Genomic DNA, 57,671 nt, shown 5'->3' on the forward strand with positions numbered 1-57,671 from the left:
GTGTCCGCGTCGTCGGCCGCCGACATCACCGCGGACTTCGGGGTCGCGCCCGGGCAGGTGCGCACGGTGCCGCTCGGGGTCGACACGGCACTGACCGCCACCGCCCCCGCGGCCGCCGCCGCACAGGCGTGGACGCCCAAGCCGTCGCCGATGACCACCCCGTGGACGAACCAGGTCCCCACCGACACCCCCCTCCCCGAATATCCCCGCCCCCAGCTGACCCGCCCGGACTGGGCCAACCTCAACGGCATCTGGGACTTCGCCGTCACCTCGGCGGACGCCGGACAGCCCGCCTCGTTCACCGAACAGATCAGGGTCCCGTTCGTCGCCGAGTCCGCGCTCTCCGGCATCCAGCGCAAGATCACCCAGAACGACAAGCTCTGGTACAAGCGCACCTTCACCGTCCCGACGAACTGGAACGGCCGACGCGTCCAGCTCAACTTCGGCGCCGGTGACTGGCGCACCACCGTCTGGGTCAACGGCCGCCAGGCCGGCGCCGCCCACAGCGGCGGCTACGACGCCTTCTCCTACGACATCACCGACCTGCTGAACGGCGGCACCAACACCCTCGTCGTCTCCGTCTGGGACCCCACCCAGACCGGCTCCCAGGCGGTCGGCAAGCAGCGCATCAACGACGTCACCCCGCACGCCGGGGGCGGCATCTTCTACACCGCCGCGTCCGGTCTCTGGCAGACGGTGTGGCTGGAGCCGACCGCGCCCGCGTACATCGGCCGCCTCGACCTGGTCCCGGACCCGGCGAACAGCCGCCTCAGGGTGACCGTCCGGGGCACCGGGACCAGCGGCCACCAGGCCCGCGTCACGGTCTCCACCGGCGGCACGACCGTGGGCACGGCCACCGGCGCCGTCGGCACCGAGTTCACCGTGCCCGTCCCGAACCCGCACCTGTGGAGTCCTGACGACCCGTTCCTCTACGACGTCAGGGCCGACCTGATCTCCGGCACCACGACCGTCGACTCCGTCGGCAGCTACACCGGCGTGCGCACCATCGGCCTGGCCAGCGTGGGGGGCATGCAACGCCCGGTCCTGAACGGGAAGTTCGTTTTCCAGACCGGCACCCTCGACCAGGGCTACTGGCCGGACGGCATCTACACCGCGCCCACCGACGCGGCCCTGAGGTACGACCTCCAGAAGCACAAGGACCTGGGGTTCAACATGGTCCGCAAACACATCAAGGTCGAACCGCAGCGCTGGTTCTACTGGGCCGACCGGCTCGGCCTGCTCGTCTGGCAGGACATGCCGGCCCTGGACCTGCGCACCCCGGACTCCGCGGCGCGCGTCCAGTGGGAGGCCGAGTACGACCGCGTCATCGACCAGCACCGCAGCTCGCCGTCCCTGGTGATGTGGGTCGACCAGAACGAGGGCTGGGGCCAGTACGACCAGGCCCGCATCGCCGACAAGGTCAAGGCCTACGACCCGACGCGCCTGGTGAACAACATGAGCGGCGTCAACTGCTGCGGCTCGGTCGACGGCGGCAACGGCGACGTCGTGGACCACCACGTCTACGTGGGCCCCGGCACCACCGTGCCCAGCGCCACCCGTGCCGCCGTGCTCGGCGAGTTCGGCGGGCTCGGGTTCAAGGTCGCCGGACACGAGTGGTACCCCGGCGGCGGCTTCAGCTACGAGGACCAGCCCGGCCTCGCGCACCTGAACAACCGGTTCGTCGGCCTGCTGGACGCGATCCGCGAAGTACGCATGCCGCGCGGCCTGTCGGCGTCGGTCTACACCGAGATCACCGATGTCGAGAACGAGGCCAACGGCCTGCTCACCTACGACCGTCAGGTCGTCAAGGTCGACGAGGCCCGGGTCAGGGCCGCCAACCGCGCCCTCATCGACGCCTCCCAGGCCTCGACCACCCCGGTCACCCTGCCCGTCGACCAGTACAGGTCCCTGCGGGTGACGACACCCGGCTACACCGACCGGTACCTGCGCCACCGGGACGGCGCGGGCTTCACGGAGGTCGTCACCGCCGGCAGCGACGCGTTGCTGAAGAACGACGCCACCTGGAAGATCGTCCCCGGCCTGGCCGCCGGCGGCTGCTACAGCTTCGAGTCGCGCAACTACCCCGGCCAGTACCTGCGTCACCGCGACTACCGCGTCTACAAGGAGTCCGGCAGCACCGACCTGTTCCGCGCCGACGCCACCTTCTGCCCCGTCCGCGGCGCGAACGGCGCCGTGCGGCTGTCCGCGTACAACTTCCCGGAACAGTATCTGCGGCACTACAGCGCCGAGTTGTGGCTGGCCACGCCGGGCGGTACGCACACCTGGGACAACCCCGCCCTGTTCACCGAGGACACGACGTGGTCCGTGGAGGCGCCCTGGACGCCGTGACGCACGCGTAGCCGCCGACGGGGGCGGTCCCGGTGACCGGGGGCGACCGGTGGATTCGAGGGATCGCTGTTCAGAACGCGGTGAGTTGATCAAGCATGAGCGGTGCGGCAACAGCTCGGCGGGAAGTTCCCGCCGAGCTGTTCCCGCACCCTCGGCGGCGGCGTGGCGGTGGTGCGCCTTGGCCGCGGCCGGCCGAGCGATCACCGGAAGTCATCACTCATCGTCCGCCCCTGGGAGAGCGAGGACCCCACATGGGCGCGCGGGGCAAGCGCGGGCGGTACGTGTGAGCGCCGCGGCGCCCGTCCGGGGGCCGCGGCCGAGCACGAGGGCGGCCTCGCCCCGCGAGGGACAAGGCCGCCACCGTCTGCCGAACGCGGTGCCTCAGGGCTTCACCTCCGCGTAGAGACCGCTCACCTCCTCGGTGGTCAGTGCCCGGTCGACGGCGTGGACCTCGTCCACCACGCCGTTCCAGAAGTCGACGTTCGCGCCGTCCCAGTGGGCGCGCCCCAGGGTCAGCGGACCGGTACTCGGAAGTGCGGGGCCGCCGGTGGCCGTCGCCGCGAGCGTTCCGTCGACGTACAGCCGGATCTGGTTGCTCGCGGCGTCCCGCACGCCGACCAGGTGGTACCAGCGGCCCGTCTCCGCGGGGACGGCTGCCTGGGCGCGGTGCTCGCCGGGCGTGCTGAAGGTGAACGTGCCGTGGCCGTACTGGAGGTAGAAGGAGTTGGCCGTGGCGCGGGAGTCCTGACTGACCGCGGTGGCGTAGTTGCCGGGGATCGCGTCGAGCCGGACCCAGGCGGACACCGAGTAGCTGCCGGCGGTGTCGAGCACCGGTCCCGCGGTCTCGGCGTATTGCTTCTGACCGTCGAACTTCAGGGCGCTGCCGCTGACGCCGGGGGTCCAGGAGGCACCTTCCCGGAGGGTGAGAGGCCTGGCGTTCGGGCCCTCGTCCTTCGCGGTGGTGCCGGTGCCCTCGTCGAGGCTCCAGTGCCCGCCGCCCTTCGGCGGACCCGCGCGGCCCGCGGCGGCGCCGGCGGCGATCACCTTGCGGTTGATCTTCCGCACCTGGTCGGGATCGACCTTGATGTCGCGGCGGTCGTAGGTGTACAGGCCGTTCAGCTCGTTCTCCAGGTCGGTGATCTGCGTGTATACCGAACCCGACAGTTCGGCGCCGGCCTGCTCGACGTAGAACTGCTCGGTGTTCTCCACGTACTTGCGGGTCAGCTCCTCCTTGGTGTCGACACCGCTGTAGATCACCGTCGGGGCGCCCGGCCACATGTGGCCCGGGGTGCGCAGGACGAAGCCGCCGTGCTCACCGTCCATGGCCGCCCGGCCGTCGTCGGGGAAGGCGGGATCGGTGTTGTTGTAGTCGTGGTGGTCGATGATGTCGCCCTTGCCCGAATCCCCCTTGGAGTTACAGCAGTTGACACCGCTGTGAGCGTTGACGACACGGGACGGGTCGGCGGCCTGCACGGACTCGGTGATGCGGCCGGTCTCCTCGCGGCTCCACTCGCCCCAGCCCTCGTTGAAGACGATCCAGCCGATGACGGAGGGCGAGTTGTGGTGCTGGCGCACGATCTCCTGGCCCTGGTCGACGAACGCCTTCCGGCCGGTTTCGTTGGTGAGGTTCCCGGAGACGAAGTCCTGCCAGACCAGCAGGCCGAGCCGGTCCGCGTGGTAGAACCAGCGCTGCGGTTCGACCTTGATGTGCTTGCGGACAGCGTTGAAGCCGAGCTTCTTGTGTGCCTCGAGGTCGAAGGCGAGGGCTTCGTCACTGGGCGCGGTGTAGAGGCCGTCCGGCCAGAATCCCTGGTCGAGGGTGGCGAGGGAGAAGATCGGCTTGCCGTTGAGGACCAGCTTGTCGAAGCCGCCCACCTTCTCGATGCCGACCTCGCGCATGCCGAAGTAGCTGCCGACCCGGTCGGTCGACCTGCCGTCGGTGAGCGTGACGTCGAGGTCGTAGAGGTAGGGGTCGTCGGGGCTCCACAGGTGCTGCTTCGCCACCGGCAGGCGCAGTTCCCTGCCGGCCGGTCCGGTGACCTTGCCGACGACTCTGCCGCGGGCGTCGCGGGCGACGGCCTCGACACGGGCGGTGGGGGAGGCGTCCTCGGAGTTCACCGTCACCGCGAGGGTGCCGGTGTCGATGTCGGGCGTCGTGACGATGTCGTCGATCGCGGCGGGCGCGACGGGCTCCATCCACACGGTCTGCCAGATGCCGGACGTCTGGGTGTAGAAGATGCCGCCCGGGTTCGTGGACTGCTTGCCCATGGGCTGGTCGGCGCCTCCGGTGTCGGTGACGGCGACGACGATCTCCTGCGGGCCGGTGCCCTTCAGCGCGTCGGTGATGTCGGCGCTGAAGGCGTTGTAGCCGCCGGTGTGTTCGGCGACCTTCGTGCCGTTGACGTAGACGCGGGCCTGGTAGTCGACGGCGCCGAAGTTGAGCTTCAGCCGGTCGGCCCGGTCGCTCCTGCCGACCTTCCAGCTCTTGGGTACGTCGACGAGCCTGCGGTAGAACATGTGGTCCTCGTGCCGCTCGAGACCGGACAGCTGGGACTCGACCGGGAACGGCACGGTGATCGTCTCGTCGAGCTTCTTGCCGAAGACCGGCTCCTCCCCGGCCTTCGCCGCGCCGAACTGCCAGGGGCCGTTGAGGTTCTTCCACCGGGACCGCACCTGCTGGGGGCGCGGGTACTCCGGCAGCGGGTGCTTCTTGTCCAGGTCGTCGCCCCACTCGGTGGTGAGCCGGTGGGTGGAGGCGTTGTCGGCGTAGCGGATGACCTTCGGCACGCTCTCGCCGCCGGCCGTCAGCCCGCCCTCACCGTCGTAGGAGGCCCTGACCAGTTGGTTCCGCTGGATCGGCTCCGCGAGGTCGACGTTCAGTGAGGTGGGGTCGCCGGGGACGGCCGTCACCGACCTGATCGGCATGGCGGTCGTGTCGGCCTCGACCTTCAGATGGTCCTTGAGGCCCCGGAGACCGCCCACCCTGCCTTCGAACCGGGCGCGCAGCCGCCGTCCGCTCTCGGCGACCGACATCTCGACCGGGTACACCTCGAAGTCGGTCGGCGGGGTGAACGCGGACATCGGCACGATCTGCTTGGCCATGGTCGGTGTCGACCAGCGCAGGTACATGTTGGCGCCACCGGTGTCCTGGAACAGTTCCAGACGGAAGTCGTGCTGCTCGCCGGCGGTCAGCCGGACGGCGGCGCTGGTCTGCTCCCGGTCCCAGTCACCCACCCAGTGGTCGATGACGGGCCGATCGTCGACGTAGAGCCGGAAGCCGTTGTCGCCGATGGCGTAGAAGGTGTAGTCACCGGTGGCCGGTGCCTCGATCCGGCCGGTCCAGCGCGCGGTGGTGTGCTCGGTCCGACCGGTCAACTCCTGGAAGGTGCTGGTCAGTCCGGAGAAGTTGATCTGTGGGTCGAGCAGGGTGCCGCCGAGTCGGTCGAAGTCCCGGGCGCCGGGCGCCGACATGCTGAAGTACTCGCCCTTCAGGCCGTGTGTCTCGACGTCGGCCTGTTCGGCGGCGGGAGCCGACGCGCTGCTCGGCTGCTCGACGGCCGCCGCGGTGGGAAGCAGCCCGCTCGGGGGCAGGATCAGGGCCGCCGCGGCGAGCAGCGCCCACACTCTGGCTCTGGGACGGGTGGCGTGTCGTGTCATCGAACCCTTCCTCGTACAGAGGCCGTGACCATGCCCGGCGGGAGTGCGGGCTCCTGGCCGGGAGCCCGCGGAGGACGACGCGCACCGGTGACGGGACGCTCGGTCGAAGCGGCCTTTTCAACGTTGGAAATCCTGTGACAGCGGTATGACAGCACGCTCACAGAGGAGTGTCCAGACCTCACGCAGCACTCCGTCGCGCTCCCGTCACGAGCAACAGGGGGAGCTTCAGCCCGTGTCAAGGGCGGTTCCGTGGACGGCGGTTGAGTGCCGGCTCGCGACCCGCGCGGCCACGGACCGTCGACTGCCCCGGCTGCCCGTGCGGCTCGTCCGGGCGGCTTCCTCCGTCGCCACCAGGCACGGAGTCGTGCGTGTCGCCGCCCGCCCGCGGCGCCGGGCCGGCCGGGCGGCAAACCGGCGTGACGGCCCCTGTCCGAGCCCCTGCCCGACGGGTCGAACCGTGAGACAGTCGTATGAGGCGTCGGAGTCGGCGAGGCTCGGGCGCGGCGGTCCGAGGCGGTGGCCTCCGCCCGGAGCCGAAGGCGAGCGGTGCCGCAGCGGAGGGATCCGTCATGTCCGAGGCTAGTGAGGCGACCCGGGCCGACCGGGCCCTGAAGACGAAGCACCGAGCCGCTCGGGGACCTCGCCGCCCGGCACCTCGCGCACGGGGCCATGGAATGGGAGTACTTGCTGGTCACGGCCGACAGGGCGCCCGACTAGACGAGGTCGTACGGCGCTTGCGCTCAAGTGGGGGCCGAGCAGCGGGGCGGAGGCGGGCATCGGGTGACCGCCGAGCCGCCGAGCGGCGGAGTGCTGGAGCGGTGGCGCGGAACAGGGATGGAGCGGTGGGCCCCCGCTCTCGGGGGCCCACCGGTCGTGCTCAGTAGGCGTCGCGGCGTCCCGTCGCCCCGTTCGGGGTGCCGGTGATCGTGAACTGCGAGCCCGGTTCGACGAGTACGTCACCCTGGGCCGAGCCGGTGATCGTCACACCGGACAGGGTGGCGCTGCCGCGGGCGCCGCTCATCGCGAGGATGCCGGAGCCGTTGTTGGATCGGTCGATGCGCACGTTCGTGATCTTCACGCCCGGCATCGCGCCGCCACCCGTCTTGAACTGGATTCCGTCGTACGTCGAGTCGTGGATCTCGGTGTCCCGGATGGTGACGCCGGGGATGTCCTGACCCTGGGCGAACAGGGTGATAGCGCCGAACTCCTGGTCCTCGTTCCAGAACGCGCCGCCCGTGCGGTACAGGGCGTTGCCCGCGATCAGGGTCTCCCCCGTGAAGGGCAGCGGGTCGTGGTCGGTGGCCAGCATGATGCCCGGGTAGTTCATGGTGTCGGAGACGACGTTGTTCTCGATGGTGTTGCCGTGACCGCCGTACACCGCGATGCCGTTGGCCCGCCAGGGCAGCTGGATCGTGTTGTTGCGGAAGTGGTTGTCGTGGCCGACGTCCACCCAGGTGTCCTTCACGTACTTGCTGGCCCACACGGCGAGCGCGTCGTCGCCGGTGTTGCGGAAGGAGGAGTTGTAGACAGTGGAGTTGCGGGTGCCGTTGGCGAAGTTGATGCCGTCGGCGTAGGTGTCGCGGATGCGTACCCCGGAGAACTCCAGCCCGTCGCCCGGGCCCCACAGCTCGGGGATGTTGGAGTAGTCGCGGCCTGCCCAGACACCGACGTTGGCGTGCTCGATCCATACGTTGGTGATCTTCGTGCCCTTGCCGAAGCGGCCGTTGAGACCGACGCCGCCCTCGGCGTTGCCGTCGCCGCCGCGGATGGTGCCCGAGCCGAAGATGGCGATGTCGGAGATCTGGGTGTTGGAGTCGATGTCGAAGCCGAAGTTGCCCTCGTGCGGGTGGTTGATGCCGCCCGCCTCCTGCGGCGGGGTCAGCGTGTACAGCTGGGAGTGCCACATGCCCGCGCCGCGGACGGTGACGTCCCGGATGCCCACCTGGTTGAACTGCCCCCGGTTCAGCGGGTCGTCGGTGAGGATCTTCTGCTCCTGGCGCCACTGCCCGGCCGGGATCCACACACAGGAGATCTGGCCGTTCTGGTCGGCGGTCACCGACCGCTGGATGGCGTCGGTGTCGTCGAGGCCGTCGTTCGGTACGGCACCGTACTCCGTGATCGAGGTGCAGGCGGCCGGCTTGGTCGCGGCGGGAGCCACCTGCTCCAGGTCGACCAGGTCGATCACCTGGAAGGCGGCCGAGTCGCCCGCGTCGCGCTGGAGGCGGAACACGGTGCCCGCCGGGTAGCTCTTCGACAACAGCGCGTGTGACTCGTCGAACAGGCGCCGCGCGTCACCGCCCGGGCGGTTGGTCAGTCCCTCGGGGTCGTCGGTGCTGCCGTACAGCCAGCTGTGCTTGGACGACAGGGGCAGCTTCTGCACGAAGACGCCGTCCGCGTACAGGCTGACGGTGGCGTCGGCGCCGCCTCCGGACGCGGAGTCCGGGACGGAGTTGCGCACGACGAGGGAGTTGGCCGCGTTCGTGGAGGTGAACTCCACGTACTGGCCGGTCGAGGTGAGCCGGACCGACTTGCGGCCGGAGGACTCGGTGGCGAAGTTGGTGTGTCCGAAGGTGCGTTGGGCGTCGGTGGTGAGCAGCGTGCCGGTGTACCGCCCGTCCTCCGCCTCGTACTCGGTGTAGGGCACGGCGGCGCCGCGGCCGACCACCAGGGACTTGGTGAGGACGTTGTTGTTCTCGTTCGTCTCGGCGACGACCCCGGTGGCGTCGGCGGTCGCGGTGAGGGTCGCCCCGCCCGCGGTGGCCGTCCAGGTCCCGCTGATCGCCACGTTCACCGTGGCGTCGGGGGCCACCTGGCCGGCGGTGCCGGCGAGGGTGGTCGAGCCGGCCTGGACCCGGGTCACGGAGCCGGCCGGAGCGGCACTGATCCCACGGTTGCGCACGGCGACGGTGAAGGAGACGGCCTGGCCGACGGCCGGGTTGGCCGGGTTGGTGGTGATCGAGGCCACCTCCAGGTCGGGTCCCGGCGCCTGGGTGACGACCAGTCTGTTCGCGGCGGTACGGCTGTTGTTGCTGTCGTCCAGCTCCGGGACGGCGTTCCGGGGGTCGACGACGGCCGACACGCCGTAACTGCCCGCCGCTCGGGTACCGGTGGCGACGTCCACGGTCGCCGAGGCGCCCGGGTCCAGCGCCGGGACGGCGGCGCTGCCGGCGACCGTGCCCTCCACGCTGACGTCGACGTTGGTGGCCGCGGAGCGCGCGGTGCCCGCGTTGCGCACGGTGGCCTTGACGGTGACCGCGTCCCGCTCGCTGGGCGCGGCCGGCGTCCAGTCCAGCGTGGTGACCGTCAGGTCGGGGGCGGGTGCGGCGGTGCCCACGACCTGGAACTCGGCGACCTGCCCGCCGGGCGCACCGGAGTTGGCGGTGAAGTGCAGCCGTACGTCGGACCAGCGGCCGCTGACCGGGACGGTCACCGTGTTGCCGCTCGCCGGGCTGAAGGAGTACGACTTCGCGGCGGCCAGCGAGGTGAAGCCGCTCGCGGACTGCTGCCGGCCGAGGACCTGGAGGGTCTGGGTGCGGGCCGCCCACACCGGGTCGGGGTCGAGCTTGACCACCACGCCGGTCACGTCGGCGTCGGCCCCCAGCCGGACGGTGAGATCCGAGGGGTGACCGGCAGCCTCCCAGTAGGTGGAGACGGAGTCGTCGGTGGCGTTGGCGGCCACGTAGGTCTGTGCGGTGGAGGTCGCCTGGACCGGCTTGTTGCGGGCCAGATTGGTGCCGACGGGCGGCGGGTCGCCCGGGTCCGTGCCGCCGTCCTCGCCGTACACCTCCAGCTCGGAGAGTTGCGCGGCGTTCCAGCCGGTGTTGCCGGAGACGTTGACGCGGACGTACCGCACGTCCGCGGGGGAGGCGAGGGCGACGGACACCGCGTTGGCCTGGGCCGGGTCGAACACCCGGACCGCCGAGGCCGCGAGCGTGCTGAACCCGAAGCCGTCGCTGCTGCCCTGCAGGGACAGGGTCTCGTTACGGCTGCCCCACCCGGTCGGGAGTTTGAGCACCACCCGGTCCACCTCCCGGGCCGCGCCGAGGTCGACCTGCGCCCACTGCGGGAAGGACCCCGCCGGGCCCTCCCAGTAGGAGGCCTGGACACCGTCGGTGAGGTTGCGGGCCGGGTATTCGGCGTGCGCGCCGCCCGCCGTGGCGGGGCGGCCGAGGGCGAGGTTGGTGTCGGCCGCGGCGGGAGCCGCCTGGGCGGGGGAGGCGAAGGCCAGCGGAAGCAGGCCGGTCGACAGGAGCCCGGCGACGACCGCGCCGGTCACGGGCCGACGGCCCGGTGGTCTCCAACTCATGAGGTCCTCTGTTCGGTCGGTGAACACGGGGGAGGGCACGGCGGGTCGGCCCCTGGGGTGCGGGGAGACGCGGGAGGTGCGGGGAGGAGAGTGCGGGAGCGGCCCCGAGGGGGCCGACCCGAGGTGGGGGATGCCATCCGTGCACGCAAATTGAGTTGAACAGTCGATTCTTTGCGGAAAGTACGCCCACAGGTTTCTAGCGTGTCTCCGCTTTGTCAACGGTCCTGGCAGGGGCGGGAGTTGAGCACGCAAGCGGCTTGCGTGACGTGCGGATCCGCTTGCGTCATCGTGAAAGCCCGTACGAAAGTCGCTGATCCGGCCCCTGGGCAGGTGGCCCGGGGAGGAGCGGGTCGGATCCGCCGCTGTCCCGACGGTGGACGAACCCTTATCGGTCTGCAACTCTCTGAGCGATTCACGCAAAAGCGGCGCCCTGTCCCGCACATTGAGGCGTGTCCGGCGCACCGTCGAGCCGACCATCCAGCAACCGCGCCCCGCCGCGCCACGGCGGACGGGACGGAGATCGGGGAGAGATGAGACCCATGCGCAGGGGATGGCGGGCCATGGCCGCCGTCCTCACGACCAGCCTGCTGATGCTGGGCGTGTCGTCATTGACCACCGCCTCGGCGGCCGACGGACCCAACCTCGCTGCCGGACGGCCCACCGCGGCCGGCAGCTCGCACGCCGAGTACGCCGCCCGCAACATCACCGACGGCGACCAGGGCTCCTACTGGCAGAGCGCGGACGGCGACCTGCCGCAATGGGTCCAGGCCGACCTCGGCTCCACCGCCCGCGTCGACGAGGTCGTGCTGAAGCTGCCCGCGCCCTGGGAGACCCGCAGCCAGGCCCTGTCCGTGCAGGGCAGTGCCGACGGCACCGGCTTCACCACCCTGAAGGCGTCCGCCGCCTACACCTTCAGCCCCGGCTCGGCCAACACCGTCACGGTGGCCTTCCCGGCCGGGCAGACCCGCTACGTACGGATCGAGATCACCGCCAACACCGGCTGGCAGGCCGCCCAGCTCTCGGAACTCGAGGTGCACGGGGCGGGCGAGTCCTCCACCGACCTTGCCCGCGGCCGCACCCTCACCGCGAGCAGCCACACCGAGACGTACGTGCCGGCCAACGCCGCGGACGGCAACAAGGCGAGCTACTGGGAGAGCCGCAACAACGAACTCCCGCAATGGATCCGGGCCGACCTCGGCTCCTCCCTCGGCGTCAACAGGGTGGTGCTCGCGCTGCCCGACGGCTGGGGCGCCCGCACCCAGACCCTGAAGATCCAGGGCAGCGCCAACGGGACCGACTTCACCGACCTGACGGCGTCGAGGGCGTACCAGTTCGCCCCGGCCGACGGGAACACGGTGACGATCACCTTCGACACCGCCACCACGCGCTACATCCAGGTCCTGGTCACCGCCAACACCGGCCGGGCGGCCGCCCAGTTGTCCGCGCTGGAGGTCTACGGCCCGGCGACCGGCGACACCCAGGCGCCCACCGCTCCCGCGAACCTGGCGTTCACCGAGCCTGCCGCCGGCCAGATCCGGCTGACCTGGAACGCCTCCACCGACAACACCGCCGTCACCGGCTACGACGTCTACGCCGACAACCAGCTGTTGACCTCGGTCGCCGGCAACGCCACCACGTACACCGACACCCGGCCCGCGAACGCCACGGTCTCCTACTTCGTGCGCGCCAAGGACGGCGCCGGGAACGTCTCCGGCAACAGCGACACCGTCACCCGCCGCGGCGCGACCGGCGACACCCAGGCGCCGACCGCTCCCGCGAACCTGGCGTTCACCGAGCCTGCCGCCGGACAGATCCGGCTGACCTGGAACGCCTCCACCGACAACACCGCCGTCACCGGCTACGAGGTGTACGGCAACAACACCCTGCTGACCACGGTCGCGGGCAACGTCACCACGTACACCGACAACCGGCCCGCCACCGTGACCGTGTCCTACGTCGTGCGGGCGAAGGACGCAGCCGGGAACGTCTCCGGCGACAGCAACTCCGTCACCCGGACCGGCACTTCCGGACCCGGCTCCAACCTCGCGGTCGGCAGGCCCATCACGGCCTCCTCGACCGTGCACACCTTCGTGGCCGAGAACGCCAACGACAACTCCACCAGCACCTACTGGGAGGGCTCCGGCCACCCCGCCACGCTGACCGTGCGGCTCGGCGCCAACGCCGACGTCACCTCACTGGTCCTGCGCCTCAACCCGGACAGCTCCTGGGGCCCGCGCACCCAGACCGTCCAGGTGCTCGGGCGTGAGCAGTCCGCGAGCGGCTTCACCTCGCTGGTCGCGGCCAAGGAGTACGCCTTCAGCCCGGCGAGCGGCCTCCCGGTCGCCGCTCGCGTCGCCGAGGTCCAGCTGCGGTTCACCGCCAACTCCGGTGCCCCGGCAGGGCAGATCGCCGAGTTCCAGGTGATCGGCACCGCCGCGCCCAACCCCGATCTGCAGGTCACCTCGCTGACCGCCTCGCCGGCCTCGCCCGTCGAGTCGGACACCATCACCCTGTCCGCCACCGTCCGCAACAGCGGCGAGACCGCCGCGCCCGCCAGCACCCTCGCGCTGCGGCTGAACGGCACCAAGGTCGCCACCGCCCCGGTGGGCGCCCTCGCCGCCGGGGCGCAGACCGTCGTCCAGGCCTCGATCGGCGCCCGCGAGACGGGGACCTACCAGCTCAGCGCCGTCGCGGACGACGGCGGCACGGTGATCGAGCAGAACGAGACCGACAACACCTACACGGCGCCCACCGCGCTCACCGTGCGCCCGGTCAGCAGCTCCGACCTGGTCCCGGTGGTCACCACGTCCCCGTCCGGCCCGGCCGCGGGCGACCCGGTCACCTTCCGGGTCGCCGTACGCAATCAGGGCACCGTCGCCTCGGCGAGCGGCGCCCATGCCCTCACCCTCGCCCTGGTCGACTCCAAGGGGGCGACCGTCCGCACCCTGACCGGCTCCCACGACGGGGCGATCGCCGCCGGTGCCACCACCGCACCGGCCACCCTCGGCACCTGGACCGCCGCCGACGGCACCTACACGGTGCGCGCCACGGTCGCGGCCGACGGCAACGAACTCCCCGTGAAGCGGGAGAACAACACCGTCGAGCAGTCCCTGTTCGTCGGACGCGGCGCCGACATGCCGTACGACATGTACGAGGCGGAGGACGGCGTCACGGGCGGGGGCGCCACCACCGTCGGCCCCAACCGCACCGTCGGTGACCTCGCCGGCGAGGCCTCGGGGCGCAAGGCCGTCACCCTCGACAGCACCGGCGAGTACGTGGAGTTCACCACCCGGGTGGCCACCAACACCCTGGTGACCCGCTTCTCCATCCCCGACGCCGCGGGCGGTGGCGGCACCGACGCCACCCTGAACGTCTACGTCGACGGCACCCTCCGCAAGGCCCTGCCGCTCACCTCGCGGTACGCCTGGCTTTACGGCGCCGAGGCCTCGCCGGGCAACGCGCCGTCCGCGGGCGCCCCGCGCCACATCTACGACGAGGCGCACCTGATGCTGGGCGAGACCGTCCCGGCCGGTGCGAAGATCCGGCTCCAGAAGGACGCCGCCAACGCCTCGCGCTACGCGATCGACTTCGTCAGCCTGGAGCAGGCCGCGCCCGTCGCCAACCCCGACCCGGCGGCGTACGCGGTGCCGGCCGGCTTCACCCACCAGGACGTGCAGAACGCCCTGGACCGGGTCCGTATGGACACCACCGGCAGACTCACCGGCGTCTACCTGCCGCCGGGGGACTACCAGACCTCGTCAAAGTTCCAGGTGTACGGCAAGGCCGTACAGGTGGTCGGCGCCGGACCCTGGTACACCCAGTTCCACGCCCCGGCCGGCCAGGAGAACACCGACGTCGGCTTCCGGGCCGAGGCGAGCGCCAAGGGCTCCGCGTTCCGCGGCTTCGCCTACTTCGGCAACTACACCTCGCGCATCGACGGGCCGGGCAAGGTGTTCGACTTCGCCAACGTGTCGGACATCGTCATCGACAACACCTGGACCGAGCACATGGTCTGTCTGTACTGGGGCGCCAACACCGACCGGATGACGGTGAGCAACGCGCGCATCCGCGACACCTTCGCCGACGGCGTCAACATGACCAACGGGTCGACGGACAACCACGTCGTCAACAACGAGTCCCGCTCCTCCGGCGACGACAGCTTCGCGCTGTTCTCGGCGATCGACGCGGGCGGCGCCGACATGAAGGACAACCTCTACGAGAACCTGACCTCGCTGCTGACCTGGCGGGCCGCGGGCATCGCCGTGTACGGCGGCTACGACAACACCTTCCGCAACATCCACATCGCCGACACCCTGGTCTACTCCGGCATCACCATCAGCTCGCTGGACTTCGGCTATCCGATGAACGGCTTCGGCACCGATCCGACGACGGTGGAGAACGTCTCCGTGGTCCGCTCCGGCGGGCACTTCTGGGGCGCCCAGACCTTCCCCGGCATCTGGCTGTTCTCCGCGTCCAAGGTGTTCCAGGGCATCCGCGTCAACGACGTCGACATCATCGACCCGACCTACTCCGGCATCATGTTCCAGACGCAGTACGTCGGCGGTCGGCCGGTGAACCCGATCAAGGACACCGTCCTCACCGACATCTCGATCACCGGCGCCCGCAAGAGCGGTGACGCCTTCGACGCCAGATCCGGCTTCGGACTGTGGGCCAACGAGCTGCCCGAGGCCGATCAGGGTCCGGCGGTCGGCGAGGTCACCTTCAACGGGCTGCGCCTGAACGGCAACGCCGTGGACATCCGGAACACCACCTCCACCTTCAAGATCAACATCAATCCCTGAACGGTGGTCCGCAAGAGAGTCATGGATCCTGACGAAAAATGAACATGGTGGCCCTGGTTGGCGCAAGCCGTTTGCGCGGCTTGCGCTAGCCTTGCGCCCATGACGCGACGACTTGCTCAGGTTGCCAAGAAGGTAGGGGTCAGCGAAGCCACGGTCAGCCGGGTGCTCAACGGCAAGCCGGGGGTCTCCGAGACCACCCGTCAGTCGGTGCTGACGGCACTGGACGTGCTCGGCTACGAGCGCCCCACCCAACTGCGCGGCGAACGCGCCCGCCTGGTGGGACTCGTCCTGCCGGAGCTGCAGAACCCGATCTTCCCGCTGTTCGCCGAGGTGATCGGCGGCGCACTGGCCCAGCAGGGGCTGACACCCGTGCTGTGCACCCAGACCAAGGGCGGCGTCTCCGAGGCGGACTACGTCGATCTCCTCCTTCAGCAGCACGTCTCCGGCGTGGTCTTCGCCGGAGGGCTGTTCGCGCAGGCCGACGCCCCGCACGACCACTACCGGCAGCTCGCCGAGCGGCAGATCCCGGTGGTCCTGATCAACGCGCCCATAGCGGAGCTGGACTTCCCCTGTGTCTCCTGCGACGACGCTGTCGCGGTGGAACAGGCCTGGCGCCACCTCTCCCTGCTGGGCCACGAGCGCATCGGGATCGTCCTCGGGCCCCGCGACCACATCCCCTCCCGGCGCAAGCTCGTCGCCGCCCAGGCCGCGGCCGAGGCGGCCGGCTCCCCGCTCCCCGACGACCGGGTGGCGCGCTCGATGTTCTCCCTGGAAGGTGGTCAGGCGGCCACTTCGCGCCTGCTGGACCGCGGGGTCACCGGCATCATCTGCGCCAGCGACCCGCTGGCCCTCGGCGCCATCAGGGCCGCCCGGCGGCGCGGTCTCGCGGTGCCCGAGCAGGTGTCCGTCGTCGGCTTCGACGACTCCGCCTTCATGAACTGCACGGAACCCCCGCTGTCCACCGTGCGCCAGCCCATCGAGGCCATGGGGCGCGCCGCCGTGGAGCTGCTGTGCACCCAGATCCAGGGCGGCGAAGTGCCGCCCGGTGAGCTGCTGTTCGAGCCCGAGCTGGTCGTACGCGGCTCCACGGCCCAGGCGCCGCGCGACTGACGGAACCCGTCCCGTTCGGCCCCCCTCCCGTACCCCGCTCCTCGCGCACACCGCCCGTCACGTCATCGGCCGGCCCACGGACCCTCGTGGGCCGGCCGCGTCATGTCCTCGCCGGTCCCGACGGGGCCCGTCCGGGAAGCGGTACGCAATGTTCCGTAGTCGACACCGACTTGCAGGGAATCACCGGGTGTCAGCCCCTCCATCTGCGTTGCTCTGTCAAGCAATTACGAAATCAGCGCGAGATATTGCGCAGCCTTGTTGACGGTGATTGAGTGTGCGGCGCCCCACCTCGTACTGATGAGGGGGCGCCTTCCACGTTCATGCCCGAAGGGGACCACCCATGAGAAGAGCTCGGTTCCGCCGCACCCGCCGCGCCGGCGCGGTCACCCTCGTCTCCGCTCTCACACTGACGGCGCTCGCCGCCTGCGGCACGAGCAGCAGCGACGACGGCGACAACGGCGACGGGAACAGCGCGAACGCCAACCCCGCCGCGCCGCTGGACCCCAAGACCAAGGTGACCATCACCATCGACTGCATGCCGCCGGCGGCCAAGAAGGCCGAGCTCAAGGAGTGGAACGAGGACGTCAAGGAGTTCAACAAGACCTACCCCGACGTCACCGTGCAGGGCCGCTCCACCCCGGGCCAGTGCCTGGAGCCGCCGCGGTTCACCGCGATGCTCAAGGCGAAGTCCCAACCGGACGTGTTCTACACCTACTTCACCGACCTCGACCAGGTCCTCGACAACGACGGCGCCCAGGACATCAGCGCCTATGTCAACGACAGGACCGTGCCGCTGCTGAAGGACATCGACCCGGACGTACTCGGCTCGCTCAAGAAGGACGGCAAGCTCTACGGCCTGCCCACCAGCAACTACCGGATGGGCCTGCTCATCAACCGCGCGCTCTTCGAGCAGGCCGGCCTCGACCCCGACACCCCGCCCGCCACCTGGGAGGACGTCCGGGCGGCGGCGAAGAAGATCGCCGGGCTCGGCGGCGGCGTGGCCGGCTTCGGCGAGTACAGCGCCGGCAACACCGGCGGGTGGCACTTCACCGCGCAGATGTACAGCCTCGGCGGTGAGGTCGTCGACGCCTCCGGCACGAAGGCCGCGTTCAACGACGCGATCGGCAAGCAGGTCGCCCAGAACCTCCACGCGATGCGCTGGGACGACGACGCCATGGGCAAGACCCAGCTGCTGAAGTGGGGCGACCTGCAGAAGCAGATCGCCACCGACAAGCTCGGCATGTTCCTCGCCGCGCCCGACGACGTGACCTACATGGTCCAGCAACTCGGCGCCAAGTACGAGAACTTCGGCATGGGGCCGATCCCCGGCTGCAAGAACACCCTCGCCGGCGGCAACAACTACATGATCAAGAAGGGTATCTCGCCCGACAAGGTCAAGGCCGCGATCGCCTGGCTCAACTTCAAGTTCACCACCGTCGGCAAGGGACAGTACGACTGGGAGCGCACCAAGGCCGACAGCCTCCCCGTCGGACTCCCGCAGCCCAACCTGTGGCTGAACGACAGCAAGGCCAAGGACGACGCCGCCCGTCAGCAGTTCGCCACCATGCCGGTGCAGAACTTCAAGGCCTTCATGGACAACCCGGTCCCGGGCAAGGCCGAGCCGCCGAAGGCGCAGGAGGTCTACAAGGTCCTCGACAACGTGATGTCCGGCATCCTCACCAACAAGGACGCGGACATCGACAAGCTCCTGTCGACCGCGGAGACCCAGGTTAACCAGGTCCTCGCCAACCAGTGACCCCGCGGGGCCGGGCGGTCTCCCACCGCCCGGCTCGCGAGCGCGCCCCCGACCCGCCCCCACCGGCGGACCCGGCGCCCGTCCGCCCACGTCACGCATCCGGACCGTCCCGTCCGGCGACATCGCAGTCCGACCGAGGAGCACCCATGTCGGCCCCCACCCTCACCCAGGACCCGGCGGCCAAGGAACGCCGTCCCCGCCGGCCGCGTGCCGGCACCGGCCGGCCCCCGGCCGGCGGCCTCGGCAAGGCCCTGCGCCGCAATGTCACCGCCCACGGATTCCTCATCGGCGCGGTGCTCTGCTTCGCCTTCTTCTCCTGGTACCCGATCGTCCGAGAGTTCCTGCTGGCCTTCCAGAAGACCGAGGACGGCCAGGTCAGCTGGACCGGCTGGGACAACTTCGTCACCATCTGGAACGACCCCGCCTTCGGCCAGGCCTGGCGCAACACCCTCTGGTTCACGGCCCTGGCACTCGTCCTGGGCTTCGCCGTACCCTTCGTCACCGCCCTCGTCATCAACGAGTTCCGGCACGGCCAGGGCTATCTGCGGCTCCTGGTCTACCTGCCCGTCATGCTGCCGCCCACCGCCTCGGTACTGCTCTTCAAGTACCTGTACGACCCCGGGTACGGCATGTTCAACGAGGTGCTGGACGTCTTCGGGGTACCCGCCCAGCAGTGGCTCCAGGACCCCGACACCGCGATGCTCTCCGTCGTCGTCGCCTCCACCTGGATGAACATGGGCGGCGCGACCCTCATCTACCTGGCCGCGCTTCAGAGCGTCCCGGGCGAACTGTACGAGGCCGCCGAGCTCGACGGGGCCGGCCTGCTGCGCAAGGTGTGGCACGTGACGATCCCGCAGACCCGGCTGATCCTGGCGCTGATGCTGCTCATGCAGATCATCGCCACCATGCAGGTCTTCATCGAGCCCTTCCTGCTGACCGGCGGCGCCGGACCCGAGGGGTCCACCACGACCGTCGTCTACCTGATCTACCAGTACGCCTTCAACTTCAACAACTACGGTGCCGCGGCGGCGCTCGGCCTGATCCTGCTCGTCACGCTGGCCGTCTTCTCGGCCGTGTACGCCAGGCTCAACCGCGCCACGGAAGAGTAGGACCGGGGGAGACACGGACATGTCCACACGCACGCTCATCTCGCCCGCCGCCCTCGCCCGTCCGCGCGGCAGGCTGCTGTACTGGCTGTGCTTCGCGCTCGTCGTCGTCCTGTTCACGCTGGCCTTCCTCGGCCCGCTGTACTGGATGGTGTCCGGCGGGCTCAAGACCACCCAGGAAGCCGTCCAGACACCGCCGACCTGGGTGCCCGGCTCCGTCCACCCGGAGAACTACCAGCGGGCCTGGGAGGTGATGGACCTCGCCCGCCTGCTCCTGAACACCCTGTACTACGCGTTCGGCGCGCTCGTCTTCCAGCTGGTGCTGGACGTCGCCGCCGCCTACTCCCTGTCCAAGCTGCGGCCCGTCCTGGGCAAGGCGATCCTCGGGCTGATGCTCGTCACCCTGATGATCCCGGCGACCGTCCTCGTCGTCCCGCAGTACCTCACGGTGCTGGACATGCCGATCGTCGAGCGCAACCTGCTCAACTCGCCCTGGGCGATCTGGCTGCCGTCGGTGACCAACGCCTTCAACATCTTCCTGCTGAAGCGGTTCTTCGACTCCATCCCCAGGGAGCTCCTGGACGCGGCCTCCATGGATGGCGCGGGTCCGCTGCGTGTCCTGTGGTCGGTCGTCCTGCCGATCTCCCGGCCCATCCTCGGCGTGGTGTCGATCTTCGCGGTCGTCGGTGTCTGGAAGGACTTCCTTTGGCCGATGCTGGTGCTGCCCGACCCCACCGGCCAGACCCTCGCCGTGGGCATCTACTCGCTCGCCACCAGCGTGCCCGAGAACGTCCTGATCGCCGCCCTCACCATCGCTTCCCTGCCGACCCTGCTGCTGTTCCTTCTCTTCCAGCGCAACATCATGAGCGGACTGACCGCGGGCGGCCTCAAGGGCTGAACCCGACCTCTCCGCCCGGCACCGACGTTCCCCGGCTCCACCCGCCGGCCGTGGGGGCGCCGCGCCCGCCCGGCCCGTCGGTACCCCTTCCGATCCTCCGCCGCCGCCCCGTATCCGACGCCTCGCTGTCCGGGGCGGCGGCGGAGAACCACCCCTGCCCCGAAAGGACCGTCACGTGGCAGCCCCGCACCCCGACAGGACCCCCGCCCCTTCGGACGACTGGTGGCGTGGCGCTGCCATCTACCAGGTGTACCCCCGCAGTTTCGCCGACGGCGACGGCGACGGCACCGGGGACCTGGCGGGCGTACGGGCGAGACTGCCGTATCTCGCCGAACTGGGCGTCGACGCCATCTGGTTCACCCCCTGGTACCTCTCCCCGCTCGCCGACGGCGGCTACGACGTCGCCGACTACCGCACGATCGACCCCGCCTTCGGCACTCTCGACGAGGCCGAGAAGCTGATCGGCGAGGCCCGGGCCCTCGGCATCCGCACCATCGTCGACATCGTCCCCAACCACGTCTCCGACCAGCACCGGTGGTTCCGGGCCGCGCTCGCCGCCGGACCCGGCAGCCCCGAGCGCAAGCTGTTCCACTTCCGCCCCGGACGTGGCGAGCACGGCGAACTGCCGCCCAACGACTGGCCGTCGCAGTTCGCCGGCCGGACCTGGACCCGGGTCGCGGACGGCGAGTGGTACCTGCACCTGTTCACCCCCCAGCAGCCCGACCTCAACTGGGCCCACCCGGCGGTCCGCGAGGAGCACGAGGACGTCCTGCGCTTCTGGTTCGAGCGGGGCGTGGCCGGTGTCCGCATCGACTCGGCCGCCCTGCCCGCCAAGGATCCCGACCTGCCGGACTTCGTCGAGGGCCGCGACCCGCACCCGTACATCGACCGCGACGAACTGCACGAGATCTACCGCTCCTGGCGGAGCGTCGCCGACGCCTACGACGGTGTCTTCGTCGGCGAGGTCTGGCTGCCGGACGCCGAGCGCTTCGCCCGCTACCTGCGCCCCGACGAGCTGCACACCGCCTTCAACTTCAACTTCCTGGCCTGCCCCTGGGACGCGGGCCGGCTGCGCGCGGCCATCGACGACACCCTGGCCGAGCACGCCCCGGTCGGCGCGCCCGCCACCTGGGTGCTGTGCAACCACGACGTGACGCGCACGGTCACCCGCTACGGCCGTGCGGACACCGGATTCGACTTCGCGACCAAGGCGTACGGCACCCCGACCGACCTGGCGCTCGGCACCCGCCGGGCCCGCGCCGCCGCCCTCCTCACCCTCGCACTGCCCGGCTCCGTCTACCTGTACCAGGGGGAGGAACTCGGCCTGCCCGAGGCGGACATCCCACGTGAGCGCATCCAGGACCCGATGCACTTCCGCTCCGCCGGCGCCGACCCCGGCCGTGACGGCTGCCGGGTGCCGCTGCCGTGGACCGCCGACGCCTCGTACGCGGGCTTCGGTTCGCGCGCCGAGCCCTGGCTGCCGCAACCCGCGGGCTGGTCCGCGTACGCGGCCGACCTCCAGGCCGCCGACCCCGGCTCGATGCTGGTCCTCTACCGCACCGCGCTGCGGCTGCGCCGTACCGAGGCGGGCTTCGGCGACGGCCCGCTGGAGTGGTTGCCCGCCCCCGCCGGGGTCCTCGCGTTCCGCCGGGCGCCCGGCCTGGTCTGCGTGGTCAACCTGACGGCCGCCCCGGCCACCCTTCCCGAGCATGATCACGTCCTGCTCGCCAGCGGCCCCCTGGATGCCGCGGGCCGTCTGCCGGGCGACACCGCGATCTGGCTGCGCGCGTGAGCGACCCGCAGACCGTCGCCGGGCCGGGGACGGGGCCGGGGCCTTCCCGCCGCCGGCCCGGCGCCGCGGGGGGCGGAGCCGTGGGGGAGAGGAGCCGCTGGAGCGATGATGACGCCCGAGGACGTGCTGTCCGTGCTGGCGCTGCTGAGGCGCGCGGGCGCCGACGCCTGGATCGGAGGCGGCTGGGGCATCGACGCCCTGATGGGGGAGCAGACCCGCGACCACCGGGACCTGGATCTGATGCACCGCGTGGACCAGGAGCCCGCCGTGGTGGCCGCTCTGGCGGGGGCGGGATTCACCGAGACCCTGGACCGGCGGCCCGTGCGGTTCGTCGTCACGGATGCCGCCGGACGGGAGATCGACCTCCACCCGCTGGTGTTCGCGGCCGACGGCTCCGCCACCCAGGCGTCCTTCGACCCCGACCGGCCGTTCCTCTACCCGGCCTCCTGTTTCGTGACCGGCGTCATCGGCGCGAGCACGGTCCCGTGCCTCTCCGCCGACCAACAGGTCTACTTCCACCAGGGCTACGAGCCGACCGGACGCGACCTGCACGACATGGGGCTCCTGCGCAGGAGGTTCGGCATCGCCACCCACTTCGACCCCTGAGGCAGGCTCGGCGAGGAAGCGGCCCCGTGAAGAGGCGGGTGCCAGGTGGTTACCCCGCTCGCGGACGCCGGCGCGGCTGCCGCCGACGATGGGCGCCCCGGCATCGCGGTGGGGCACCCCGGCTCCCTTGTCCGGACCGGGCGGGCCATCGCCGGGCCCTGCCCCGACCGTGCCCGCCGTCGCGGGCACGCCGACCCCTTGCCGACGACAGGCCCGCCGTCCGCAGCCGACGGTGTGCCGGTTCGGCCGGTTCGGCCGGTCGGTAGGTTCCGGCCGGTTCGGCCGGTTCGGCCGGTTCGGCCGGTTCGGCCGGTTCCGGTCGGTCGGTCGTTCCCGTCGCCTCGCCGTCGACAGGGCGCCGTCCTGCTGCCCCTGCCCCTGCCCCGGGCCCGTCGGCGTGGCGCGCAGATCAGGACTGGCGGGAGTGCAGGGGATTATGGGCGACCTCGTCCGGACACTTCTCGTGGGGCTGCCGCGTCTGCCGGTCGCGCCGCCAGTCGACGGTCGCGAGGGCCAGCGACGTTCCCATCCCCGCCAGGGCGGCGACCAGCGCGACGGTGAGGGCGCCGCGGTAGTCGTCGCCCTCACCGAGCGCCAGGTAGTACAGGCCGGGCAGGGCCGCGGTGCCCACGGCGGCGCCGAGGCGTTGACCGGTCTGGAGGGCGCCGCCCGCCGCGCCCGCCATCCGCACCGGCACCTCCCGCAGGGTCATGGTGATGTTCGGCGAGACCACGAAGCCGCCGCCGATGCCGCCGAGGAAGAGCAGCGGGGCGGCTGCCCAGGGGGCGATATCGAGGGGTGCGAAGCGGAGCAGCAGCGCGGCACCGCCCAGGCCGGTGATCACGCCCGCGAGGCCGCACACGGTGAGCAGCCGGCCGAACCGGTCCACCAGTCTGCCGGCGACGACGGCCGCGCTCGCCGATCCGATGGCGAAGGGTGTCACGGCGAGGCCGGACCGCAACGGCGAGAAGCCGAGCCCGCCCTGGTAGAAGAGGGCGAAGACCAGCCAGACCCCGCTGAAGCCGATGAAGTACAGCGTGCCGACCCCGGCACCGACGGCGTAGCCGCGCACGGTGCTGAACAGACGGGGATCGAGCAGCGGCTGGGCGTCCCGGGCGACGAGACGGCGCTGCCACCGCACGAAGAGGCCGAGCAGTGCGGCGCCGAGGGGGAACAGCCACCACAGGCGCCCCAGCCCGCCGGAGTCCGCCTGGACCAGCGGATACATGAGCGCGAGGACGCCGAGTCCGAGGAGCAGGACGCCGGGCACGTCCACGTGCCCCCGGCCGGACGGCTGGGTGCGGGGCAGCAGTCGGCGGCCGAGCAGGACGGCGAGAACGCCGATGGGGACGTTGACGTAGAAGATCCAGCGCCAGCCCTCGGAGCCGGAGGCCAGCGCGAGGATGGCGCCGCCGGTGAGCGGGCCGACGGCGGAGGAGATGCCGACGGTGGCGCCGAAGAATCCGAAGGCCCGTCCGCGCTCGGCGCCGCGGAACATCTGCTGGATGAGCGCGGAGTTCTGCGGAGCCATGAAGCCGGCCGCCAGCCCCTGGGCGAGGCGGCCCACCACCAGCCAGGTGATGTCGGGGGCGGCGCCGCAGGCCGCGCTGAAGACCACGAAGCTGCTCAGGGCCAGCAGGAAGATGCGGCGTCGGTCGAGGGCGTCACCGAGGCGGCCCGCGGTCACCAGGGCGAGGGCGAACGTGAGGGCATACCCGGAGACCACCCATTGCACCTGGGCGGCGGAAGCGTGCAGCTCGCGCTGGACGGTGGGCAGGGCGACCGCCACGATCGTCACGTCCAGCAGGCTCATGAAACCGGCCACCAGGGTGACCCACAGGGCCCGCCACCGGTTCGGGTCCTGCTCGGAACCACTCTCCTGAGCGAACGGACTTCCGTTCCTCGCCGACGCCGTCACAGGGTCTCCTCTCGCCGGGCCGCGTCCGAGAACACCTGGCCACGCGGTGGAGGCGCCCCGTGGTGCCCCTGGTACCCCTGCGCCGTCGTCCGGCACCCTGTTCGCCCCGCTGTGTCCTGAGTGCATTCTGAGCCGCATCGATCCTCCGGCGCATACCGGAGCTACTGCCCCGGATCGCCCGGGGTGCACGGACGCGGCGCGCCACGGTCGCCGCGGCCCTGCCCGGCGAGGCAACCGGGGCCTACGGGCCGAGCACGCTCGCCGTGTCGTGCATGGCGGTCCGGACGGCCGACAGGATCCGGTCGGCGGCCGGGACGAGGCAGGCGAGATACAGGTCGTGCTTGGCGCCGAAGTACTGGTGCAGCAGCGTCTTGGTGACACCGACGCGGGACGCGACGGCGGCGAGGGAGGTGCCCTCGTAACCGTTGCGCCCGAACTCCTGCGTCGCGGCGGCGAGGATCTGCTCCTCGCGCCGGGCCCGCGGGACGCTTTTACGGGCCGGTGGTCCCTTGGCCATGACGGCGCGCCGACTGAAGCCGGCGATCGTCCGAAGGCCCTGCTCCGAGGTGGACCGGAAACTCCGATGCTCGCGCCGCGGCGGCTCGGTAGGGTCGTTCTGTGCAGGTGCGCAGGCACCGGATACTTCGCCTGTCAAGCGGGAAACGCGGGTTCGAATCCCGCCACCGGCTTCGGCCGGTGTCGTCCAGCGGCCCAGGACACCTACGTTCCGTTGCCGACTCCGATCTCTGCACAACTCTGCGAACCCGGCAGCGCCGTACGTCGCGTGGCGGCTGTACGGCGTTCCGCCCCGGTCGCTCGACGCCGAGGCGCCGGCCGAGAAGGGCCGGCGCCTCGGGGTCGGTATCGGAACCGTCAGCGCACGGCGCCGATGCGTTCGACGCGCTCGTCGACGCCGTTGCGGAGTTCCTTCAGCGTGGTGCCGGGCGGGGCCACCGTCGGCGTCGAAGAAGGCGGCTGGGTCTCGTCCGCGCAGGTCTTGCCCTTGGCCGGGACCTTCAGGTCGACCAGGTAGGCGATGACCGCGTCCGTCGCGCAGGCGCTCCGCCCGAACGCGGTGTGCCCCTCCGCCTCGAACGTCACAAGCGAGGCGTTGTCGAGCTGCCGCGACAGCGCCACCGCGTCCTGGTACGGGGTGTCCGGGTCGCCGGTGGTGCCGAGGACCAGGATCGGTGCAGAGCCCTTGGCCCGGTAGGAGCCGTCGTAGCGGCTGACCCGCTCGCCGGGCCACTGGACGCAGGCGGTGGCGTGCTGGTGGTCGTACGTCGGCGGACCGTACGCCATCGCGGGGCCGAGCAGCGGCGCGTCCTTCGCGTTCGCCGTGACGTTCCGCTTCAGCCGGCGCAGATCGCGCGGGTAGTCCCGGTCGACGCACTCGACGGCCACGTTCGGGCCGAGGAAGTCGAAGCTCGCCGGGGACGGCGGCCGCAGCAAGAAGGAGGTGTTGTCCCGCAGTTGGGCCTTGTGCAGCGCCTCACCGAACGAGGGCCAGATGACCTTGCCCTCGTTGATGTTGAACATCAGCCGGTAGACCAGCGTGTAGCCGTTGGCCCGGCCGCCGTTCGCGGTCGGCACGGGATCGGCGTCCAGATCGGCCTTCAGCTTCTCGAACGCCCCGCGCGGGTCGCCGTCGCCGAACCCGCAGGTCGCCTGATCGGCGGCGCACCAGTCGAGGAAACGGCCCATCGCGCCGTCCAGCGCCAGGTACTGCGGCCGGTCGTAGGCGTACGGGCGGTTCGCGTAGTGGACCGGGTCGTAGGCGCCGTCGAGCGTCAGTGCCCGCACCCGCTTGGGGAACATGGCCGCGTACACGGTCCCGATGTACGACCCGAACGAACGTCCGTAGTAGGTGAGTTGCTGCTCGCCCAGCGCCTGACGCAGCAGGTCGATGTCCCGGGCGACGTACTCGGTGCCGATGTACGGCAGCAGCTCGCCCGCGTTGTCCTCACAGGCCTGGTCGAACTCGGCGGCCTGACTCAGCGCCGGTCCGTAGGCGTCCGGCCCGGGCACGCCCTTCGCCTGTGTGACCGCCTGGGTGTACCGCGCGTCGTCGAAGCAGGTCAGCGCCGAACTGCGGCCGACACCACGCACGTCGTAGCCGAAGACGTCGAACGAGTCGCGGAGCGCGGCGGGCAGGTCCGCGTAGTTGTTGCGCACGAAGTCCACGCCGGAGTTGCCGGGCCCGCCCGGCTGCATGAAGAGCGTGCCCTTGCGCTTCGTGCCGTCCGCGGCCTTCTTCCGGACCACCGCGAGGGTGATGGTCTTGCCCTGCGGCTCGCGGTAGTCGAGCGGCACGTCGGCGTTCGCGCACTCGAAGCCGCCCTGGCAGTCGCTCCAGGTGAGTGACGGCACGGGCGGGGTTCCGGGGATGTCCGGTCCGGCGGTCGCCCGAGTCGCCGTCCCCGTCCCGGCGACCACGAGTGCCGTCAACGCGGCTCCGAGGACGCCGAGTCGCCCGAAGCGTCTCGGTATGCGGTGTGGAGTTGTCATGGTGTCCTTCCCCCTGGGCTGCTGTGTCGCCGAGAGCTCACAGGTCACGGTGAGTCCGGCTAGCTGAACAGAGGGGGAAAACACGCGAGAGGTGCCACCGCGTCCGAACTTCCGCAGAAAATTTTCAGCACCTGATCGTCGGGAACGAGGCGACCGACGAGCGTGCCGGGCCCGTCGGGTGCGCGCGTGGTGCGGGAAGCCTCAGAGGTGGCGCAGCACGTTGACCACGCGGCCGTTGGGGTCGCGAACGAAGAAGCGTCGTACGCCCCACTCCTCGTCCTGCAGAGGGTGAACGATCTCCGCGCCGCTGTCCCGCATCAGCGCGTAGGCCGCGTCGACGTCGTCGACCTCGATGCTCATGTCGGGGGTGACCGGGGCGGCTTTGTCGCTGCTCATGAAGCTGACCTGCGCCGCCGGAGTGGAGGGCGAGGCAAGCGTCATGATCCAGCCCAGGTTCATGACTTCCTCGAAGCCCAGGAGGCCGTAGAACTCCCGGCTCTCCTGGACCGCCTCCGACTGGATGACGGGCATGACACGACGAACGGCCATCGACGACTCCTCATGGGATCGGACACGCATCCTGAACAGTTCAGGGGTCCTACGACCCTCCCACCTCCGCACCCCCCGGGCCGTCGACCGGCCTTTGATCGGCCGTCGAGGCCGATACCGATCGACGAGCACCAGACGTTCGTGCTCCGCCGGGCGGACCGGTTCGCACCACCGAACCGGTCCGCCCGGCCGCGCCCGTCGTCACCACAGTTCCGGGCTGCAGCAGGTTCAGCAGGTGATGGTGCCCTTGCGCAGCGCGTGTCCGCCGTCGTTGGAGTCGTCGGACCAGTAGACGGGCTTGGAGCCGGCGACGCACTCGTCGGAGCCGGCCGGCGCGAAGCCCTCGTTGTTGTAGTCGGGCATGCCGCTGGGACGGTCGTAGACCGCGCTGGTGGTGAACGTGCCGGAGGCGTCGACCTTCAGGGTGCGGTGCCGGCCGTCGCAGGTGTCGTCGCAGACGGCCCACAGACGAGCGGCCTGCGGCTCCCACTGGAGCTCCATCACCCCGGACATGCCGCTGCTGAGAGAGGCGACGCGGGTGTAGGAGCCGGAATCGGCGAGGACATAGCCGTAGATCGTGCCGGTGCCCTCGACACCGACGAAGAACACGCCGCCGCTGTGGGCGCCGTAGCGGGCCGGGTCGTAGACCGAGCCGGTGGTGGCGTCCTTGAAGCCGGCGCCGCTCAGATAGGTGTCGGGAATCCAGGTGATCCCTTCGAAGCCGAGGTTGGAGCCGGTCGAGGGCAGGTCGGAGGTGAGGTTCCATTCCCTGCTGGAGGTCAGGGTGGAGCCGCCGACGGCGACGTCGTACTTCAGCACCGACAGGCGGCTGGTGCCGGAGGCATCGCCGTTGCGCTCGCTCGCGACGAACGCCCCGCCGGCGGAACCGGAGCCGGTGAGGGTGACGCCCTCGCTGTCGGGGCTTCCCGAACCGCCGGGGAAGCGCAGGGCCTTGCCGGCGGACCAGCCACCGCTCGTGTCCGGGGTCCAGCCGCCGGAGCCGTCACGGACCAGGCGCCACAGCTTGCCGCTGTTCTGCGCGCCCCACAGCACGCTGCCCTCCTGGTACAGGCCACTGAGGTCCTCACCGAACACGTCGGAGGCGTCCGCCGTCGCCACGGTGCTGCCGCCGGGCCACGCCACCGGGGTCGTACCCCCGGCGCCGGTCCCGCAGTCGTTGGGGGCTCCGAGGGTCAGGGCCGCCTCCCCGAAGGCACCGGTCCCGTCGGGGCAGCGTGACCAGGAGGGGGCGGAGTGCTCGCTCCAGGCGAAGCTGTCGACCAGGGTGGTGCCGTCGGCGAGGTACAGGCGGGCCTCGTCGTCGGAGCCCAGACCGAACTTGCCGTGCACGTCGAACGCCCGGTACGCCCCCGGTGCCAGCGTGGTTCCGGAGGCAATCTTGTACTTGGAGCTGTTGTAGTCGTCCTTGAGGATCCAGCCCGAGACGTCGATCGTGGCGGTGCCCTTGTTGTAGAGCTCGATCGAGTCGTTGACGTCGCCGGTGGTCACGACCTCGTTGACGCGGATGTCGTCGGCGGCAGCCGCGTGGGCGGCCGGGACGCCGGTCAGGGCGCCGACGGTCAGCAGCGGCCCGGCGACGAGGAAACGGGTAAGACCACGGCGCCGACGGCGGGCGATCGATGCAGTCACGAAGTTCCATCCCGAAGTTGTCATGGGCAAGGCGGCATGACGGTCCCTGAGCAGGCCGAACACGACGCCTGCGGGGAGTCGGACGGCCGGTGAACGACGGGCGAAGCTTGCCCGCCCGCGCCCGCGCCCGCGCCCGCCCGCGCCCGCCCGCGCCGCCCGAGCCGGGCACGGCCGACGACCGCCCATCGCATTCGGTCGCCGGGGCCGACCGCTGAGCAGAGCCCGCTGTCCGCACGAACTCCGCGCCCCGGCGGGTATGGGACGGGCGGAGGCGCGGGTACGGGTGGACGCCCAGCCGCAGGAGCAGATGAAGACGTCCACCTGCTCGCTGCCGCTGCTCGCCACCACCAGGTCCTGCGTGCCGTCGGACGTCAGCTCGGCGGCCGTCGCCTCGCAGGCGCCGTCCGCCGCCGGTTCGACGGTGAGATTCGGTCAGCTCAACCCCGGCCGCCTCGCCCCCGGCGCCCCGCTGGTGCAGGGCATGAAGGTCGCCTTCACCGGTGACACCCGCACCGCACGGGAGCAACTCATCGCGCGTTCCGTCGCGGCAGGACTGAATGTGATGAGCTCGGTCAGCCGCCATACCAGCGTGCTGGTCACCGACGAGTCCGATTCCGACAGCGCCAAGTGCCGTGCGGCACGCAGCGCAGATGTGCCCGTGATCACCGAAGAAGCCTTCCTCGGGCTGCTCACCGGCGTGCGGCCCGGTACCGGCCACGCGAACCCCGCAGCGCCGGCGTCCCCGCTGCCTGCTCAGCGACGTACCGGCCAACCGGCTTCCGCCGCACCGCTGTCCGGGCGGCGGATCCTGGTGCTGGGCGGCCCTCACGACCACGCGTCGGCGCAGCGCGCCCGCATCGCGGAGCTGGGCGGAGCCGCCGCCGTCAATCTGTCCGCCGGCGTCACGGACGTGGTCCTTCTGGCCGATGGGGCCGGGGACCGCCGTATGCCCCACATCACGGCACGCCAACTGCCCATCCACGACGCCGACTGGCTCGCCACGCTCGCGCAGCCATCGGGTACCGCCGCAGAGGTGACGGCCGAGCCGGCCGGCGCCCTGGTCCTTCCCCGGGGTGGCGTCCTCGACCTTCCGCCTGCATACGACGGCGCCGGAGCGTGGACGGTGACTGCGTCCTGGGGCCATCAGAGCGGCTGCGAGATCGACGTGGTCGCCTTCGCTCTCGACGAGGACGAACAAGTCTCCTGCGACGAGGACTTCGTCTTCTACGGAGCACCCCAAACACCCGACGCGACCGTGCGCCTGACCACCGAAGGCCCCAGCGAACAAGCCGTCACCGTGGACCTGACCACCCTTCCCGACGCGGTCCGTAAAATCGTCATCGCCTCCGCCATCGACGGATCCGGGACGTTCGCCCAGGCCGGAGCCATCGAGATCACCGTCGCCCAGGACAACGGCGCGCGCGTCGTGGCCCAAGCCACCCTGGACGCCGCGACCACCGAACGAACGCTGCTGCTCGCCGAGATCTACCGGCGTGGCCCCCGATGGCGCGTCCGCGCGACCGGCCAGGGCTACGACCATCAACTGGCCGACCTGGCTCGCGGCTTCGGCGTCGACGTCAGCGGCTGACCTCTCCCACCCTCCGGGGCCACACCGGTCCGTGACGTCTGTGCCCGTGACGGCATGGCGGGGGAGCGCCCGCATCGACACTCCACCTGCTGCCGTGCGTCACGAGGGACGTGGAAGCAGGGTCGGCCGGTGAGGACTCGGTTCACGCCGGGCGTCGTGGCCCTCTAGGGCCGGGCCAGGATCGAGCCTCCGTCGCGTGAACAGTCCCTTGTAGATGTGTCCGGCTTGGCCCGGCCCTTCTCCTGCCAGGTGGGTCAGAGTGCGAGGGATTGCTGGGCTCGGCTTGTGGCGGCGGACTGCTGTGCGGTGAGGAAGCCTTTGATGACGGGCCCGGCCCAGCAGTGTCACGGTGCGCCGTCTCGTGGCGAAGTGAGATCCCCGGACCCGGGGCCGGTATCCGCAATGGCCGGTCTCGCCCCCTCAGCGCCCGGAGAGCGATCGAACCCCGCTACGACGGGCCAAGAACGGGATCGATCCCGGCCAGGCTCTCGCACAACCGGCGGGCCCCCCGGGCAACACGATCGTCGTTGTCGTCCGACATCTCCCCGCAGAGCCGCAGCGCCTCGTCCAGGTCGTCCGAGAAGATGCTGAAGACATCGACTGTTGCGGTGTGGATCCAATCGGCGTGGTTGTCGTCGGCGCCTGCCAGCGCGGACGCGACTATCGCCAGTCCGGCCCTGTCGTTGCGCCGAAGCAAGCCCTCCGCGGTCCGCCGGGTGACGAAGGTGTCACCAGGGTCGAGCACAAGCCCCAGCAGCGGCTCCACGGCCTCCTGCATCTCGGCGAACCCTGCCAGACTGTGACCGGCATCCGCCCGGTCACGCCAGTCATCGCTTCGCCCGAGCGCGACCAGCGCCACGACAGCCGCACGCCGCAGGTCACTGCCCACTTACTCACCCGCCCCTCCCGCAATTGCGGTGAAAATATCATCGAGGCGCTCTACCGGATGATCGCCCGGGCAGGTCCAGCCCGAGAGCACCGAAGCCAGGTGCGCAGAGGCCCCCTTGGCGGGGCGCCTGACCTGTGGCGGCGAAGGCTGAGCGTTGTCGGCGAAGTCCGGTGAGCGCGCGGGGGTGCTGCTGCTCAGCGCCTCGTCTCGTACCTGGTCAGGACCACGCCGCCGGGCAGCGTCCGCGTCTCCACCAGGTTCAGGTTCACCCAGTTGTCCAGCGCGGTGAAGAACGGCGTGCCGCCGCCCACCAGAACCGGATGGGTGGCGATCGCGTACTCGTCGATCAGTCCGGCGCGCATGGCCGCTCCGGCGAGCGTTGCGCCGCCGATGTTCATCGGGCCGCCGTCCTCGCTCTTGAGCCGGGTGATCTCGGCGATCGCGTCGCCGGTGACCAGGCGGGTGTTCCAGTCGACCTTGTCGATCGTCGAGGAGAACACCACCTTCGGCGTGTCCCGCCAGTTTCGCGCGAACTCGATCTCCGCCGGGGTGGCGTTGGGCTGCTGGTCGCCGGTCGGCCAGTAGGAGCTCATCGTCTCCCACAGCTTGCGCCCATACAGGGACAGGCCACTCGCCTGCTCGTGGTCGAGCCACCACTGGAACAGCTCGTGGCTCGGCGGTCCGCTCCAGCCGATGTCGTCGCCGGCCGCGGCGATGTAGCCGTCCAGGGTCAGGTTCATGCCGTAGATCAGTTTCCGCATGGCGCAGCCTTCCGTCCGTGGGTGTCCGGCGTATAGACCAGCGCGGCGCGTGAAACTCATCGGTGCGCGATCTGGGCTCGCCGGTAGTCCTGGTGCTCGGGGCTCCGCGTGGTGTACTCGGCCGGCACGGGCGAGCCGCCTCTGGACCCGAAGCTGGCCAAAGAGGCAGAACCTAGTCGGGGACCCCCGGCATGCCCCATCGGGCGTTCCTGTCCTGGACGTGGGCTCTCGGGCACGTCCTCCGCCAGGTCGTGAGTGCCGGGGCGCGGCCCGGGCGCCCGAAGAGGAGCCGCTTCCCGCGCAGGCGCAGGCGGAGCTTCGCCGAGTCGACGACGTTGTCGTGGATGATGAGCACCCGGGCCACTTGGTGGGGGTCGTGTTCGGTGATCCGTCCGCCGACCCGCCGGAGGCGGAGCCTGGCACGGCCGTCGGCTTCGCCGACGACGATCCGTGCCTCGACCAGGCGCCGCCGGTCCCACACCCGGTACGCGATCTCCGCGAGCACGTAGGCCGCAGCCGTGCAGGCCGCCCACCTGGCGTCGGAATACGCCCACAGCACCAGGACGAACAGGCTGGCACAGCCGGCCGTCACCGCCGTGCGCCGTAGCCGCGGAACGGTCCGCGTCCCCCTGTCCGCCGCGTCCCAGAGCAGATCCTCGCTGATGACCATCCCGTCATCATGGGTTCCGGCCAGCGTCCTGAGAAGCCTCATGATGCAAGCCGGGTTCCGGCACGGGCCGGCGTCACGGGGGAGTCAGAACTCGGCCGAGCGAGAAGGGCTTTCGGCCGTACAAGCTCCGCCCGAGGAGCTCGATTCTTCGGACGAGGTACTCGACCGCGCCCCCGACAAGCGGCCGCGGCCGCCGTCCGGACCCACCGCCGGCTCAGGAGACCCCTGCCCGGTATCGAACGACGACCGCCGTGCTCCTTTCGTGGGAGACGAGTGCGCCGACCCCGAACAGGGTGTGCGTGCCGGGCGCCGCCGCCAGGTCCGTCAGCCAGAGCCACTGACGCCTCAAGGGCTTCGCCTCCGTGGCCGTCCAGCCTTCGACCCCTGACGGGGCGTCGATGCCCAGGTAGCGCCCGGCGGCGGTGCGGCGCAGCCAGGCGCCCAGCACCAGCCCTCCGGAGCCGTCGGGGACCACCGGCTGTATCGCGGAGCCGAATGCGGGGCTGGGCGGGTAGGGGGCGCTCTTCCACCGGTGGCCGTCCCAGTGGAGGAAGAAGTCTTCGAAGGGCGGGTCGGTCGGCTCCTCGTCCTCCGGCTCCCAGGTGTGTGCCCCGACCGCCCAGACGTCGTCCGCGGCGAGGACACGGACATGGTCGAGCGTGCTGATCTCTCCGGGCAGCGTGCCGTTCCGGGTGAAGCGGTGCTCGGGCAGCAGCGTCTGCTGCCAGCCGTGTCCGTCGTAGCGCATCGCCGCGAGCTGGTTCGGAGCAGCGGAGGGTACGCGCGTGCCCACGGCCCAGACGTCGTCCGGGGACGAGGCGTCGAGATCACAGACCCAGATCGGCAGCACGGTCCGCTGCCAGCGTCGGCCGTCCCAGTGCTGCAGAGCGCCCTGGCAGTCGACCGTCCAGGCATCGCGCGGGGACAGCACGTGCAGAGTGGTGATCGGGTAAGGGGCGGCCGTCCGGTGCCAGTGGTTGCCGTCCCAGCGCATCGCCAGGCGGGGCCACAGGGCCTCCGGCTGTTCGGGGTCTTCCGAGGGCGGCGGACACCGCTGGTTCGTGTCCCCCTCGGTCGGCGGGAACGGCTTGGGATCCCGATGGTGGATCCATACGTCTTGCGGGCCCGACGCCGCGACTTCCAGGTCGGGGTCGTCGCGGAGTTCGACGGGCAGCGGCACGGGGCTCCAGCGGCCGACGGCGTAGTGCAGCAGAATGCCGTGCTGACGGCCGGACTCTTCCGTGCGTCCGACGGCCCACGCCTCGTCGGCGGAGACGGCGACCAGGCTGCTGAGGTCGGAATTCGGCGCCGTGCTGCGGTAGTCGAGCTGCCACGCGCCTCCGTCGCCCTTCGGCTTGACCGCCCGGTCCGACGGGCCCGGGGCGCCGCTGCAGCCCGCCACCACCAACACCAGGCCCAGCAGCACCGCCGCGGCCCGCAGACCGTGGCCCCAGGGCCGTCCGGCGATCGGCTCGCTCACACGTCCCCCCATCCCTGCGAGAGGGACAGCATGGCAGAGGCGCTCGCCGTCCGGCTCTGACGGAACCGTCTCAAGCAGTGGCGCGGCCTGGCCATGCGAACGGACAAGCTCGCCATCGCCCACGAGGGCGCACTCCACCTCGCAGCCATGTTGATCTGGACGTGCCTACGGAAGACTGAGGACGTCCCGCTCGCCAGGGAAGTCCTGGCTCATGACCCGGCGGAGGTGTCGCCTGCCCTCACCCGGCAGTCCTCGCACCTCCCGGACCTCTTCGCGACGAACAGACGCCGATAGACCGTCACCTCGTGCCGAGGGGTGCGGGCAGTGAGACTTCGACGGCCTCGCCGTGGTCTTCCTCGGCAGGGCAGGGCGTTCCGCGCTTACTCAACCGATTGGTTGACAAAGCGGCGGGCTCGATCCTACCCTTATTCAACCAAGAGGTTTAATAAGGGAGGTGGGGAGTGGTCGACGACCGGCTGTCCCGGGTCTTCTCCGCGCTGGCCGACCCGACCCGGCGCGACATCGTCGCGAGACTGGCAGGCGGAGACGCCACGGTGAACGAACTGGCCGAGCCCTATGACGTGACCGTTCAGGCCGTGTCGAAGCACATCAAGGTCCTGGAGGACGCCGGCCTCGTCAGCCGCACCAGGGAAGCCCAGCGGCGGCCCTGTCACCTCGAAGGTGAGGTGTTCGACCTGATGACGAAGTGGATCGAGCGCTACCGCCGTGAGGCGGAGGACCGCTTCCGTCGACTCGACGCTGTGCTCGAGCAGATGGAGGAACGGCCCGCGCAGGAAGACTTGCCCAGGGAGGAAGCATCATGAGCACCACAGAGGCAGACGGTCGGCTCGAGACGCGGATCGAGGCCGACCCGGCGCTGCCCACCATCGTCATCACCCGGGAGTTCAACGCCTCGCCGGACCGTGTGTTCACGGCCTATACCGACCCCGACCTCGTCGTCCAGTGGCTCGGCCCGCGCTGGCTCACCATGCGGATCGACGAGTACGACGCCCGCAGTGGCGGCGCCTACCGCTACGTGCATCTCGAGGACGACGGCACCGAGTACGACTTCCGCGGCGTGTTCCACGAGGTGCGCCCCCATGAACGCATCGTGCAGACCTTCGCCTACGACGGTTTCCCGGACAGCGTCAGCCTGGAGAAGGCCGTCTTCGAGGACCTCGGCGGCCGGACCCGCGTCACCACGACATCGGTCATGGAGTCCATCGAGGCCCGCGACGCGATCATCAAGAGCGGTATGCAGGACGGCGTCCGCCAGGGATACGAGCGGCTCGACGAGCTGCTCGCGGGCCGTGAGGGCGGCAAGGATGACCACAGTGCCGACTCCGCCGAGGAGCTTCGGACCGACGGAAAGGGCCTGAACCCATGACGAGCGCAGCCGAAGAGCACCGACTCATCGCAGGAGCCTTCACGGAGCGCGTCCGCGGCGTGCGCCCGGCGGCATGGGACAACCCGGCGCCGTGCGAAGGCTGGGTCGCCCGGGACGTGGTGCGCCACCTCGTCGAATGGTTCCCGGCCTTCCTGAAGTCCGGGGCCGGCGTGGAACTTCCCCAGGGGCCCTCGGTCGACGACGATCCGGTCGCGGCCTGGACGGTCCACTGCGACGGGGTGCAGGCGCTCCTCGACGACCCGGCCACAGCGGGCAAGGTCCTGTCGAACCCCCATATCGGCGAGGTTCCGCTCGACCAGGCGGTCGACCGCTTCTATACGGCCGACGTCTTCATGCACACCTGGGACCTGGCGCGGGCCAGTGGCCAGGAGGAGACCCTCGACCCCGTCAGGTGTGCCCGGCTGCTCGACGGGATGCTGCCGCTCGACGACGTGCTCCGAAAGAGCGGGCAGTACGGACCGAGGGTCGAGGTTCCCGAGAGCGCAGACGTGCAGACACGCCTGCTCGCCTTCATCGGGCGCACACCCTGAGCGATCCGGCCGCGACCGCCGTCCCCGTGGTCAGCCGTCCTTCGCGTGCGTCAGGGGCCGCGCGGACCGGCGCGGTGGTATCGAAGTAGCGAGGCGGGCGCAGTGTCCCGGCGATCGTGAAGTCGTGACGCTGCGAGATCACGGACGCGAGTGGCTTTCTTCAGCGTCCCCCTTCATCGGAGCGGCTACCGCCGACTGCCACGCACCCGGGCGCATGCCTGTCGCCTTCCGGAAGAACACGGAGAAGTTGGACGCGTCGGGGAAGCCGAGCGTGTGGGCGCAGCCTGCCGCGGTAAGGCGGTCGTGCGCGAGGAGCCGTTTGGCTTCCAGGACGGTCCGGTCGACGATGTACGCCTTCGCGGTGCGGCCGGTGGCCTGCTGCACCGCTCTTGAGAGCGTGCGGGGCGCGTATCCCAGAGCCCGGGCGTAGTAGCCGGCGTCGCGATGTTCCCGGAAGTGCGCTTCGACACGGGACCGGAAGAGCCCGAACACCGCATTCGTCGACCTTGCGTCGCTGTGCGGTGGCCGGAGCCGGGCGATGAGCGCGGAGAGCAGGATCTCGGGCAGCTGCGCCGTTGCGTCCGTGGGCGGGGCGGATGCTTCGAGGAGGAGGTGGTTGCGCGCGGTGTCGACGAACGGCCAGTCGGCGTCGGGAACGCTCCACTGCGCGACCAGGTCCGCGCACGCGACGAGCTCCCGGGTGGCGTGGGTGACCGGCGCGGTCGGGACGAACAGCACAAGGTGCCCTGCCACGTCGGCGATGTCGTCCCACCGGTGCACCGCGCCAGGAGCGACCCACACCGCGGACCGCTCCCCGAGCGGGTGCCGCAGGAAGTCCACCGTGACGGATCCGTGCCCGGCGTCGACGACGGCGATGACGTGGAAGTCGGCACGTTGCGTACCGCCGTCGTTCAGCTCGCGAAGGCGGTCGAACGTCATCGTCTCGACAGCTGCGGCAGGGCGCCCGACGGGCTGGTAGGTCAGCTGCCGGATCACGCTCATGTGTCCATTTTCCACCATCGGGCGACCAGTCGCGCCGATGCCCCGCCACGGTCGGAAGGCTTCAATGAACACACAGGACAGACACACAGGACGACCGCCCAGAACACTGACCGAGAGGGCCCCCGATGAACACGACGCAGCAGACGCTGCTGCCCGCTTATGACCACCGGCCGGGGGCAGGACCGACCCTGGTGTTCCTGCACTACTGGGGAGGTTCCGGCCGCACCTGGGACCTCGTCGTCGACCGCCTCGCGGGTCGCGACGTGCTCACGGTCGACTTCCGGGGGTGGAGCCGCTCGAGCCATCTCGGCGGCCCCTACGCCCTCCGCCGCCTCGCCGACGACACGCTCGCCGTGATCGCCGACGCGGGCGTCACCGACTACGTCCTCGTCGGACATTCCATGGGCGGCAAGGTCGCGCAGCTGGCCGCGGCGACCCGGCCCGCCGGCCTTCGCGGGATCGTCCTCGTCGGCTCCGGTCCGGCAAAGCCCGCCGCGCAGATCACTCCCGAGTACCGGGAAGCCCTTTCCCACGCCTACGACTCCGACGAGTCCGTCGCCCGGGCACGGGACCACATCCTCACCGCGACCGAGCTGCCTGTCTCACTCAAGGCGCAGATCGCGACCGACTCGCGGGCCGGCACCGACGCCGCCCGCACCGAATGGCCACTGCGCGGCATCGCGGAAGACATCACCGAGCACACCCGCATGATCAGCGTTCCCGCTCTCGTCATCGCCGGAGACAACGACCACGTCGAGCCCGCCGAAGTCCTCCGCGACAACCTGATGCCCTATCTCCCCCAAGCCGACTTCACCGTGATCCCGCACACCGGCCACCTCATCCCGCTCGAAGCCCCAGCAGACCTCGCCGACGCCCTCACAGCCTTCACACCGGCAACCCGACCGATCCCGCGGCCAGGCGACCGACCTGGCCCCTGATCACCCACCGGCCGCCCCACCACAGAACAGCAGGAGGCTGAGAACCGGCCTTCCCGCGTTCGGATCACGGATGAGAAGCACGGGGACGGCCTGCCCACCGGCGCCGGCCTGGCACTCGGCAAGAGGTCTGTGATCACCCTGCCGGAACGTGAGGGCCGCTGGTGTCGCAGCAGTAGTTGAGACAGCATGCGGCGCATGGACTGGATGCCTCTGCTCTCCACGCTGACAGGTGCTGCTATCGGCATCGCTGCCACTCTGATCGCCGATCGCAACAGGTGGCGGCGCGAGGAGGCACGACACGCTCTGGAAGTGCGGCGCGCCGCGTACACCGAGTACGCCTCCGCCCTCAAAGACGCGGGGGAGGAGATACGGGCTGTCGCCCTGGGCGATCACATGTCCGAGTCAGCGCGTGATGCGGCGGTGCGCGAAGCCTTCCGTGGCACCGGATTGCACACGGCCAGCGAGCAGCTCTGGCTGGTGGGCCCGCCGCTCGTCGTTGCGGCCGGGAACGAGGCGTTCCACAGCCTGCGTCGGATGCGCGACGCCTATGCCCGCGGGGTCGCGGTCGGCTCCGCCGAGGACAGGGCTTTCGTCCAACAGCGCCGGACGGCCATGGCTGAGATGCGCGGCCGCATGCGTGAGGATCTGGGCATCGGGCCCCTCGGGATCGAATGACCACAGCGGCCGGAGCCCGGCACCCGTCGAAGGCCGGTGCTGGCCGCGCCGGAGGCTCAGAAGCAGGCTGTCAGGCCGGTCGAGCCTGGCGTCGCGCTCCGGGGCCTGAACTCCTTCCACGTCTTGGCCCGCTTGGAAGGTGATCCCGCGGCGGGCGAGCGGGCCGTGTAATGCCTCGCTGCGTGGGCGGCGAAGTCCTCATCGTCAGGGCTGAGAAGGCGAGGACGGCCTCCTGCCCGTTGAGGGGCCAGACCGGCCGGCCGATCTCGTTGAACCGGTGGATCACGTCGCGGACCGTTTCCTCGTCGGCCTGTCCGGACCAGCTGGGCGATCACCAGTCCACGGTTGCCGCCGGCCGAGTCCAGCAGCATCATTGCGCGCCAGCAGCGCACCGAACCGGTGCCTGCCCCGGCGCACGATCTGCTGCAGCCGCTGCCCCTCCTGATCGGTCGGTCTTGTCAGTCACTGGACGTTACAGATCGCCCGGCTTCTCGGTGGTGGGCGGGTCGAACAGGGTGATGCGGGCAGTGATGCGTTTGCCCACAGGCTGCTGCTCGATGAGCAGGGTCTGGCTGACGGCCTGGACGATCTCCAGGCCGTGCTGGCCGATCCGGTCGGGGTCGGTGGTCCGGGCCGCGGGCATGAAGGGGTCGCTGTCCCACACGACGACGTCCACCGTGTGGATGTTGATGCCCAGTTCCACCATGACCGGTCCGGGGGCGTACTTGCAGGCGTTGGTGACCAGCTCGCTGACGACCAGCTGGGTCAGGTTCCGTGCGCGGGCGGGCACCGACAGGGGGTAGTCGGCTTCGGCCTGGCCGAGGAAGGCGAGGGCCTGCCGGCGGGCGTTGGCGATGCAGCCGTCGTCTCCGCCGAGGGTGTAGCCGGCGCGGATCAGGTGCTCGCCCGGTCCGGTACAGCCGTCACCGCCGCCATGGGATCCCTCTGGTGCCGCCCTCATGCTCCATTCACGCGTCCCCAGTACCCCCCGTCTCGTCATACATGCCTCAAGCATGTTGTTCGGCTCAGCTGCCCGACCTATGACGACTTGCTGCGCCCCGGACAAGCCGGGGGCGGTGCAGACGGTGAGGGGGCACGTGCCGCACGGTGTCTCCACGGGCCGGAGTCCACGCGCGCGCGTCACCGGAGCTTCCTATCCCTTGTGCTGCCGGCGCACCATCTCGTTGATCCAGACGGGCGCGAACGGGGAGGTGCAGCCCGGAGGCGTCGGGTAGTCCTTGAGCACCTCCAGGCGCTCACCGATGTCGACGGCACGGCCGCGGAGCTCGGCGTGTTCGATGCCGATCTGAGCCAGGCAGTGGTTCATCGCCCACTGAAGTCGGTCCGGGGCGTCCTTCATCTGCGCCTCGATGACGTCGAGCAGTCCTGCGAGGTCGAGGCCGTCGGGCTTCTTCGCCACGCGTTCGGTGGTCAGCGCCCAGCCGGCGCTCGCGACCACCGGATCCGGATCGGCGGACCAGACCACGCGCAGGTCCTCGGAGTACGGGCTCTTCTTCACCACGTAGTTCACGAGCCAGTCGTGCACCTTGGGCGTGCGCGCCTCGCGCAGCATGGCGTCCAACTCGTCACGCCCGAACGCCTTGGGGCGGCAGATCAGGATCGCCAGCAGCCTCGCCGCGGTGTCGTCCGTCTGCCACAGCAGGACCGCGAGTTCCTGATGTGTCTTCAGCCGCTTCGCGAGCGCGCGCAGCTTGCCGAGGTTCACTCCGTGATCGTCCCCGTGCTTCTCGTTCACCGCGCGGGTCTTCGCGTCCTCGAGCCCGGCCAGCTCGGCCATCACCTCGGCCAACGCCGTCTCCGTCATATCGGTCTCCTGTCCACCATGTGCGGGATTCGGCATGAGTTCCAGCCGCCCGGCGCGGCTCCTGAGCACCTGAGTCGATCGCTCAAGCGGGCTGCGGGGTGAGGCGCTTGTGGCCCTTGCGGTCGTAGTACGTGGTCATCGCGAAGCCGAAGAGGAGACCGATGGCCGCGCCGATCCCGATCATGGTCCAGGCGCGGGTGAGTCCGGCGTCGCCGCGTGCGTCGAAGTAGAGGATGGCGCGGACCCCGTCGCTGAGCTGGCGCATGGGCTCGAAGTGGGACAGGAAGCGGTAGAACTCGGGGACGGCCTGGAGCGGAACCGTCGCGCCGGACGAGGGCAGACCGAGCACGATGAACACGAACATGGACACCAGTTGGCCGATCCCGCCGAAGGCCGCGTTGATGGCCTGGACGCCGAGGCCGACCGCGAGGGCCGCGCAGTAGGAGTAGATCCACAGCAGGGGGATGTGGGTGGCGTCCATGCCGAGGGCGCTGACGCAGGCGAGCAGTACGAGGGAGACGCTGAGGACCGTGATGCCGGCCGTCATGGCCATCTTCAGCAGCAGCGTCTGGGTGCGGCTGATCGGCACCGTGGGCAGCCGGGTGTGCCAGGGGCCGATCTCGTTGTCCGCGTAACCGAGGGCGGTGTCCACGCCGTTGCTGATGACGTTGCCGCCCATGAAGCCGGCCAGTACGAGCAGCAGGGTGTAGTAGAAGGCGCTCAGGCCGAGGCCGCTGTTGTCGCCCAGGGGGTGGCCGACCTGGGTGACGAGGTTCACCGGGTCGGCGAGCAGCAGTTCGGTGGTGGAGTCCGCTCCCGAGGCGGCGGCGGTCAGCTGTTTGCCGATGGTCCGGGAGGCCTGCTGGGCCGCCGTGGTCATGATCTTGCTGGCGAGGGAGGAGCCGAGACTGCCCTTGGCGGGGTTGGTCAGCACGGTCATCGTGGGTCGCGCGGTCGCGTTCGTCCCGGCGAGCGCGGTGACGGAGTCGGTGAAGTCCGCGGGGATGACCAGCGCGCCGTAGACCTTGCCCGAGTCCAGCTCGTCCTGGGCCTGGGCCCGGGTCAGCCGCCGCCAGTCGGCCGTGTCGTTCGAGGTGTCCGAGACGATGGCCGCTGCCACCTGGGTGCCGAGGTTCTGCTTCTGTCCCTGCGGCGGCCGGCCGGTGTCGCTGTTGACGAGTGCGATCGGCAGGTCGTGCAGATCGCGCTGCGGGCTGACGATGCCGCCCATGTACAGCAGCGACAGCAGCAGGGCGAGCAGTCCCGTGAGGATCGTGGGCACCAGCCACAGCTTGGGGCGGCGCAGGAGCGTGGCGGCGTGTACGTGCGGGCCGGTGTCGGGGGTCGTGTCGTCGGCGGTCATGGTTCTCCGTCGTGTCTGGGACTGGCGGGTGGGTCCGCTGCGGGCCGGCCGCGGTGGCTGCCGGCCGGGGTGAGGAGGTACGGCGAGTCGCCCCAAGTCTCGCCGCACCGCGGTCCGGGGGAGCGCAGACAGTCTGTCGAGGGGCGGGGCACCAGCCGGATGGGGTCACCCTTCCTCCGCGGCCGTTCGACGGCGTCGGCCGCGCGGTGGAGGGGCAGGACGTGCGGTGGAGGGACAGGACGTCCGCGACGGAGCACGCGAGGTCCCGCCGCCCTCTCCTCGCTACGCGCCTGCTCGCGCCTTCTCGTACAGGACGGGGTCGTGGGCGTTGACGATCGTGAGGTCGGGGGCGCCCTGCCCGTACAGCTCGGCCAGCCGGGCATGGTTGTCGCGGACCTGCTTCCCGTCGTACGCGATGACGGCCTCCATCCCGCGCAGGGACGCCGGAATCGGGGACCGGCCGTCCAGGGTGCCGTGGTGGTAGAAGGCGTCACCGGCGTGCAGGAGCCAGCGCGGACCGGCGTCGACCGCCACGGCGGCGTGGCCGCGGGTGTGGCCCGGCAGGGCGATCAGGACGATGCCGGGAGCGATCATGTCGAGTTCCCGGGCCGCGGCGAATCCGCGCCACCTGTCGCCGTCGGGGCGGTGCTCCACGAGGTTCGGGCCGTGCGCCCACTGCAACCGCTGATAGCGGATCCGCTCACGCCAGGAGGGGGCGTGGACGGCGCCGCGCGCCTCGTCCGCCGTCAGGTGCACCTGGGCGTCGGGGAAGTCGGAGAGGCCGCCGATGTGGTCGGCGTCGCAGTGGGTGACCACGACATGGCGGACGTCGTCCCGGCGGAACCCGAGTCTCTCCACCTGCCGGACGGCCGTCTCGGCGGGGTCGAACAGCGGCCGCACGAGGTGCCGCGGCGGCCCGACGCGCCGCTTGGGGTCGGCGATGTCACCGAGGCCGTAGCCGGAGTCGACGAGCACCAGGCCGTTCGCGGTCTCGATCAGCAGGACGTGGCAGACGAGCCGACCGCCGAGCGGACGCATGGTGCCGCAGTTGAGGTGGTGGACCTTCACAGAGGGCGTCCTTGGGGGGGAGAGACGGCACGGGTGGGACGGTCTTCCGCTCGGGCCTACGTCGCACATGCGACCTGCGGCACGGGCCGGCTCGTCGGCCCACCAGGGGCAGGGTCAGGGCGACTCCCGTGTGTTCGGCCTTGCGGGTCGGTACCAGAACCATGAGGCCAACAGGGCAACAGGGCAAGGGCGTCGGGATCAGGGGAGGGATCGGTGCTCACCGTGGCCGTTGGTCTGTGGCTGTCCGGGCCGGCGCCGGACAGCCACACGGAACCCGCGTCCGTCGGTCAGGCGCTCACGATGCGCCACCGGTTGTCGGCGCTGCCGTCGTCGGGGGCCTGGACCGCGAAGGCTCCGACGGCGGTGGAGTTGCCCGCGATGGCGAGCAGTTTGCCGCTGTGCACATTGCGGATCTTGTAGGTGCCGTCGCCCTGGCCGAGCAACGTCCACTGATGGTCAGCGGTGCCGTTGTCCGTCCACTGGAGCACGCTCGCGTTGTCCGCGGTGGACATGTTCAGCACACCGAGGACCTTGCCGCTGTTGACGTTCCGGAAGCGGACGGCCGTCCCGTCGTCGATCATCTCCCAGTCGTGGTCGGCGGTGCCGCTGTCGGTCCACTGGAGGGCGAGGCCGCCGTCGGCGGTGGACATGTTCTGGACGCCCAGCACCAGGTTGCTGCCCGCGTTGACGAGGTGTACCGAGGCGGTGCCGGCGGTGTTCCAGTAGACCGTGTAGTTGAAGCCGTGCGCGTCGTGGAACGGGCCCAGGTCGACGGCGGAGCCGCCCGCGGTCGCGGTGAAGGCGAGCGATGTGCTGCTGGTGCGCGTGATGCCGGCGGTGTTGAGCAGCGGGAGTGTGCTGAGCGCGCTGTCCCCGTAGTTGCCGGCCAGCACGACCGGCCCGTAGGTGACCGCGGCGGTGTTCGCGTTGTCGGGGGCGGGCCGCAGGACGACCCGCATGGGCAGGCGGACGGTGACGGTGTCGCCGGACGCCCAGGCGCGGGTCAGGGTGGCGTAGGTGCCGGGGGTGGTGGCGATGTTCTGCGCCACGCCGTTGACGCTGACCGTGGCTCCGGTGGTCCAGCCGGGAATGCGGATGCGCATCGCCCATGTTCCGGCCGCGCTGCCGGTGACGGTCAACGTGGTCGTGTCGCCGGTGGGGTACGAGGTGGTCTGGGTGACGGTGATGCCGCGCTGGGACCAGGTGAGCACCGACGGCACGAACAGGTTCACGGTGAGCGTGGTGTCGTTGCGGAAGTAGATGGAGTCCATCAGGCGGGTGTGCATCTCCAGGCCGGTGCCCTGGCAGCACCAGAAGGTGCCGTAGTCGGTGCTCCAGGTGCCGCCGCCCCAGGCTGGGCCCACACCGCGCCGGCCGCCCGGGTTGAGGGGGGTGAAATAGGTGACGTGGCCGTGGGCGTCCGCCGGGTTCTGCTGGCCGATCATGTGGTTCAGCCACGCCTGCTCGTAGAAGTCGAACAGCGCTGCCCGGTCCGGGGTCACTGCGTACAGGTCGCGGGTGAGCTTGAGCATGTTGTACGTGTTGCAGCTCTCGCAGGTGTCCTGTTTCAGGTAGGCGGCGATCGCGTTCGGCGCCCGGAAGTGCTCCGCCTGGCTGTTGCCGCCGATGGCGTAGGTGTGGGTGCCGACGGCGATGTTCCACGCGTTGGTGGCGATGTCCCGGTACCGGGTGGTGCCGGTGGCCTTGTACTCGCGCAGGGCGCCGATCCACTTGGGGACCTGGGTGTTGGCGTGCAGCCCGTTCAGCCGGTCCAGGTTGGCGGCCAGCGGGTCGAACACGGCGGCGTGGTCGAAGCGTTGGGCGGCGGTGAGCCACCGGGCGTCGCCCGTCTGCTGGTAGAGGTCGCACAGTACGTCGTTCATGCCGCCGAACTCCACGCCCAGCATCGCCTGCATCTGCGTCCCGGTGAGCCGGGCGGTGCGCGTGTCGACCCAGCCCGCCAGAGCCAGCAGGACGTCCCGGGCCTGCGTGCTGCCGATCAGGCGCCACACGTCCAGCAGCCCGGCGAGCGTCTTGTGGATCGTGTAGTACGGCACGTTGCCGTTGCTCAGGGTGCCCTGTTCGAGGGCGGTGAAGTCGGACTCGGGATAGCCGGAGAGGTAGCCGGCGGTGAACCCGGCGGCGCTGTTGTTGGCCTGGCACTTGGCCAGCTCCGCCACCATGGAGACCGCCTTGCCGCGGGCGACCGAGTCCCCGGTGACGGCGTACAACTGCGCCCAGGCGGTGAGGAAGTGTCCCTGGACGTGGCTGCGGAACGGGAAGTCGGGCGCGTCCCAGCCGCCGTTGGCGGCGGCGCCGGCGGTGGAGAGCCTGTGGTTGGCGCGGAAGGTGTACAGCAGCCGGTCCACGTCCACGAACCGCAGGTAGGCGGCTGTGCGGTTCTGGTTGTCCAGCCACCGGCTCGCGGTCAGCCGCACCTGGCCGAAGTCGAAGGAGTACGCGGAGACCCCGATGTCGGCACGGGCGGGAGGGACGGCCGCCCGGGCGGAAGAGGCGCCGACGAGAGGGCCGGCCGCGGAGGCGGCGAGCGTGACTCCGGCCGCCTGCAGGAGGCGCCGTCTGCTGAGTGAGGAGGACATCGTTCCACCTGTTCCTTGATCGGAGGAGCGGGGATGGGGGGGGGAAGGTCGGTGCTGCGTGCCGCCGGGTGGTGAGGTGGGGTCGGGGCGGCTCGGGTGCCCCGCGGCAACCGAGGCCGCTGAGCGCGGGGCAGCGGTGCGCGACGCGGCGTGAGAACCCCCGGGGCGGGGTGCGCGCGGACCGGCGCCTTGTCGGAGTGCGGCTCCCTATCGACGCGTGGGGCGGAGGTTCTCGAACCCGGGCGCGGGGGTGGCCATATGGTCGCCGGGCAGGTCCTAGCCGGTTCGCGCCCGAGCGCCCGGACTCTCCCGAGCGCCCGGACTCTCCCGAGTCCCCGGACTCTCCCGAGCGCCCGGACTCTCCCGAGTCCCCGGACTCTCCCGGGTCCGGTGAGTCCGGGTCGTGATCAGGGTGTCGCCGGTTCGAACCGCCCGATGCTCACCGCTGCGTAGGTGATGGAGCCAGGACATGCCGGATCAGCGCTCCCTGCTGGGCTTGACGTAGCGGCTCGGTCGGTGTCGGTGAAGGTGTCGGGGTAGGGACGCACCGCTGTGCGGCGCGCCCCGGCGCAGACGCGGACTCCGGTTCCGGTGCGGACGGCTCACCCGCACAGATGGTCAGGTGTTCGTTATGTCGAACATTGGTCGACTCTTCGGCAAGCAGGGATGATAGACGCCCGAACGAGTCGGCCAACACCCTTCGTGCCGTGATTTCAGCGGATGACTGTCAACTCGATTGTCGATCGGGCGACTTGCCGCGTTCGGTCTGGACGCCCCTGGTGCGCGTACGCCGCTCCGACGGGGTCGAGCGGGTCACGCGACGCCGCTCTGCGTCGCACCGTCAGCGGGCAGCTCGCGGCAAGCCGAGTTCCTCGCGAGCTCCCGCCACCCAGCGCAGTACGCCGTGGGAGTCGGTGCCCTCGGCCAACTCCGTCGCTTCGTCGAGCAGCGCCCCCGCGTCCTCGCGCCGGTTCTGCTGGGCGGCCAGATGGGCCAGTCCGATCAGGTTCGCCGCCACCCCCGGCAGGAAGCCCAGCTCCCGGCGCAGGCGGGTGGACTCCTCGAAGTGCGCACGAGCCTCGTCCAGGCGGCCGGCCATGTGGTCGGCGAAGCCGAGGTGCCGCAACGCGTAGGACATCGTCAGCCGGTCGCCGGCCCGGGTGGCGAGGTCGAGGGCTCGTTCGAAGGCGGGCACGGCGGTCTCGGTGTCGTCGCGGACCACCTGGTGGAAGGTGCCCACCCAGAACAGCGCCTCGCCCTCGCCCCGCACGTCACCGAGCCGCCCGTACAGCTCCGCCGCCCGCTCGAAGAGTTCGAGCTCCCGCGCGGCCTCCACCCGCTCTTCCAGGAAGCGGGCGTGGATCACCCGGCCGCGGGCCAGCGCGAGGTCCGCCTCGACCTCGTCGAGACTCCGGTCCGCGGACGCCAGCGCACTGCTGTCGCCGCCGAACACGGCACGTTCGTAGAGGAGTTCGGCTTGCTCGAGGCGCGCGTCGGTAGTCATCCCGTGATCGTATCGACCGCGCGCCGGAGAGTCCGATGCCTTGCATACCTACGGAACGGATCCGCCGTTCACCCCGCGGGGCGGGCACCGGATCCGAGGCACCCGCTCGGCGCCTCTTGATCGTTTTCCGGGCCGCGCCTACGCTTCCATGCCCATGGAGACGGGGGAGCCGGACCGTGGGCGCAGGACGTGGCCCGCCAGGCCGGCCAGGCATCGTGTGACCGGGGCTGTGCTGGCCGGGGCGGTGGGGCTGGCGGTACTGGGCGCGGTGCTCGTCCTCCTGCCGGGTGTGGTGGTCGACCACGACCTCGCCGGGGCGAGGGTCCCCGCGCAGGACCGGCTGACAGCGGTGAACGACGTCCGCACGACCCTGCTCCAGGCTGTCGGCGGTCTGGTCGTGCTGTTCGGCGCGTACGCCACCTGGCGGCAACTGCGCGTCAGCCAGGAGGGCTTGCGCGCCACCCAGGAGGGCTATGTCACCGACCGGTTCAGTACGGCCGTCGATCAACTCGGCAGTGACAAGCTGGAGACGCGTATCGGCGGACTCCACGCGCTGTGGCGGATCGCGGAGCACTCCGCCCGCGACCGCGAGGCCGTCATCTCCATCCAGGCCGCCTACCTGCGTACACACCTGCCCTGGCCGCCCGTCGGGCCGGAGGCTCCGGCGACGGACGTCCCCATCAACGACGTCGTGCCGCTGGAGGTCCGGGCCCCCGACGCCCAGGTGGCGCTGACCGGGCTCGGAGTGCTCCTGCTGCAACCCCGGGAGCAGTCCTGGATCAACCTGAGTGTCACGGACCTGCGCCGGGCGGACTGCGACGGGCTGTGGCTGCACGAGGTCAACTTCGACCGATCCTGTATGGAGGCGGCGGGTCTCTACCACGCCAACCTCACCCAGGCGTCCCTCGTCGCCGTCAACCTGAGGCACGCCGACCTCAAGACGGCGATCCTGCGCCGGGCCCGCTGTGTGCTGGCCGACCTGCGGGGCGCACGGCTCGTCCAGACGGACCTGCGTGACGCGGACTTCACCGAGGCCGACCTGCGCGAGGCGAACGTGCGCAAGGCCGATGCGGGGGGCGCTGTCTTCCGCCGCGCCGACCTGCGCCTGGCCGACCTGCGTGGCTCTGACCTGAGCACGGCCGACCTGCACCAGGCCCGACTCACCGGCGCGTTGGCCAGCGAGCGCACACGCTGGCCGGCCGGATTCGACCCCTTGGCCGCGGGCGTCGTCGTCGCCGAGGATCCCGGCCCCGAACCTCCGCCGCTGCTCCAGCCTTCCGGGATCACGACGCAGCACCCGCAGCTGCGTTCCATGCCGTGACCGGGACCCGGATGCGGGTGTGTCCGGTGGGGTCTCGCCGGCCTGGTGTCAGGTGGTGTAGAGGTCGTAGGTGGGGGTGTGGTGGGGGTCGGCGATGACGTCGAGGCGGGGGTCGACGGTGAGGATGGCCTGGTGCATGCGCTGGAGCTGGGGTGAGGGTTCGACGCCGAGTTCGTCGATGAGGCGCTGGCGCAGGCGGCGGTAGGTGTCGAGGGCGGCGGCCTGTCTGCCGGAGCGGTAGAGGGCGAGCATGGCCTGCGAGTGGAGGCCCTCGTGCTGGGGGTGGCGGGCGGTGAGGTGGGTGAGTTCGGCGGTGAGTTCGCTGTGGTGGCCGAGGCGGAGTTCGGCATCGATGCGGCGTTCCTGGGTGACGAGGCGGCTCTGGTGCAGGCGCATGGTCTCGATGCGCAGGACGGGGCCGTGCGGCACGTCGACGAGTGCTTGTTCCTGCCAGAGGCCGAGAGCTTGGTCGAGCAGGCGTGCGGCGTCGCTGTCCTGACCGTTCTCGAAGGCTCTGTGGCCCTGGGCGGCGAGTTGTTCGTAGCGGTGGGCGTCGACGGTGTCGGGGGGGATCTGCAGGAGGTAGCCGCCGTAGCGGGTGGCGAGGATGTCCTTGGCGGTCGGGGTGGGCGTGTCGGCCTCCGTGGTGCCCGGGGAGTTGGTGCCGGTGCTGAGGAGGGCTCGGCCGAGCATGCGGCGCAGCTGGAGGATGTAGGTCTGGAGGGTGGTGAGGGAGCTGTCGGGGAGGTCGGTGTCCCAGAGTTCCTCCATGAGGGTGGGGACGGGGACGACCTGGCCGGGCCGGAGGGCGAGGAGGGCGAGGATCTGGCGGGGTTTGCCTGCGGTGGGGACGATGTCTTTTCCGTTGATTTCGGCGTCGAGTGCACCCAGAACTTTTATGTCCATTGTTCCTCCGTACCGTTTGCGTGTTGCGTGGCGGTCGGTTCGAAGCGGTGGTGTGGCTTTCGATAGTGTCTTCGGTGGGGGTTGTCGCGGAGTGTTCGAGGGTCGGCCGCGAGGGGGCCTGAAGGTTTCGTGGAGGGGAGCGCGAGGCGGCGCCGAGTGGTTCTCCAGCGGTATTCCAGTGCGGGCGGCGAAAGGGAACCCGTCGGACGCCCGGCGCGGCCTGTGCGAGCTGGTGATGTGTGCGGACGTGGGTCGGCCGGCGGGCTGACGCTGTCGCCCGTTTCCGGCCGTGGCGGCGGAATGGGGGAGTCCGGCCGTCCGTCGTGGTGCGGACCCTCCTCGTCACGGGGCTGCCGCGGCCCGGCTACGGGCAGGGTCGGCTTCCCGTCCGGTCTGTCCGAGGCGGGAAAACACTCGCCCTCCGGGCCGCTGCCGTCGCGTCCGGCCGCCACGGGTTCAGGCGTCACCCGTCCGTCGGCAGCCTGCCGGGCGGACTTGAATTCTCCTGGAGAATTGGTCCACGAAGGACCGGGGTGAGCGGGCCGGGCCCTGCATTCCGTAAGGCACGCGGACTAGCATGCCGGGAAATGCCACGTATTCCGGCACGGAGGGCGGCGTGGAGTCCGTCAGTGATGTCGCCGCCGGAAATGATTGCGTTTCCGAATGGCTGTCAGGAGGTGCAGGTCGTCTCTGGTCGGACAGGTGCCCGGGTTACCTGATCGCCTGGCGTCACAGTCCTGCCGACCGTCTCACCTGCTCGTGAACTCATTCTGCGGCTCCCGGTCGTCCCTTTTGCGCGGCGGCGTGCCGAGAGTGCTGCGTGGTCTGTGTCCCGGGTGGTTTTCGTTTGTCATCGCTGACGTAGTTTCGGGAGGTTGTCGTGTCTGAGTTCGCCGAGTCGCCCGCTGCTGGTGCCACTGCTGTCGGCGGTGGGGTTACGGGTACGGGTGTCTGGTTGGTCGGGGCGCGCGGGTCGGTCGCCACGACGGTGGTCGCGGGGTGTGCCGGGCTGGTGGCGGGGTTGTATCCGGCGACAGGTCTGGTCACCGAGACCGAGGAGCTCGCCGCCGCGGGGCTGCCCGCATTGTCGTCGCTGGTGTTCGGCGGGCATGACACGGTGGACTGGCCGTTGGTCAAGCGTGCCGAGGTGCTGGGGGAGCAGGGCGTGCTGCCGTACGGGCTGGTGCGGGCGGTGCGTGGTGAACTCGCCGCGGCCGACGAGGAGATCCGTCCGGGAGGACCGGTGGCGGGTGACGGCCGCGGTGACGAGGAGCTGACAGCGGCGTTCGCCGCGGACATCGAGAGTTTCACCCGACGCCGGGGCCTGGCGCGCACGGTGGTGGTCAACGTCGCTTCCACCGAGCCGGTCCCGGTGGCGGACGGGCGGTTGCCGGCGAGTTCGCTGTACGCCGCGGCGGCGCTGCGGGCGGGTTGCGCGTACGTGAATTTCACCCCCTCGACGGGAGTGGGCCATCCGGCGCTGGAGGAGTTGCGCCAGCGGGCGGGCGTGCCGTGGGCGGGCCGCGACGGCAAGACCGGGCAGACCCTGCTGCGGGCGGTGCTGGCGCCGATGTTCCGCCAGCGCGCCCTGGGCGTGCGGGCCTGGTCGGGGACCAATCTGCTGGGCGGCGGAGACGGGGCGGCGCTGGCCGATCCGGCGGCGGCCGCGGCGAAGAACGCCGGCAAGAACCGCGTCCTCGAGGACAACCTGGGCGCGCTGCCCGAGGGGGAGGTGCACATCGACGAGGTGCCCGCCCTGGGCGAGTGGAAGACGGCCTGGGACCATGTGGCCTTCGAGGGGTTCCTCGGCTCGCGGATGGTGCTCCAGACGATCTGGCAGGGCTGCGACTCGGCGCTGGCCGCACCGCTCGTGCTCGACCTGGCCCGGCTGACCGCCCGCGCGCAGGAGGTGGGGATCACCGGCGGTCTCGCGGAGCTGGGTTTCTACTTCAAGGATCCCGACGGCGGCTCCGCGGCGCTGGCCGAGCAGTACGACGCTCTGGTCGCTTTCGCCGAGCGGCTGGCGGGCGGCCGGTGAGCGAGCTCCGTGACTGGGCCGAACTGCTGCGCGTCTCGGCGCTGTTCACCGTTCCCGGGGACGTGCTGGCGGGGGCCGCGGCGAGCGGTCGGCGCCCGGGTGCCGCCACCGCTCTGGCCGTCGGAGCCTCGCTGTGCCTGTACGAGGCGGGGATGGCGCTCAACGACTGGGCCGACCGGGACGAGGACGCCGCCGAGCGCCCTCACCGGCCTGTTCCCTCGGGCCGGATCGCCCCCGGGCAGGCGCTGGCGGCGGCCGCCGTGCTGACGGGCGCGGGCCTGGGTCTGGGTTTCGCCGCGGGCCGGCCCGCCGCATGGTGCGCGACGGCTCTCGCGGGCACCGTGTGGGCCTACGACCTGCGGCTGAAGCACACCGCCGCGGGCCCGGCGGCGATGGCCGCGGCCCGCGGCCTGGACCTGCTCATGGGCGCCGTGGCCACCGCCGGCCCGTCAGCCGGGCACCCCCCGGCCGGCCCCTCCGCGGGCGCCACGGTGGCTGCCCCGGCGGGGGCCGGGGCGGGCCCGTCGGCTGGTGGTACCGCCGGGGCGGTGCGCCGAGCGCTGCTGCCCGCTGCCGCGCTCGGCGCGCACACCTACGCGCTCACCACCGTCTCGCGGGCCGAGACGCGGGGCGGCGCGTGGGGCGGCCCGCTCGCCGCACTCGGTGTGACGGCCGTCCTCGGCGCCCTGGTCGGCACCGATGGGCGGTCCGGCCCGGCCGCCCGGTGGCGCCGGAGCGGGCCCGCCGGTGCCCTCGGCGTGCCCGGTGCACCAGGTACACCGGGCGGGCCGGGCGGGCTCGGCCGGGCCGTGCTGGCCGGTGGCTATGTGGTCACGGCTGGACGGCCCTTGGTGCACGCCGTGCTCAATCCGTCGCCGGCGTTGACCCAACGGGCCGTGGGCGGCGGTATCCGTGCGCTGATCCCGCTCCAGGCGGCTCTCGCGGCCCGCTCCGGCGCGCCCGTCTCCGCCGCGCTGCTTGCCGGGCTCGTGCCTGTGGCACGTCGGCTGGCCAGGAAGGTGAGCCCCACATGAGTGTCCGTCTGGGCTACGGCACGAACGGCCTGAGCGATCTGCGGCTCGATGACGCGCTGGGTGTACTGGCCGAACTCGGCTACGAAGGCGTCGGGCTGACGTTGGATCACATGCACCTCGACCCGGTGGGCCCCGGCCTGGCCGGGCGCGTCGCGCGGGTCGCCGACCGGCTCGACACGCTCGGTCTGTCCGTCACGGTGGAGACCGGCGCCCGCTACGTCCTCGACCCGCGCCGCAAGCACGGTCCCACCCTGCTGGACGCGGAGCCCGAGGGGCGGGCGGCGCGGAGTGCGCTGCTGGTCACCGCCGTGCGGGTCGCCGCGGACCTCGGCGCTCACGCGGTGCACTGTTTCAGCGGTGTCCGTCCCGCGGGCACGGGCGAGGATGCGGCATGGGAACTGCTCGGGGCTTCCCTGACCCCGGTCCTGGACGCCGCGGCGCAGGTGGGGGTTCCGCTGGCGATCGAACCGGAGCCCGGTCACCTGCTGGAGACACTCGCCGGCTTCCACCGGCTGCGCGGGCAGCTCGACGACCATCCGCTGCTCGGTCTCACGCTCGACATCGGCCACTGCCAGTGCCTGGAGCCGCTGCCGCCGGCGGACTGTGTCACCGCGGCGGGACCCTGGCTGCGGCACGTGCAGATCGAGGACATGCGCCGTGGCGTCCACGAACACCTCCCCTTCGGCGACGGCGAGATCGACTTCCCGCCCGTCCTGGCCGCGCTGGACGCCACCGGATACCAGGGGCTGACGGTGGTCGAACTGCCCCGCCACTCCCACGCCGGCCCCGAACTCGCGCGCTCCTCCATGGCGTTCCTCCGCACCCAACTCACCACCCTCAAGCACCAACCCCCCGCCGCCGGCCCGACGCCCACAGGCCTGGCCGCCGCCGGCCCGGCCCCCATCGGCCCGACGCCCGCCGCGCCCCCCGCCGGCAGAGCCACCCCGGCACTCGCTGACGTCGCTCCAACTCCGCCCGACCGAGCTGTTGTTGGCCGAACGTCCGCCGCAGCTCCCAGCGTCTCCGCCGCGCCGCCCGGCACGTCTGCCGCGACCCTCGGCGCCTCCGCCGCGCCGCCCGGCGTGTCTGCCGTAGTGCCCGGCATGTCCGCCGTAGTGCCCGGCACGCCCGCCGCGCCGCCGTCCGCCGCGCGTCTCGCCGCGGCCGCGGGCGCTGGCGCTGTGCCCGGTCCCGCTTCCGCCGCGCTCCCCACCGTCTCCCCGCCGCCGTCCGCGTAAGGAAACCCGCATGTCGGTCATCCGAGAGGAACTGTCCGCCCGCCTCGGCTCCGAGGCCGCCGCCTGGCTCGATGCCGCGCTCGCCGACGCACGCGCCGCCGCGCCCCCCGACCAGGACCCTGCCGAGCCTCCCGCGAGGGATACCGCGTCCCCCGACAGCCCGGCCCCCGAGCCTCCCGCGCGGGATGCCACGTCGCGCCGGAGCGTACCCGCGTGGGAGCTGCGGTTCGCCGCGGCCGGCCGGGTGTGTGCCGGCCCGGAGGCGGCGGAGGCGGCCCGGGTGCTGCTGCTGCGCACCGCCCGCCCGAGCGCGGCCGCCGTGGCCCGCCTCTACGACCACGGCAGCGGCGCCGAACGCCGCGCCGTCCTGCTCGCCCTGCCGCACCTGCCCCTCACACCCGGTCAGGGTGTGGCGCTGGTCGAGGACGCGCTGCGCGCCAACGACACCCGGCTCGTGGCGGCGGCCGTCGGCCCCTATGCCGCCGCCCACCTGCCCGCCCACGCCTGGCGGCACGCCGTACTGAAGTGCCTGTTCACCCAGGTACCGCTGGCCGCCGTGGCCGGGCTCACCGACCGCGCCCGCGGTGACGGCGAACTCGCCCGCATGCTCGCCGACTTCGCCGCGGAGCGCACCGCCGCCGCCCGGCCCGTCCCCGACGACCTGCACCACGTCCTCGCTTTCGCCCTCGCCGCCAAGGAAGCCTGATGCGCATCTTCGACCCGCACATCCACATGACCTCGCGCACCACGGACGACTACCGGGCGATGCACGAAGCCGGGGTGCGTGCCGTGGTCGAACCCTCCTTCTGGCTCGGCCAGCCGCGGACCTCGCCGGAGAGCTTCCTCGACTACTTCGACGCGCTGCTGGGCTTCGAGCCCTTTCGCGCCGCCCAGTACGGCATCGCGCACCACTGCACCATCGCCCTCAACCCCAAGGAGGCCAACGACCCGCGCTGCCTGCCCGTCCTGGAGGAGCTGCCGCGCTACCTCGTCAAGGACGGCGTCGTGGCGGTCGGTGAGATCGGCTACGACTCGATGACCCCCGCCGAGGACACCGCCCTCGCCGCCCAGCTCGAACTCGCCGCCGAGCACGGCCTGCCCGCTCTGGTGCACACCCCGCACCGCGACAAGCTCGCCGGACTGCGCCGCACCCTGGACGCCGTGGCCGAGTCCCGGCTGCCTGCCGAGCGGGTCCTGCTCGACCACCTCAACGAGACGACCGTGAAGGAGGCCAAGGACTCCGGCGCCTGGCTGGGCTTCTCCGTCTACCCGGACACCAAGATGGACGAGCACCGTATGGTCGCCGTCCTCGACGAGTACGGACTCGACCGGGTGCTGGTCAACTCCGCCGCGGACTGGGGCAACAGCGACCCGCTGAAGACCCGTATGGTCGCCGACGCGATGCTCGCTGCGGGCTTCGGCGAGGACGACGTGGACCAGGTGCTGTGGCGCAACCCCGTCGCCTTCTACGGGCTCAGCGGCCGCCTCGTCCTCGAGCCCGCCGCACCCGCGTCCCTGCACGAGGGCAACTCCCTGCTCCGCGGCGGAGAGTGAACCGTGCGCTTCAGCCACCCCGACGGCTCGACCGTCCATCTCGCCTACTGCACCAACGTCCACCCCGCCGAAACCCTCGACGGTGTCATCGCCCAGCTCGGCGCCCACTGCGAACCGGTCCGCCGCCGGCTGGGCGTCGAACGGCTGGGCGTAGGACTGTGGTTGGCCCGCGACGCGGTCCACGCCCTCACCGCGGACCCGGCCGCACCGGGCGGGCTGCGCACCGAACTCGACCGGCGCGGCCTGGAAGTGGTCACCCTCAACGGTTTCCCCTACGAGGGCTTCGGCGCCGAAGAGGTCAAGTACCGCGTCTACCGGCCCGACTGGAGCGACCCGGAGCGGCTCGCGTACACCACCGACCTGGCCCGGCTGCTGGCCGCCCTGCTGCCCGACGACATCACCGAGGGCACCATCTCCACCCTCCCGCTGGCCTGGCGCACCGCCTACGACGAAAGCGCCGCGCACCGCGCCCACAGCGCGCTGAACGAACTCGCCGGCCGCCTGGACGACCTGTACGAAGCCACCGGACGCCAGATCCGTATCGCCCTGGAACCGGAACCGGGCTGCGTGGTGGAGTCGACCGCCGACGCGCTCGCCCCGCTCGCTGCGCTGCCCGCCCACCGCATCGGCCTGTGCCTGGACACCTGTCACCTCGCCACCGGCTTCGAGGAGCCCGTCGGCGCGCTGGCCGCCCTGGACCGGGCCGGCATCACGGTGTTCAAGACCCAGCTGTCCGCGGCCCTGCACGCCGACGACCCCGGCGACCCGGCCGTACGCGCGGCGCTCGCGGCCTTCGACGAACCGCGCTTCCTGCACCAGACCCGGGCCCGCGTCTTCGGGACCCTGCACGGCACCGACGATCTGGGCCAGGCGCTGACCGAGGGCGCGCTGCCGGACACCGTGCCCTGGCGCGCCCACTTCCACGTCCCGCTGCACGCACCCCCCGCCCCACCGCTGACCTCCACCCTGGACGTGCTGCGCGACACCCTGAGCGTCCTGCTCGGCGGCCCGCACCCGCGCACCCGCCACCTGGAGGTCGAGACCTACACCTGGCAGGCCCTGCCCGCCCGCTCCCGCCCCACCACCGACGCCGCCCTCGCCGACGGCATCGCCGCCGAACTCCGCCTCGCGGCCGACCTGCTGGCCGACCTCGGACTCAAGGAGCAGCAGTGACCACCAGCCCCACCCCCCTGCTCGTCCTGGATGTGGTGGGCCTGACCCCCGCGCTCCTGGACCACATGCCCCATCTCAAGGCGCTGGCCGGCCGCGGTTCGCAGGCCGAGCTGGGCACGGTGCTGCCGGCTGTCACCTGTGCCGCGCAGTCCACCTTCCTCACCGGGACGCTTCCCGCGGAGCACGGGATCGTCGGCAACGGCTGGTACTTCCGTGAGCTGGGCGATGTCCTGCTGTGGCGTCAGCACAACGGTCTGGTGGCCGGTGACAAGCTGTGGGACGCCGCCCGGCGGGCGTATCCCGGTTACACGGTCGCCAACATCTGCTGGTGGTACGCGATGGGCGCCGACACCGACTACACCGTCACCCCCCGTCCGATCTACTACGCCGACGGCCGCAAGGAACCCGACTGCTACACCCGGCCCCCGGCCCTGCACGACGAACTCACCGAGAAACTCGGCACCTTCCCCCTCTTCCACTTCTGGGGACCCGGCGCAGGCCTGCCGTCCAGCGCCTGGATCATCGGCGCGGCCCGGCACCTCAACCGCACCCGGCGTCCCGACCTGACCCTGTGCTACGTGCCTCACCTGGACTACGACCTGCAGCGCTTCGGCCCCCGCGACCCGCGCTCGCTGAAGGCCGCCACCGACCTCGACACCGAACTGGCACCGCTGCTGGAGGAGGCGGCGGCGGAGGGCCGTACGGTCGTCGTGCTGTCCGAGTACGGGATCAGCGAGGTGAGCAGGCCCGTCGACATCAACCGTGCCCTGCGCCGCGCGGGTCTGCTCGAGGTGCACACCCAGGACGGCATGGAGTACCTCGACCCGATGACGTCCCGTGCCTTCGCGGTCGCCGATCACCAGCTCGCCCATGTCTATGTGCGCCGTCCCGAGGACCTGCCCCGTGTGCGGGAGGTGCTGGAGGAACTGCCGGGGGTCGGTGAACTCCTCGGCGACGAGGGCAAGAAGAAGCACGGTCTCGACCATCCGCGCTCCGGTGAACTCGTCGCCGTGGCGGAGCCGGACGCCTGGTTCACGTACTACTACTGGCTCGACGACGCCCGCGCGCCCGACTTCGCGCAGCTGGTGGAGATCCACCG

Annotated in this window: 40 protein-coding genes, 1 tRNA gene and 1 pseudogene (1 of these 42 running past the window's edge); 23 read left to right on the top strand and 19 right to left on the bottom strand. The window is 71.1% G+C overall.

The window, feature by feature from the left end:
• The first annotated feature begins 57 nt into the window (after positions 1-57).
• Positions 58-2,349: an AbfB domain-containing protein gene (locus ACFVYS_RS35205; RefSeq protein ID WP_389508850.1), complete on the top strand. Its 2,292-nt coding sequence runs from the start codon at positions 58-60 to the stop codon at positions 2,347-2,349.
• A 381-nt stretch (positions 2,350-2,730) separates the two neighbouring features.
• Here ACFVYS_RS35205 and ACFVYS_RS35210 read toward each other — a convergent pair whose 3' ends face one another.
• Complete coding sequence (locus ACFVYS_RS35210) at positions 2,731-6,006, bottom strand: LamG-like jellyroll fold domain-containing protein (protein ID WP_389508781.1); 3,276 nt, start codon at positions 6,004-6,006, stop codon at positions 2,731-2,733.
• An 877-nt stretch (positions 6,007-6,883) separates the two neighbouring features.
• Complete coding sequence (locus tag ACFVYS_RS35215) at positions 6,884-10,312, bottom strand: CARDB domain-containing protein (RefSeq protein ID WP_389508783.1); 3,429 nt, start codon at positions 10,310-10,312, stop codon at positions 6,884-6,886.
• A gap of 530 nt (positions 10,313-10,842) precedes the next feature.
• Here ACFVYS_RS35215 and ACFVYS_RS35220 point away from each other — a divergent pair.
• The 7 genes from ACFVYS_RS35220 (at position 10,843) to ACFVYS_RS35250 (ending at position 22,382) form a co-directional block, all read left to right on the top strand.
• The gene (locus ACFVYS_RS35220) at positions 10,843-15,114 is read left to right on the top strand and encodes a discoidin domain-containing protein (protein ID WP_389508785.1); all 4,272 of its coding nucleotides are present in this window, start codon (positions 10,843-10,845) and stop codon (positions 15,112-15,114) included.
• A gap of 99 nt (positions 15,115-15,213) precedes the next feature.
• Positions 15,214-16,224, top strand: coding sequence for a LacI family DNA-binding transcriptional regulator (locus tag ACFVYS_RS35225; protein ID WP_389508787.1), 1,011 nt, complete (start codon positions 15,214-15,216; stop codon positions 16,222-16,224).
• Between the two features lie 340 nt (positions 16,225-16,564).
• Positions 16,565-17,980, top strand: a complete 1,416-nt coding sequence (locus ACFVYS_RS35230; protein WP_389508789.1) for an ABC transporter substrate-binding protein — start codon at positions 16,565-16,567, stop codon at positions 17,978-17,980.
• A gap of 146 nt (positions 17,981-18,126) precedes the next feature.
• Positions 18,127-19,089, top strand: a complete 963-nt coding sequence (locus tag ACFVYS_RS35235; protein ID WP_389508791.1) for a carbohydrate ABC transporter permease — start codon at positions 18,127-18,129, stop codon at positions 19,087-19,089.
• Positions 19,090-19,108: 19 nt separating this feature from the next.
• Positions 19,109-19,984, top strand: coding sequence for a carbohydrate ABC transporter permease (locus ACFVYS_RS35240; RefSeq protein WP_389508793.1), 876 nt, complete (start codon positions 19,109-19,111; stop codon positions 19,982-19,984).
• Positions 19,985-20,159: 175 nt separating this feature from the next.
• Positions 20,160-21,776, top strand: a complete 1,617-nt coding sequence (locus ACFVYS_RS35245) for a glycoside hydrolase family 13 protein (RefSeq protein WP_389508795.1) — start codon at positions 20,160-20,162, stop codon at positions 21,774-21,776.
• Between the two features lie 105 nt (positions 21,777-21,881).
• Complete coding sequence (locus tag ACFVYS_RS35250) at positions 21,882-22,382, top strand: nucleotidyltransferase domain-containing protein (RefSeq protein WP_389508797.1); 501 nt, start codon at positions 21,882-21,884, stop codon at positions 22,380-22,382.
• Between the two features lie 409 nt (positions 22,383-22,791).
• Here ACFVYS_RS35250 and ACFVYS_RS35255 read toward each other — a convergent pair whose 3' ends face one another.
• Both ACFVYS_RS35255 and ACFVYS_RS35260 read right to left on the bottom strand, forming a co-directional pair.
• Positions 22,792-24,300, bottom strand: a complete 1,509-nt coding sequence (locus tag ACFVYS_RS35255; protein ID WP_389508799.1) for an MFS transporter — start codon at positions 24,298-24,300, stop codon at positions 22,792-22,794.
• 241 nt (positions 24,301-24,541) lie between these two features.
• Positions 24,542-24,817 (bottom strand): TetR/AcrR family transcriptional regulator, encoded by a 276-nt coding sequence (locus ACFVYS_RS35260; protein ID WP_389508801.1) that lies wholly within the window; start codon positions 24,815-24,817, stop codon positions 24,542-24,544.
• A gap of 103 nt (positions 24,818-24,920) precedes the next feature.
• Between ACFVYS_RS35260 and ACFVYS_RS35265 the strand changes: the two genes are divergently transcribed.
• Positions 24,921-24,989: transfer RNA gene (locus ACFVYS_RS35265), tRNA-Ser, on the top strand.
• 184 nt (positions 24,990-25,173) lie between these two features.
• On the opposite strand, the gene ACFVYS_RS35270 is transcribed toward ACFVYS_RS35265, so the two are convergent.
• From ACFVYS_RS35270 to ACFVYS_RS35280, 3 genes are all read right to left on the bottom strand, one after another.
• Complete coding sequence (locus ACFVYS_RS35270; RefSeq protein ID WP_389508802.1) at positions 25,174-26,808, bottom strand: alpha/beta fold hydrolase; 1,635 nt, start codon at positions 26,806-26,808, stop codon at positions 25,174-25,176.
• 201 nt (positions 26,809-27,009) lie between these two features.
• The gene (locus tag ACFVYS_RS35275; RefSeq protein ID WP_142270368.1) at positions 27,010-27,357 is read right to left on the bottom strand and encodes a VOC family protein; all 348 of its coding nucleotides are present in this window, start codon (positions 27,355-27,357) and stop codon (positions 27,010-27,012) included.
• Between the two features lie 228 nt (positions 27,358-27,585).
• Entirely contained in the window at positions 27,586-29,007 is a 1,422-nt protein-coding gene (locus tag ACFVYS_RS35280) for a lamin tail domain-containing protein (protein WP_389508804.1), read from the bottom strand.
• 307 nt (positions 29,008-29,314) lie between these two features.
• Here ACFVYS_RS35280 and ACFVYS_RS35285 point away from each other — a divergent pair, with 307 nt between their 5' ends.
• On the top strand, positions 29,315-30,595 hold the full coding sequence (locus ACFVYS_RS35285; protein WP_389508806.1) for a TerD family protein: 1,281 nt from the start codon (positions 29,315-29,317) through the stop codon (positions 30,593-30,595).
• Between the two features lie 448 nt (positions 30,596-31,043).
• Here the strand turns inward: ACFVYS_RS35285 and ACFVYS_RS35290 are convergent, their stop codons facing one another.
• From ACFVYS_RS35290 to ACFVYS_RS35305, 4 genes are all read right to left on the bottom strand, one after another.
• Positions 31,044-31,484 (bottom strand): hypothetical protein, encoded by a 441-nt coding sequence (locus tag ACFVYS_RS35290; RefSeq protein WP_389508808.1) that lies wholly within the window; start codon positions 31,482-31,484, stop codon positions 31,044-31,046.
• A 194-nt stretch (positions 31,485-31,678) separates the two neighbouring features.
• Positions 31,679-32,245, bottom strand: a complete 567-nt coding sequence (locus ACFVYS_RS35295) for a dihydrofolate reductase family protein (protein ID WP_389508810.1) — start codon at positions 32,243-32,245, stop codon at positions 31,679-31,681.
• 172 nt (positions 32,246-32,417) lie between these two features.
• Complete coding sequence (locus ACFVYS_RS35300) at positions 32,418-32,915, bottom strand: hypothetical protein (RefSeq protein ID WP_389508812.1); 498 nt, start codon at positions 32,913-32,915, stop codon at positions 32,418-32,420.
• Positions 32,916-33,129: 214 nt separating this feature from the next.
• Positions 33,130-34,395 (bottom strand): hypothetical protein, encoded by a 1,266-nt coding sequence (locus ACFVYS_RS35305; protein WP_389508814.1) that lies wholly within the window; start codon positions 34,393-34,395, stop codon positions 33,130-33,132.
• 461 nt (positions 34,396-34,856) lie between these two features.
• Here ACFVYS_RS35305 and ACFVYS_RS35310 point away from each other — a divergent pair, with 461 nt between their 5' ends.
• The 3 genes from ACFVYS_RS35310 to ACFVYS_RS35320 are packed head-to-tail and all read left to right on the top strand — an operon-like array spanning position 34,857 to position 36,333.
• Positions 34,857-35,219 carry an ArsR/SmtB family transcription factor gene (locus ACFVYS_RS35310; RefSeq protein WP_389508816.1) on the top strand — a complete coding sequence of 121 codons (363 nt, stop codon included), beginning with the start codon at positions 34,857-34,859 and terminating at the stop codon, positions 35,217-35,219.
• Positions 35,216-35,782 carry an SRPBCC family protein gene (locus ACFVYS_RS35315; protein ID WP_389508818.1) on the top strand — a complete coding sequence of 189 codons (567 nt, stop codon included), beginning with the start codon at positions 35,216-35,218 and terminating at the stop codon, positions 35,780-35,782. The genes ACFVYS_RS35310 and ACFVYS_RS35315 overlap by 4 nt, the downstream gene beginning before the upstream one ends.
• On the top strand, positions 35,779-36,333 hold the full coding sequence (locus ACFVYS_RS35320; RefSeq protein WP_389508820.1) for a TIGR03086 family metal-binding protein: 555 nt from the start codon (positions 35,779-35,781) through the stop codon (positions 36,331-36,333). Before ACFVYS_RS35315 ends, ACFVYS_RS35320 begins: the two co-directional genes overlap by 4 nt.
• 138 nt (positions 36,334-36,471) lie before the next feature.
• Here ACFVYS_RS35320 and ACFVYS_RS35325 read toward each other — a convergent pair whose 3' ends face one another.
• Positions 36,472-37,335 (bottom strand): helix-turn-helix domain-containing protein, encoded by an 864-nt coding sequence (locus ACFVYS_RS35325; RefSeq protein ID WP_389508822.1) that lies wholly within the window; start codon positions 37,333-37,335, stop codon positions 36,472-36,474.
• 125 nt (positions 37,336-37,460) lie between these two features.
• Here ACFVYS_RS35325 and ACFVYS_RS35330 point away from each other — a divergent pair, with 125 nt between their 5' ends.
• Both ACFVYS_RS35330 and ACFVYS_RS35335 read left to right on the top strand, forming a co-directional pair.
• On the top strand, positions 37,461-38,273 hold the full coding sequence (locus tag ACFVYS_RS35330) for an alpha/beta fold hydrolase (RefSeq protein ID WP_389508824.1): 813 nt from the start codon (positions 37,461-37,463) through the stop codon (positions 38,271-38,273).
• A 195-nt stretch (positions 38,274-38,468) separates the two neighbouring features.
• Positions 38,469-38,948: a hypothetical protein gene (locus ACFVYS_RS35335; protein ID WP_389508826.1), complete on the top strand. Its 480-nt coding sequence runs from the start codon at positions 38,469-38,471 to the stop codon at positions 38,946-38,948.
• Positions 38,949-39,420: 472 nt separating this feature from the next.
• Here ACFVYS_RS35335 and ACFVYS_RS35340 read toward each other — a convergent pair whose 3' ends face one another.
• From ACFVYS_RS35340 to ACFVYS_RS35365, 6 genes are all read right to left on the bottom strand, one after another.
• Complete coding sequence (locus tag ACFVYS_RS35340; RefSeq protein ID WP_389508828.1) at positions 39,421-39,909, bottom strand: ATP-binding protein; 489 nt, start codon at positions 39,907-39,909, stop codon at positions 39,421-39,423.
• 192 nt (positions 39,910-40,101) lie between these two features.
• Positions 40,102-40,773, bottom strand: a complete 672-nt coding sequence (locus tag ACFVYS_RS35345) for a DNA alkylation repair protein (protein WP_389508830.1) — start codon at positions 40,771-40,773, stop codon at positions 40,102-40,104.
• Positions 40,774-40,855: 82 nt separating this feature from the next.
• A complete protein-coding gene (locus ACFVYS_RS35350) occupies positions 40,856-42,136 on the bottom strand; it encodes a DUF3533 domain-containing protein (RefSeq protein WP_389508832.1) in 1,281 nt (426 codons plus the stop codon).
• A gap of 282 nt (positions 42,137-42,418) precedes the next feature.
• Complete coding sequence (locus ACFVYS_RS35355) at positions 42,419-43,204, bottom strand: MBL fold metallo-hydrolase (RefSeq protein ID WP_389508834.1); 786 nt, start codon at positions 43,202-43,204, stop codon at positions 42,419-42,421.
• A gap of 287 nt (positions 43,205-43,491) precedes the next feature.
• Complete coding sequence (locus tag ACFVYS_RS35360) at positions 43,492-45,804, bottom strand: beta-L-arabinofuranosidase domain-containing protein (protein WP_389508836.1); 2,313 nt, start codon at positions 45,802-45,804, stop codon at positions 43,492-43,494.
• 841 nt (positions 45,805-46,645) lie between these two features.
• Positions 46,646-47,308 (bottom strand): tetratricopeptide repeat protein, encoded by a 663-nt coding sequence (locus tag ACFVYS_RS35365; protein ID WP_142270376.1) that lies wholly within the window; start codon positions 47,306-47,308, stop codon positions 46,646-46,648.
• Between the two features lie 217 nt (positions 47,309-47,525).
• Between ACFVYS_RS35365 and ACFVYS_RS35370 the strand changes: the two genes are divergently transcribed.
• Positions 47,526-48,629, top strand: coding sequence for a pentapeptide repeat-containing protein (locus tag ACFVYS_RS35370; RefSeq protein WP_389508837.1), 1,104 nt, complete (start codon positions 47,526-47,528; stop codon positions 48,627-48,629).
• A gap of 48 nt (positions 48,630-48,677) precedes the next feature.
• Here the strand turns inward: ACFVYS_RS35370 and ACFVYS_RS35375 are convergent, their stop codons facing one another.
• The gene (locus tag ACFVYS_RS35375) at positions 48,678-49,535 is read right to left on the bottom strand and encodes an AfsR/SARP family transcriptional regulator (RefSeq protein ID WP_142270378.1); all 858 of its coding nucleotides are present in this window, start codon (positions 49,533-49,535) and stop codon (positions 48,678-48,680) included.
• Between the two features lie 955 nt (positions 49,536-50,490).
• On the opposite strand from ACFVYS_RS35375, the gene ACFVYS_RS35380 reads away from it, so the two are divergent.
• The 7 genes and pseudogenes from ACFVYS_RS35380 to ACFVYS_RS35410 all read left to right on the top strand — a co-directional run.
• The gene (locus ACFVYS_RS35380; protein ID WP_389508852.1) at positions 50,491-51,573 is read left to right on the top strand and encodes an inositol-3-phosphate synthase; all 1,083 of its coding nucleotides are present in this window, start codon (positions 50,491-50,493) and stop codon (positions 51,571-51,573) included.
• Complete coding sequence (locus ACFVYS_RS35385; protein WP_389508839.1) at positions 51,570-52,607, top strand: SCO3242 family prenyltransferase; 1,038 nt, start codon at positions 51,570-51,572, stop codon at positions 52,605-52,607. The genes ACFVYS_RS35380 and ACFVYS_RS35385 overlap by 4 nt, the downstream gene beginning before the upstream one ends.
• Positions 52,604-53,428 (top strand): annotated as a pseudogene (locus ACFVYS_RS35390) (sugar phosphate isomerase/epimerase family protein); the annotation flags it as partial. The gene ACFVYS_RS35385 and the pseudogene ACFVYS_RS35390, both read left to right, overlap by 4 nt.
• Before the next feature lie 427 nt (positions 53,429-53,855).
• Positions 53,856-54,551: an EboA domain-containing protein gene (locus ACFVYS_RS35395; protein ID WP_142270382.1), complete on the top strand. Its 696-nt coding sequence runs from the start codon at positions 53,856-53,858 to the stop codon at positions 54,549-54,551.
• Positions 54,551-55,399 (top strand): TatD family hydrolase, encoded by an 849-nt coding sequence (locus tag ACFVYS_RS35400; protein ID WP_389508840.1) that lies wholly within the window; start codon positions 54,551-54,553, stop codon positions 55,397-55,399. The genes ACFVYS_RS35395 and ACFVYS_RS35400 overlap by 1 nt, the downstream gene beginning before the upstream one ends.
• Before the next feature lie 3 nt (positions 55,400-55,402).
• Positions 55,403-56,572: a metabolite traffic protein EboE gene (gene eboE / locus ACFVYS_RS35405; protein WP_389508842.1), complete on the top strand. Its 1,170-nt coding sequence runs from the start codon at positions 55,403-55,405 to the stop codon at positions 56,570-56,572.
• A protein-coding gene (locus ACFVYS_RS35410; protein WP_389508844.1) for an alkaline phosphatase family protein crosses the window boundary here: on the top strand, positions 56,569-57,671 show its 5' portion. It continues 280 nt past the right edge of the window; only the first 1,103 of its 1,383 coding nucleotides appear in the window; the start codon lies at positions 56,569-56,571; its stop codon lies beyond the right edge, outside the window. The genes eboE and ACFVYS_RS35410 overlap by 4 nt, the downstream gene beginning before the upstream one ends.

Origin of the sequence: Streptomyces sp. NPDC058295 (genome assembly GCF_042880655.1) — a bacterium.
Taxonomy (GTDB): domain Bacteria; phylum Actinomycetota; class Actinomycetes; order Streptomycetales; family Streptomycetaceae; genus Streptomyces; species Streptomyces coriariae.

Coding starts and splice junctions, on each gene's coding strand:
- ACFVYS_RS35240 (WP_389508793.1), top strand. CDS start 19,109: ATGTCCACACGCACGCTCATCTCGCCCGCCGCCCTCGCCCGTCCGCGC.
- ACFVYS_RS35360 (WP_389508836.1), bottom strand. CDS start 45,804: ATGTCCTCCTCACTCAGCAGACGGCGCCTCCTGCAGGCGGCCGGAGTC.
- ACFVYS_RS35320 (WP_389508820.1), top strand. CDS start 35,779: ATGACGAGCGCAGCCGAAGAGCACCGACTCATCGCAGGAGCCTTCACG.
- ACFVYS_RS35330 (WP_389508824.1), top strand. CDS start 37,461: ATGAACACGACGCAGCAGACGCTGCTGCCCGCTTATGACCACCGGCCG.
- ACFVYS_RS35220 (WP_389508785.1), top strand. CDS start 10,843: ATGAGACCCATGCGCAGGGGATGGCGGGCCATGGCCGCCGTCCTCACG.
- ACFVYS_RS35275 (WP_142270368.1), bottom strand. CDS start 27,357: ATGGCCGTTCGTCGTGTCATGCCCGTCATCCAGTCGGAGGCGGTCCAG.
- ACFVYS_RS35315 (WP_389508818.1), top strand. CDS start 35,216: ATGAGCACCACAGAGGCAGACGGTCGGCTCGAGACGCGGATCGAGGCC.
- ACFVYS_RS35285 (WP_389508806.1), top strand. CDS start 29,315: ATGAAGACGTCCACCTGCTCGCTGCCGCTGCTCGCCACCACCAGGTCC.
- ACFVYS_RS35325 (WP_389508822.1), bottom strand. CDS start 37,335: ATGAGCGTGATCCGGCAGCTGACCTACCAGCCCGTCGGGCGCCCTGCC.
- ACFVYS_RS35375 (WP_142270378.1), bottom strand. CDS start 49,535: ATGGACATAAAAGTTCTGGGTGCACTCGACGCCGAAATCAACGGAAAA.
- ACFVYS_RS35300 (WP_389508812.1), bottom strand. CDS start 32,915: ATGGTCATCAGCGAGGATCTGCTCTGGGACGCGGCGGACAGGGGGACG.
- ACFVYS_RS35395 (WP_142270382.1), top strand. CDS start 53,856: ATGTCGGTCATCCGAGAGGAACTGTCCGCCCGCCTCGGCTCCGAGGCC.
- ACFVYS_RS35210 (WP_389508781.1), bottom strand. CDS start 6,006: ATGACACGACACGCCACCCGTCCCAGAGCCAGAGTGTGGGCGCTGCTC.
- ACFVYS_RS35335 (WP_389508826.1), top strand. CDS start 38,469: ATGGACTGGATGCCTCTGCTCTCCACGCTGACAGGTGCTGCTATCGGC.
- ACFVYS_RS35350 (WP_389508832.1), bottom strand. CDS start 42,136: ATGACCGCCGACGACACGACCCCCGACACCGGCCCGCACGTACACGCC.
- ACFVYS_RS35260 (WP_389508801.1), bottom strand. CDS start 24,817: ATGGCCAAGGGACCACCGGCCCGTAAAAGCGTCCCGCGGGCCCGGCGC.
- ACFVYS_RS35215 (WP_389508783.1), bottom strand. CDS start 10,312: ATGAGTTGGAGACCACCGGGCCGTCGGCCCGTGACCGGCGCGGTCGTC.
- ACFVYS_RS35225 (WP_389508787.1), top strand. CDS start 15,214: ATGACGCGACGACTTGCTCAGGTTGCCAAGAAGGTAGGGGTCAGCGAA.
- ACFVYS_RS35235 (WP_389508791.1), top strand. CDS start 18,127: ATGTCGGCCCCCACCCTCACCCAGGACCCGGCGGCCAAGGAACGCCGT.
- ACFVYS_RS35345 (WP_389508830.1), bottom strand. CDS start 40,773: ATGACGGAGACGGCGTTGGCCGAGGTGATGGCCGAGCTGGCCGGGCTC.
- ACFVYS_RS35340 (WP_389508828.1), bottom strand. CDS start 39,909: ATGAGGGCGGCACCAGAGGGATCCCATGGCGGCGGTGACGGCTGTACC.
- ACFVYS_RS35295 (WP_389508810.1), bottom strand. CDS start 32,245: ATGCGGAAACTGATCTACGGCATGAACCTGACCCTGGACGGCTACATC.
- ACFVYS_RS35400 (WP_389508840.1), top strand. CDS start 54,551: ATGCGCATCTTCGACCCGCACATCCACATGACCTCGCGCACCACGGAC.
- ACFVYS_RS35365 (WP_142270376.1), bottom strand. CDS start 47,308: ATGACTACCGACGCGCGCCTCGAGCAAGCCGAACTCCTCTACGAACGT.
- ACFVYS_RS35270 (WP_389508802.1), bottom strand. CDS start 26,808: ATGACAACTCCACACCGCATACCGAGACGCTTCGGGCGACTCGGCGTC.
- ACFVYS_RS35250 (WP_389508797.1), top strand. CDS start 21,882: ATGATGACGCCCGAGGACGTGCTGTCCGTGCTGGCGCTGCTGAGGCGC.
- ACFVYS_RS35230 (WP_389508789.1), top strand. CDS start 16,565: ATGAGAAGAGCTCGGTTCCGCCGCACCCGCCGCGCCGGCGCGGTCACC.